General features: G+C 70.5%; 53 protein-coding genes, 2 tRNA genes, 1 other RNA gene and 3 pseudogenes (2 of these 59 running past the window's edge). 33 read left to right on the top strand and 26 right to left on the bottom strand.

What is annotated here, in order from left to right:
- Together R6Y94_RS17520 and R6Y94_RS17515 are read left to right on the top strand one after the other, a co-directional pair.
- Positions 1-280 carry the 3' portion of a cation-translocating P-type ATPase gene (locus R6Y94_RS17520; RefSeq protein WP_318396913.1) on the top strand. It extends 2,072 nt beyond the left edge of the window, so only the last 280 of its 2,352 coding nucleotides appear in the window; its start codon lies beyond the left edge, outside the window; its stop codon occupies positions 278-280.
- 155 nt (positions 281-435) lie between these two features.
- A complete protein-coding gene (locus R6Y94_RS17515) occupies positions 436-1,320 on the top strand; it encodes a hypothetical protein (protein WP_318396912.1) in 885 nt (294 codons plus the stop codon).
- 106 nt (positions 1,321-1,426) lie between these two features.
- Here the strand turns inward: R6Y94_RS17515 and R6Y94_RS17510 are convergent, their stop codons facing one another.
- The gene (locus R6Y94_RS17510) at positions 1,427-2,047 is read right to left on the bottom strand and encodes a dihydrofolate reductase family protein (RefSeq protein ID WP_318396911.1); all 621 of its coding nucleotides are present in this window, start codon (positions 2,045-2,047) and stop codon (positions 1,427-1,429) included.
- Between the two features lie 129 nt (positions 2,048-2,176).
- On the opposite strand from R6Y94_RS17510, the gene R6Y94_RS17505 reads away from it, so the two are divergent.
- A complete protein-coding gene (locus tag R6Y94_RS17505) occupies positions 2,177-3,136 on the top strand; it encodes a LysR family transcriptional regulator (RefSeq protein ID WP_318396910.1) in 960 nt (319 codons plus the stop codon).
- A 90-nt stretch (positions 3,137-3,226) separates the two neighbouring features.
- Here the strand turns inward: R6Y94_RS17505 and R6Y94_RS17500 are convergent, their stop codons facing one another.
- Positions 3,227-3,601: a peptidase inhibitor family I36 protein gene (locus tag R6Y94_RS17500; RefSeq protein WP_318396909.1), complete on the bottom strand. Its 375-nt coding sequence runs from the start codon at positions 3,599-3,601 to the stop codon at positions 3,227-3,229.
- Between the two features lie 189 nt (positions 3,602-3,790).
- Between R6Y94_RS17500 and R6Y94_RS17495 the strand changes: the two genes are divergently transcribed.
- Positions 3,791-3,931, top strand: coding sequence for a hypothetical protein (locus R6Y94_RS17495; RefSeq protein ID WP_318396908.1), 141 nt, complete (start codon positions 3,791-3,793; stop codon positions 3,929-3,931).
- Between the two features lie 48 nt (positions 3,932-3,979).
- Positions 3,980-4,438, top strand: coding sequence for a dihydrofolate reductase family protein (locus R6Y94_RS17490; protein ID WP_318396907.1), 459 nt, complete (start codon positions 3,980-3,982; stop codon positions 4,436-4,438).
- Between the two features lie 87 nt (positions 4,439-4,525).
- On the opposite strand, the gene R6Y94_RS17485 is transcribed toward R6Y94_RS17490, so the two are convergent.
- From R6Y94_RS17485 to R6Y94_RS17475, 3 genes are all read right to left on the bottom strand, one after another.
- The gene (locus tag R6Y94_RS17485; protein ID WP_318396906.1) at positions 4,526-4,828 is read right to left on the bottom strand and encodes a MerR family transcriptional regulator; all 303 of its coding nucleotides are present in this window, start codon (positions 4,826-4,828) and stop codon (positions 4,526-4,528) included.
- A gap of 706 nt (positions 4,829-5,534) precedes the next feature.
- The gene (locus R6Y94_RS17480) at positions 5,535-5,849 is read right to left on the bottom strand and encodes a hypothetical protein (RefSeq protein ID WP_318396905.1); all 315 of its coding nucleotides are present in this window, start codon (positions 5,847-5,849) and stop codon (positions 5,535-5,537) included.
- Positions 5,850-5,946: 97 nt separating this feature from the next.
- On the bottom strand, positions 5,947-6,207 hold the full coding sequence (locus R6Y94_RS17475; protein WP_318396904.1) for a hypothetical protein: 261 nt from the start codon (positions 6,205-6,207) through the stop codon (positions 5,947-5,949).
- Between the two features lie 233 nt (positions 6,208-6,440).
- Here R6Y94_RS17475 and cutA point away from each other — a divergent pair, with 233 nt between their 5' ends.
- The gene (gene cutA, locus R6Y94_RS17470) at positions 6,441-6,773 is read left to right on the top strand and encodes a divalent-cation tolerance protein CutA (protein WP_318396903.1); all 333 of its coding nucleotides are present in this window, start codon (positions 6,441-6,443) and stop codon (positions 6,771-6,773) included.
- Here the strand turns inward: cutA and R6Y94_RS17465 are convergent.
- The 3 genes from R6Y94_RS17465 to R6Y94_RS17455 form a co-directional block, all read right to left on the bottom strand.
- Positions 6,697-7,905: a helix-turn-helix transcriptional regulator gene (locus R6Y94_RS17465; RefSeq protein ID WP_318396902.1), complete on the bottom strand. Its 1,209-nt coding sequence runs from the start codon at positions 7,903-7,905 to the stop codon at positions 6,697-6,699. The genes cutA and R6Y94_RS17465 overlap by 77 nt on opposite strands.
- A gap of 240 nt (positions 7,906-8,145) precedes the next feature.
- Positions 8,146-9,048: an aminoglycoside phosphotransferase family protein gene (locus R6Y94_RS17460; protein WP_318396901.1), complete on the bottom strand. Its 903-nt coding sequence runs from the start codon at positions 9,046-9,048 to the stop codon at positions 8,146-8,148.
- Between the two features lie 1,128 nt (positions 9,049-10,176).
- A tRNA-Ser gene (locus R6Y94_RS17455) sits at positions 10,177-10,261 on the bottom strand.
- Between the two features lie 85 nt (positions 10,262-10,346).
- On the opposite strand from R6Y94_RS17455, the gene ffs reads away from it, so the two are divergent.
- The 12 genes from ffs (at position 10,347) to R6Y94_RS17395 (ending at position 22,176) form a co-directional block, all read left to right on the top strand.
- Positions 10,347-10,436: signal recognition particle sRNA small type (gene ffs / locus R6Y94_RS17450), an RNA gene on the top strand.
- 238 nt (positions 10,437-10,674) lie between these two features.
- A complete protein-coding gene (locus R6Y94_RS17445) occupies positions 10,675-13,263 on the top strand; it encodes a DNA polymerase III subunit gamma and tau (protein ID WP_318396900.1) in 2,589 nt (862 codons plus the stop codon).
- A 276-nt stretch (positions 13,264-13,539) separates the two neighbouring features.
- The gene (locus R6Y94_RS17440) at positions 13,540-13,785 is read left to right on the top strand and encodes a hypothetical protein (protein ID WP_318396899.1); all 246 of its coding nucleotides are present in this window, start codon (positions 13,540-13,542) and stop codon (positions 13,783-13,785) included.
- Between the two features lie 18 nt (positions 13,786-13,803).
- A complete protein-coding gene (locus R6Y94_RS17435) occupies positions 13,804-14,202 on the top strand; it encodes a DUF2752 domain-containing protein (RefSeq protein WP_318396898.1) in 399 nt (132 codons plus the stop codon).
- A gap of 46 nt (positions 14,203-14,248) precedes the next feature.
- Complete coding sequence (locus R6Y94_RS17430) at positions 14,249-14,668, top strand: RDD family protein (protein ID WP_318396897.1); 420 nt, start codon at positions 14,249-14,251, stop codon at positions 14,666-14,668.
- A gap of 116 nt (positions 14,669-14,784) precedes the next feature.
- The gene (locus R6Y94_RS17425; protein WP_239312288.1) at positions 14,785-15,093 is read left to right on the top strand and encodes a YbaB/EbfC family nucleoid-associated protein; all 309 of its coding nucleotides are present in this window, start codon (positions 14,785-14,787) and stop codon (positions 15,091-15,093) included.
- Positions 15,094-15,104: 11 nt separating this feature from the next.
- Positions 15,105-15,698, top strand: coding sequence for a recombination mediator RecR (gene recR, locus R6Y94_RS17420; protein ID WP_130465496.1), 594 nt, complete (start codon positions 15,105-15,107; stop codon positions 15,696-15,698).
- A 415-nt stretch (positions 15,699-16,113) separates the two neighbouring features.
- Positions 16,114-17,781 (top strand): ABC transporter substrate-binding protein, encoded by a 1,668-nt coding sequence (locus R6Y94_RS17415; RefSeq protein ID WP_318396896.1) that lies wholly within the window; start codon positions 16,114-16,116, stop codon positions 17,779-17,781.
- A 114-nt stretch (positions 17,782-17,895) separates the two neighbouring features.
- Positions 17,896-18,900: an ABC transporter permease gene (locus R6Y94_RS17410; protein WP_318396895.1), complete on the top strand. Its 1,005-nt coding sequence runs from the start codon at positions 17,896-17,898 to the stop codon at positions 18,898-18,900.
- Positions 18,901-18,952: 52 nt separating this feature from the next.
- A complete protein-coding gene (locus tag R6Y94_RS17405; RefSeq protein ID WP_318396894.1) occupies positions 18,953-19,930 on the top strand; it encodes an ABC transporter permease in 978 nt (325 codons plus the stop codon).
- Between the two features lie 6 nt (positions 19,931-19,936).
- Positions 19,937-21,058, top strand: a complete 1,122-nt coding sequence (locus R6Y94_RS17400) for an ABC transporter ATP-binding protein (RefSeq protein WP_318396893.1) — start codon at positions 19,937-19,939, stop codon at positions 21,056-21,058.
- A complete protein-coding gene (locus R6Y94_RS17395; protein ID WP_318396892.1) occupies positions 21,055-22,176 on the top strand; it encodes an oligopeptide/dipeptide ABC transporter ATP-binding protein in 1,122 nt (373 codons plus the stop codon). Before R6Y94_RS17400 ends, R6Y94_RS17395 begins: the two co-directional genes overlap by 4 nt.
- A gap of 54 nt (positions 22,177-22,230) precedes the next feature.
- Here the strand turns inward: R6Y94_RS17395 and R6Y94_RS17390 are convergent, their stop codons facing one another.
- The 4 genes and pseudogenes from R6Y94_RS17390 to R6Y94_RS17375 all read right to left on the bottom strand — a co-directional run bounded on the left by R6Y94_RS17390 (position 22,231) and on the right by R6Y94_RS17375 (position 24,636).
- Complete coding sequence (locus tag R6Y94_RS17390) at positions 22,231-23,100, bottom strand: SRPBCC domain-containing protein (protein ID WP_318396891.1); 870 nt, start codon at positions 23,098-23,100, stop codon at positions 22,231-22,233.
- On the bottom strand, positions 23,097-23,651 hold the full coding sequence (locus R6Y94_RS17385; protein WP_318396890.1) for a helix-turn-helix domain-containing protein: 555 nt from the start codon (positions 23,649-23,651) through the stop codon (positions 23,097-23,099). The genes R6Y94_RS17390 and R6Y94_RS17385 overlap by 4 nt, the downstream gene beginning before the upstream one ends.
- Before the next feature lie 83 nt (positions 23,652-23,734).
- Positions 23,735-23,980 (bottom strand): annotated as a pseudogene (locus R6Y94_RS17380) (hypothetical protein); the annotation flags it as partial.
- Between the two features lie 17 nt (positions 23,981-23,997).
- Positions 23,998-24,636, bottom strand: a complete 639-nt coding sequence (locus R6Y94_RS17375; protein ID WP_318396967.1) for an HNH endonuclease family protein — start codon at positions 24,634-24,636, stop codon at positions 23,998-24,000.
- Positions 24,637-24,769: 133 nt separating this feature from the next.
- On the opposite strand from R6Y94_RS17375, the gene R6Y94_RS17370 reads away from it, so the two are divergent.
- Complete coding sequence (locus R6Y94_RS17370) at positions 24,770-26,257, top strand: DHA2 family efflux MFS transporter permease subunit (protein WP_318396966.1); 1,488 nt, start codon at positions 24,770-24,772, stop codon at positions 26,255-26,257.
- 160 nt (positions 26,258-26,417) lie between these two features.
- On the opposite strand, the gene leuA is transcribed toward R6Y94_RS17370, so the two are convergent.
- The 3 genes from leuA to R6Y94_RS17355 all read right to left on the bottom strand — a co-directional run bounded on the left by leuA (position 26,418) and on the right by R6Y94_RS17355 (position 29,983).
- Positions 26,418-28,172: a 2-isopropylmalate synthase gene (gene leuA / locus R6Y94_RS17365; protein WP_318396889.1), complete on the bottom strand. Its 1,755-nt coding sequence runs from the start codon at positions 28,170-28,172 to the stop codon at positions 26,418-26,420.
- A gap of 331 nt (positions 28,173-28,503) precedes the next feature.
- Entirely contained in the window at positions 28,504-29,049 is a 546-nt protein-coding gene (locus tag R6Y94_RS17360) for a nitroreductase family protein (protein ID WP_318396965.1), read from the bottom strand.
- Positions 29,050-29,134: 85 nt separating this feature from the next.
- The gene (locus R6Y94_RS17355) at positions 29,135-29,983 is read right to left on the bottom strand and encodes a hypothetical protein (RefSeq protein WP_318396888.1); all 849 of its coding nucleotides are present in this window, start codon (positions 29,981-29,983) and stop codon (positions 29,135-29,137) included.
- A 215-nt stretch (positions 29,984-30,198) separates the two neighbouring features.
- Between R6Y94_RS17355 and R6Y94_RS17350 the strand changes: the two genes are divergently transcribed.
- Together R6Y94_RS17350 and R6Y94_RS17345 are read left to right on the top strand one after the other, a co-directional pair.
- Positions 30,199-31,464: an aspartate kinase gene (locus tag R6Y94_RS17350; protein WP_318396887.1), complete on the top strand. Its 1,266-nt coding sequence runs from the start codon at positions 30,199-30,201 to the stop codon at positions 31,462-31,464.
- Between the two features lie 6 nt (positions 31,465-31,470).
- A complete protein-coding gene (locus tag R6Y94_RS17345) occupies positions 31,471-32,535 on the top strand; it encodes an aspartate-semialdehyde dehydrogenase (protein WP_318396886.1) in 1,065 nt (354 codons plus the stop codon).
- Positions 32,536-32,660: 125 nt separating this feature from the next.
- Here the strand turns inward: R6Y94_RS17345 and R6Y94_RS17340 are convergent, their stop codons facing one another.
- From R6Y94_RS17340 to R6Y94_RS17330, 3 genes are all read right to left on the bottom strand, one after another.
- On the bottom strand, positions 32,661-34,091 hold the full coding sequence (locus tag R6Y94_RS17340) for a diguanylate cyclase (RefSeq protein WP_318396885.1): 1,431 nt from the start codon (positions 34,089-34,091) through the stop codon (positions 32,661-32,663).
- 106 nt (positions 34,092-34,197) lie between these two features.
- Positions 34,198-34,821 (bottom strand): DJ-1/PfpI family protein, encoded by a 624-nt coding sequence (locus R6Y94_RS17335; protein WP_318396884.1) that lies wholly within the window; start codon positions 34,819-34,821, stop codon positions 34,198-34,200.
- A 191-nt stretch (positions 34,822-35,012) separates the two neighbouring features.
- The gene (locus R6Y94_RS17330) at positions 35,013-35,981 is read right to left on the bottom strand and encodes a GlxA family transcriptional regulator (RefSeq protein WP_318396883.1); all 969 of its coding nucleotides are present in this window, start codon (positions 35,979-35,981) and stop codon (positions 35,013-35,015) included.
- Between the two features lie 315 nt (positions 35,982-36,296).
- On the opposite strand from R6Y94_RS17330, the gene R6Y94_RS17325 reads away from it, so the two are divergent.
- The 5 genes from R6Y94_RS17325 (at position 36,297) to R6Y94_RS17305 (ending at position 41,468) form a co-directional block, all read left to right on the top strand.
- Complete coding sequence (locus R6Y94_RS17325) at positions 36,297-36,746, top strand: hypothetical protein (protein WP_318396882.1); 450 nt, start codon at positions 36,297-36,299, stop codon at positions 36,744-36,746.
- 111 nt (positions 36,747-36,857) lie between these two features.
- Positions 36,858-37,340, top strand: a complete 483-nt coding sequence (locus R6Y94_RS17320; RefSeq protein ID WP_412102786.1) for a GNAT family N-acetyltransferase — start codon at positions 36,858-36,860, stop codon at positions 37,338-37,340.
- Positions 37,341-37,433: 93 nt separating this feature from the next.
- Positions 37,434-38,039, top strand: coding sequence for a hypothetical protein (locus R6Y94_RS17315; protein ID WP_318396880.1), 606 nt, complete (start codon positions 37,434-37,436; stop codon positions 38,037-38,039).
- A 560-nt stretch (positions 38,040-38,599) separates the two neighbouring features.
- Positions 38,600-39,748, top strand: a complete 1,149-nt coding sequence (locus R6Y94_RS17310; RefSeq protein ID WP_318396879.1) for a helix-turn-helix transcriptional regulator — start codon at positions 38,600-38,602, stop codon at positions 39,746-39,748.
- Between the two features lie 286 nt (positions 39,749-40,034).
- The gene (locus R6Y94_RS17305; RefSeq protein ID WP_318396878.1) at positions 40,035-41,468 is read left to right on the top strand and encodes a hypothetical protein; all 1,434 of its coding nucleotides are present in this window, start codon (positions 40,035-40,037) and stop codon (positions 41,466-41,468) included.
- Between the two features lie 50 nt (positions 41,469-41,518).
- Here R6Y94_RS17305 and R6Y94_RS17300 read toward each other — a convergent pair whose 3' ends face one another.
- The 4 genes from R6Y94_RS17300 to R6Y94_RS17285 form a co-directional block, all read right to left on the bottom strand.
- On the bottom strand, positions 41,519-42,178 hold the full coding sequence (locus R6Y94_RS17300) for a class I SAM-dependent methyltransferase (protein WP_318396877.1): 660 nt from the start codon (positions 42,176-42,178) through the stop codon (positions 41,519-41,521).
- Positions 42,179-42,536: 358 nt separating this feature from the next.
- Positions 42,537-42,998, bottom strand: coding sequence for a PH domain-containing protein (locus tag R6Y94_RS17295; RefSeq protein ID WP_318396964.1), 462 nt, complete (start codon positions 42,996-42,998; stop codon positions 42,537-42,539).
- Positions 42,999-43,405: 407 nt separating this feature from the next.
- Positions 43,406-43,482, bottom strand: a tRNA-Pro gene (locus tag R6Y94_RS17290).
- Positions 43,483-43,580: 98 nt separating this feature from the next.
- Positions 43,581-44,474, bottom strand: a complete 894-nt coding sequence (locus tag R6Y94_RS17285) for a metallophosphoesterase (protein WP_318396876.1) — start codon at positions 44,472-44,474, stop codon at positions 43,581-43,583.
- A 25-nt stretch (positions 44,475-44,499) separates the two neighbouring features.
- Here R6Y94_RS17285 and R6Y94_RS17280 point away from each other — a divergent pair, with 25 nt between their 5' ends.
- Positions 44,500-44,958: a GatB/YqeY domain-containing protein gene (locus R6Y94_RS17280; RefSeq protein ID WP_318396875.1), complete on the top strand. Its 459-nt coding sequence runs from the start codon at positions 44,500-44,502 to the stop codon at positions 44,956-44,958.
- Between the two features lie 157 nt (positions 44,959-45,115).
- Here R6Y94_RS17280 and R6Y94_RS17275 read toward each other — a convergent pair whose 3' ends face one another.
- On the bottom strand, positions 45,116-47,524 hold the full coding sequence (locus R6Y94_RS17275) for a transglycosylase domain-containing protein (protein WP_318396874.1): 2,409 nt from the start codon (positions 47,522-47,524) through the stop codon (positions 45,116-45,118).
- A gap of 408 nt (positions 47,525-47,932) precedes the next feature.
- On the opposite strand from R6Y94_RS17275, the gene R6Y94_RS17270 reads away from it, so the two are divergent.
- Positions 47,933-48,229, top strand: coding sequence for a WhiB family transcriptional regulator (locus R6Y94_RS17270; protein WP_101369108.1), 297 nt, complete (start codon positions 47,933-47,935; stop codon positions 48,227-48,229).
- Here the strand turns inward: R6Y94_RS17270 and R6Y94_RS17265 are convergent.
- From R6Y94_RS17265 to R6Y94_RS17255, 3 genes are all read right to left on the bottom strand, one after another.
- On the bottom strand, positions 48,216-49,364 hold the full coding sequence (locus tag R6Y94_RS17265; protein WP_412102785.1) for an ArsA family ATPase: 1,149 nt from the start codon (positions 49,362-49,364) through the stop codon (positions 48,216-48,218). The genes R6Y94_RS17270 and R6Y94_RS17265 overlap by 14 nt on opposite strands.
- Positions 49,365-49,596: 232 nt before the next feature.
- On the bottom strand, positions 49,597-50,586 hold the full coding sequence (locus tag R6Y94_RS17260) for an ArsA-related P-loop ATPase (protein ID WP_318396872.1): 990 nt from the start codon (positions 50,584-50,586) through the stop codon (positions 49,597-49,599).
- Positions 50,587-50,627: 41 nt separating this feature from the next.
- Positions 50,628-52,010 carry a hypothetical protein gene (locus tag R6Y94_RS17255; protein WP_318396871.1) on the bottom strand — a complete coding sequence of 461 codons (1,383 nt, stop codon included), beginning with the start codon at positions 52,008-52,010 and terminating at the stop codon, positions 50,628-50,630.
- A 265-nt stretch (positions 52,011-52,275) separates the two neighbouring features.
- Between R6Y94_RS17255 and R6Y94_RS17250 the strand changes: the two genes are divergently transcribed.
- The 5 genes and pseudogenes from R6Y94_RS17250 to R6Y94_RS45155 all read left to right on the top strand — a co-directional run.
- Positions 52,276-52,431, top strand: a complete 156-nt coding sequence (locus R6Y94_RS17250) for a DUF4177 domain-containing protein (RefSeq protein ID WP_130465462.1) — start codon at positions 52,276-52,278, stop codon at positions 52,429-52,431.
- Positions 52,428-52,889, top strand: a complete 462-nt coding sequence (locus R6Y94_RS17245) for a RidA family protein (protein WP_318396870.1) — start codon at positions 52,428-52,430, stop codon at positions 52,887-52,889. Before R6Y94_RS17250 ends, R6Y94_RS17245 begins: the two co-directional genes overlap by 4 nt.
- A 274-nt stretch (positions 52,890-53,163) precedes the next feature.
- On the top strand, positions 53,164-53,964 hold the full coding sequence (locus tag R6Y94_RS17240; RefSeq protein WP_318396869.1) for an MBL fold metallo-hydrolase: 801 nt from the start codon (positions 53,164-53,166) through the stop codon (positions 53,962-53,964).
- A pseudogene (locus tag R6Y94_RS45160) lies at positions 53,961-55,532 on the top strand (adenylate/guanylate cyclase domain-containing protein); the annotation flags it as partial. The gene R6Y94_RS17240 and the pseudogene R6Y94_RS45160, both read left to right, overlap by 4 nt.
- Before the next feature lie 246 nt (positions 55,533-55,778).
- A pseudogene (locus tag R6Y94_RS45155) lies at positions 55,779-56,298 on the top strand (adenylate/guanylate cyclase domain-containing protein); its annotated part runs 1,502 nt beyond the window's last position; the annotation flags it as partial.

Below are 56,298 nucleotides of genomic sequence, written 5' to 3'. Positions count from 1 at the left end.
GCTGACTTTGTTCCTGGTCGGGCTCTGGGCGGTGGCGATCATCGCCCGGCCGTACACCTGGTGGCGGATCCTGCTGGTGCTGGCCCTCGGGTGTGCGTTCGCGGCCATCCTGGTGGTGCCGTTCCTCCAGGAGTTTTTCCAGTTGAGCCTGGTCGGCACGACCGCGCCGGGCATAGCGGCGGGGCTCGCGGTCGTCGCCGGGCTGTTGCTGGAACTGATCCGCCGGTCTTCGGTGCCAGCCTCTCCGGTGGCTACTCGCGAGCGCGGCACGAATTGGTGAGTCGGGTGTGGACCCTTGTCTTCTAACGTCGTTCTCGACCGGGAGAACCCAGGTCGGAGGCGGATCGGCCCCGAAAGAAAGCGAGTTCGGGGAACTGTCGGGGAAATGACAGTCCGGGCGCCCGATAGAGAACGAGGAATGAGGAGAGCTGCCCGATGTACGTACGACGGAATGGCGCTGGGCGTACCCGACGGATCGCCACCACGGTGGGCCTGGCGTCCGCCGCGTTGCTGGTGACCCAGTTGACGCTGGTCGCGCCGGCCAGCGCGGTGCCCGGCCTGGTGTTGAAGGTAACGGGCGGCCCGAGCAACAGCGACTGGAAGACGACGAACGCGCAGTGCCCGGTCGGCACGACGGTGCTCGGTGGTGGCGGGCGGATCGTGAGCGGCAACGGTGCCGCCAACAGTCAGGTGACGATGGACACCATGCTGCCGCTCGTCGGCGGGGAGGCGTACTCGGTGACCGGTCGGGAGGACGGCAACGGGTACGGCGGCGACTGGTCGATCACCACCTCGGCGCTCTGCGCGCCGGCTCCGGCTGGCCTGGAGACCCGCACCCAACTCTCGGACAGCGACTCCAACGAGGGCAAGACGATGGACGTCGAGTGCCCGCCCGGCAAGAAGGTCCTCGGCCTCGGTGCGGAGATGTCCGGCGGGATGGGCCGGGTGGTCATCGACGACCTGCGGCCGAGCGCCGACCTGACCAAGGTGACGGTGGCCGGAATGGAGGACGGCGGCACCGACTACCTCAAGGAGTGGATGATGGTCGGCAAGGCGATCTGCGCGACCCCGCCGGCCGGCCTGGTCCGGGTGACCGGCTTCGGTGTGCTGGATTCGCAGACCCCGAAGACCGCGACCGTGCGGTGCCCGGACGGCAAGCGGGTGCACGGCGTCGGCGGTGAGATCGACAACGGCCAGGGCCGGGTACGGATGACCGCGATGTGGGCCTCCTCGTCCACCACGGTCACGGTGACCGGCGCCGAAGAGGAGGGCGGCTACGGCAACTCGTGGGCCGTCAAGGCGTACGCGATCTGCGCCTGACCGTCACACACCGACGGATCCCCGTCCGCCCGGAAGGGTGTACGGGGATCCGTCCGCTGTGTTCGGTGCCGGTCGGCAGGCTCGTGGCGACTGCCGTCCGGGCCCCTCAGGACAGCACGCGGTAGGTGACGTGCGTGACCAGGCTCGCCGCCCGCGACGTCACCTGCTCCAGTTTCAGCGGCGGGACGCCCTCGAACAGCCGCGTGCCGGCGCCGAGCGTGAGCGGCGCGATGTGCAGCCGCAGCTCATCGATCAGGCCAGCGGCGAGGTACTGGTTGATGGTGGTCGCGCCGCCCATGATCGCGATATCGCCGTCGCCAGCCGCTTCGCGCGCCTGTGCCAGTGCCGACTCGATTCCGTCCGTGACGAAGTGGAACGTGGTGCCGCCCTCCATCGGCTGCGGCTCGCGCGGGTAGTGGGTGAGCACGAACACCGGGGCGTGGTACGGCGGATTGTCACCCCACCAGCCGTTCCACTGCCGATCCCACTCGCCACGTACCGGGCCGAACATGTTGCGCCCCATGATGAATGCCTTGGCGGTGGTCATCTGGTCGATCTCGGCCCGGCTCTCCTCGGGCGCGTCGGTGAACCAGGCGTGCAGCTTGTCGCCCCAGCCATCGCCGCCGTCATCGCCGAACGGGCGCTCCTCGGTCTGGTTGAGCCCGGCCGTGTACCCGTCGGCCGAGACCGTGATGCCGCAGACCACCTTGCCGTTATGTGCGGTCATTGCCCTGTCCTCCTCGTGGCGACCTGCCGTCGCCCCCGCGGTCCGCTTCGTGTCAAGCATCAGCATGAAACAACCGACGCATGACGTCCAATGCCAATCCTGCGCTCAACACATTGATATCTTCGATCTATGCTCAACCTCGTCCACCTCAAGGTCCTGGCCGCGGTGGCCCGGCACGAGTCGGTGACCGAAGCGGCAAGAGAACTGCACTACTCCCAGCCGTCGGTGAGCCACCACCTGTCCCGTCTGGAAGCCGCCACCGGTGTCAGGCTCGTCCAGCGGGTCGGTCGTGGGATCCGGCTGACGCCGGAAGGGCGGCTGCTGGCCAACCGGGCCGCCGAGATCGTGGGACGGGTCGACGCGGCGACCAACGAACTCGCCGCACAGGTCGGCCTACAGGCAGGGCGTGTCCGGCTGGCCGCCAACGCATCCGCGCTGAGCACAATCGTGCCCAGGGCGGCCGCCACGTTGGCCCAGGCGCACCCGGGACTCGAACTGAGCCTGATCGACCGTCACCCGGTCGAAGCGCTACAGATGCTGCGACACGGCGAGCTCGACGTCGCACTCGTCTTCCGACAGGCCGACGCCCCGGCCGAGGACGACGGATTCCGCCTCGTCCACATCGGCGACGACCCGATCTATCTCGTCAGCCAGCGGCCAGACGACAGCCTCGCGAACCACCGCCACTCCGCCTGGATCGGCGGCTGCGATCGATGCCAGGACGAGCTGATCACCGTGTGCCGGCGAGAAGGCTTCACCCCCCGCATCGCCGCACACAGCGACGACATGGTTGTCGTGCAAGCCCTCGTCGCCGCCGGCACAGGCGTCGCCACCCTGCCCGGCCTCGCCCTCCAAGCCCACCGCCGACCCGACGTCCACACCACCGAACTCGCCAGCTTCCACCGCCAGATCCACGCCGCCACCTACGGCGAACCACCCGACCCGCCCGCCGTCGCCGCCGTACTGACGGCACTCACCGAAGCAACGACGCTGACAACCTCGCCCACGACCGCCGCCACCACCAGAACGCCGTCGACCGCAACGCCGTCGACCGCAACTCCGTCGAGCAGATCTCGCCGAACGACCTGACGAGACCGGAGGTGACCGGCGAGCCGCGTGACAGCACCACCCGCAGGTCCTGACAATTCGTCCCGAGCCCTGGTCGGCCCGGTCCGCTGCTCAGCCCACCCTGATCGAACTCATCCGGGTGGCCGCGAAGGCGCTGACGTTGAAGCCGGTCGTGATGTGGCCGGGCGAGCTGAGCATGACCTGACCGGTGTAGCTGTAGCCCTCGTAACCGAGCGCGGTCTTGCCGGAGCGGTTGCGGCCGGACCAGACGTTGTTGTCCATGCCCTGGAGGCCGAGGTTCGTCGAGCCGAGCCGGAAGTAGGCCATCGTGCCCGTACCGTTGGAGCCGGTGAACAGGCACATGTAGCCGGACGGGCACCGGTCGAACCCGACGGCGGCCTGCGCGGGCGCGGCCACGACCAGCGCACCCACCATGCTCAGGCCGGCGATCGCGGTAACGAGCATTGCCCTGATGCCTCTGTACACGTTCCCACCTCTACTACCTTGGATATCTCTGGCGGCGAAGGCTGCGCTTCGCCGTCTTCGCCACCTTCGTCTGCCGATGATCGGGTGACGGTATCCGCGTCCTGCTTCATTCCAGCTTCAACCGCCGATGTGATCCCGGGGCGCGGAGGCGGGAGAAAGGATTCTGGAGAGGATGCCCTGGAGGCGGGCATGCCGGACGACGTGTTCACGGGAGACCCGAACGAAGGGAACAGTGAGATGGGCAAGGTCATCACCGGTGGCACGATGTCACTCGACGGCTACATCGCCGGTCCCGACGAGAGCGGCCTCGACCTGCTGTTCCAGTGGTAGGGCAACGGCGACGTCGAAATTCCCGCCGCGAGCCCGAACATGCCGCCGTTGCGGCTGTCGGCCGCGAGCGCGAAGCTGCTCAAGGAGGAGTGGGGCAACACCGGCGCCCTGGTCGTCGGCCGGCACCTCTACGACATGACCAACGCGTGGGGCGGCCGGCACCCCATGGATGTCACGACGGTCGTGCTCACCCACCGCCCGCCACAGGACCGTCCGGTCGCGGACGAGAACTTCGTGCTCGTCACCGAGGGCATCGAGGCCGCCGTCGCGAAGGCACAGGAGATCGCCGGCGAGAAGACCGTCGTCGTCAACGGGGGCCAGATGGCTCGGCAGTGCCTTGGAGCCGGCCTGCTCGACGAGATCGGCATCGAACTCGTACCGGTGGTGCTCGGCGGTGGCACGCCGCTCTTCGCCGACCTGGGTGCCACGCCCGCGCAGTTCGACGGCCCGACCACGCTCGTCGAGGGCACGGGCGTCACCCACATCCGGTACCGGGTCAAGGAGTGACCCAGGAACGACAGACGGTCCCTGCCCTGACGGGAGGGACCGTACGTTCCTCGTGTCGCCCCGGGCGAACCGCCCGGACGGGTGCGGTCAGCCCTGCTGGTAGCGCTCGTTCTGCCGCAGGGCCTCGGCGAGCTGGTCTTCGAGGATGATGATGCGGCAGGCCGACGCCAGGTCGGTGCCCTGGTCGCACATCTCCCGCGCCCGCGCGGCCAGCCGTAGTTGGTAGCGGGAGTAGCGGCGGTGCCCGCCACCGGAGCGGTACGGGTCGATCAGTTTCGCGTCGCCGAGCCGGCGCAGGAAATCCGGCGAGCAGCCCACAATTTCCGCTGCGCGGCCCATCGTGTATGCCGGGTAGTCCTCGTCGTCGAGCATGTCGTCGGGTTGGGCCATGAAACCTCCATCACGAGGGCCCCGGCGCTAGAAGCGCCGGGGCCCAAGGGTTTACGGGTCAGAAACACCATCTACCGGCAGAATTGCCGGCTTGTCGTATCCGCACCACCCGTGCGAGACGAGTTCGGGTGCGAGGATCGCGTAAGCGTGACCGGAGACCACCTCTCGTTCGATGGAAACTGCGGTGTCCGCGCCCAGCCCAGTCGTGCGGCCGGCGGCGGGCGATCCAACGGTGTACGGGCCCTCCCTTTCCTCTGACTTCCTCTGTCTTACTCCGTGCTGTCCGCCGGTGTCGGAGCCCCACGCGACTTCCTGGCCCCGTACACGTGCGACGGACGTCTCCTGCCTCAGGCGGAGCCCTGAATCAACATCGGCCCCACCTGCTGTCACACCCGGTCGTGCATCACGTCCGGGCACTGCCTACCAACTTTTCGTGCGTCCTGCTCAACTGCGGTGGATCTTTACTGCCAAGCGAGCGGAGCCGGAACGATCCTCGGCCCTGCCCCTTCGCCCTCGGCTGGGGCGGCGGTGACGTCAGCGTCTTTTCTTCACCCTTGACTTGAGGAAGACTAGCCGACGACGGCGAGGATATCTAGTACTTCACGCATAGATTTCCTCGCAGCACGTGGACAGGTCTCCGCCTGCTCAGAGATCGTCAGGGCAGCTCGGCCTGCCGCCGCTGCGTCCTGGTCAGGGCGGGAAAGGATCAGGCCGGCGGCCACCCGCCCGCCGCCGCCGTAAGTGCATCGACCCGCACCATGACCTGTAGGCACGGTGGGTGCGGGTCGACATGTGCCCAGGTACAGGCCGGATGCTCGTGTCCGACCAGCCAGACCCAGAGAACCGCCTCGTCCTCGCGGACGGCGTTGCGGTGCATCCGGGACAGGGTCATCTCCAGGTACGTCCCGAGCCGTGCCGTGGCGCAGTGCGACCACTCGCCGGGGGCGAACCGGAGCAGGGTGCCGACCGGCAGGTCCGGGATCTCGGCCGTGGGGGTGACGGTCGGGCGCGGCTCGGTCATCGCCACTCCCGGTACCGGCGCCAGCGGCGGCCGTCCCACCGGTAGTCCTGGACGTACACCGGCCAGCGCCTGAGCCGCCACCAGCGCCGGAGCCAGCTCAGCATCGCTGCCCCATCCGGTACAGCCGTTGCTGCCCGTAGGTGAGTAGGGGCAGGCCGAGGACGAACGTCGGGTCGTGCCAGGTGTGGGCGGGCTGCCCGGGGTCGGGACCGATCTCGTGGCCGGGGGTGTCGCGCTGGCGGCGGGCCATTTCGAGTACCCGCTGACGCGCGGCCTCCGCCTCGGCCGCGTCCTGCTCACGAGCCGCCCGCTCGACCTCGGCGATTCGGCGTTCCTTCCACCGTCTCAGTACGTTCACCGTCGCTCCTTCCGTATCGGAAGAGCCGGCCCGGGGTTCGGCGGGGGACTGCGACCCCCGGGCCGGCGGGGCGCTCGGGTTACGACCTGGACGGCGTAGCGAGCCAGGGCGCGCGCTCCGGTTTGTAGCCTTTCGATCGCGGCACGTGAGAGACAGGAATGACGCGTCCTCCCAGCGTCCGCTGCCGTTCTGCCGGCTGTCCGCGGACGGCGGGACGGCTACGCTCTTTCCGCGTGACGGACTATCTCCAGGTGGCTACCGCAACCGAGACACGCGACGCGGCGGTAGACCTCGCCCAATACGTCGTCGGCGCCCGGCTGGCTGGCAATGCTCAGATCATCGGACCGGTGACAAGCGTCTTCTGGCATCTCGGCGAGCACGGAACCGGCGAAGAGTGGCGACTGTTGCTCTACACGACCGGCGATCGGTACGCAGACCTTGAGGCAGCCCTGTTGGAGCGGCACCCCTGGGACAACCCGCAGGTGACGGCTACTCAGATTGTGGCTGGCTCCGCGGAGTGTCTGCGCTGGATGCGGGAGTCCGTTGCCGAGCAAGCTGGGCGATGACCGATTCTCGTAGCTCGGCCACACAGGGCAGTGCCCCATGAGGGTCAAGTCGCGCGAGCAACTCCTCGATTCGCTGGCGGGGGCGAACCGAGGCGACGCCGGCTGAGAGCCGCACGGCCTTCTCGGCAGTCGCGCAGCACTGCTCGACCTCGTTCGCGTCTAGAAACGCGTCGGCCAGCCAGGACAGGTATAAAGCCTTGTCGCGGGCATGGGTGTCGTCGTAGCGGCTGAGTACCGATTCGAGAACGGGGATCGCCCGCAGTGGACGACGTAGGACGGTCCAGCACCGTCCGGTCATGATCTCGGCTTCCTGCTGGTCGACCCAGTACACCCAGTCGGGATCGGGCCGCTCGTCCTGCTCGGCCAGGCAGGTCACACCGATGTCGAGATGCCGCTCGGCATCGTCTGGTTGTTTGTTCACCGCATGTATCCAGGCGCGACGCATGTGCAACAGTGCTCGGACACCGGGCGTCGCGGTCGGATCCGCCGTCTCGCAGGCTGCGGTGATCGTCTGTGTTGCGGGTTGTCCCAGCGTCAGGTCCTGGTAGGCGAGGAAGGCCATGGCATTACCGGCGAGCGGCAGGTCGTCGGCATCGCGAGCTGCGGTAAGGCTGGTGCGGTACAACCGCTCGGCGTCGCCGTACCGGCCGGCGTCGAAGGCGGCCCACCCAGCCATCTGCGCCTGCTCGGCACACACCGACAGCAGCGCTTGCCCTGTGCTGCCCGCATAGCTGCCCTGTTGAATGAGATTGACGGTCGAGTCGAGTTCCGCGCTGTACATCTTGTAGGTGTCGGCCCCACCGAGATAGTCATCGAGTCGCCGCAGTCGCGCTGTGCGATCGGATATCTGTTGCGGCACTTCAGAGCCGATCCAGCGTCCGTAGTCAAGGATCGTTTGAGGGAGTGCCACGGCCATGCCAGCCCGTGCGATCATCTCCCGACGGCGTATGCCGGCAGTCGCAAGAGCCGCCAGTTCGCCACCTGCGCCGAGCGCGTCATCGATCCGCCGAGCCGCTTGCTGGGTCGGCTGCTTCGCTTCCGTCTCTAGCTCGTGAAGGTAACTCTTGCCGTAGAAGGCGATCCGGGCCAACTCGCGGAGAGACATACCCCGCTCGGTGCGTAGCCGGCGCATCCGAGGCCCGAACCCTGCCGCAGGAGTGGCAGACATTGACGCCTCCCAAGGGTGGAGCCCAGTCGACAGCCCTGCTCCCCGGCCTTTGCCGCTCTGACCATACCGGGTAGTGACGTGCACCGACACTGGCTGGTGCGGGAAACTCTTGGCCGGGTTGAGGTTGATTGGCTGCTCTCTGACCAGCGCATAGGAGTCCTTGTGCGCGCCGGCCCCGCGCCCGTGGCGTGTCTCGGATTCTCGCTAGAACGGCTGCCAGTCCCGGTGCCCGGTCCCCGTCCGCAGGGTGGCGAGCCGTTTGGCCAGTTCGTTCATTGCCTTCGGATCGTGGGACGCGTTCTGGGCAAGCCACGCCACCATGATCAGTTCGCGCAGGTCGGCAAGCGTCCGGTAGCAGTCCACCGGAAGCAGGTCGTAGCCGTACGCGTCAGCGAACTCCTGGTACTCCTCCAAGGTGTGCCACCCGTACCGCTCGTAGTACATCGCCGTGAGCACGAGATCCCACTCCCGTGTCCCATAGCCAAATCCGTCCAGGTCTGCCAAGATCGCCTGTCCGTCCCAACCCCGGAGCAGGTTTCCGACGTTGGCGTCGCCATGCACGACCCCTGGCGGTAATTCGAATGTCAAGGTCTGATGCGCCCGATCAAGTGCTTCGCATCGAGCGCGAAGGAAAGATTGGTCATCCTCGGGAAGGCTGCTGAGTGCCGCTATGCGCCGCCGGACGCTGGCGACAGGGTGCAGTAGAGGCATCGACAGCTCTGCTGGCAGGGTGAGGCCGTGTAGCCGACGAAGAATGTCACCTAGTTCTGCGGTCGTTCCATAGGCCTCGGCGTCGGCTGCTGACTCCCAAAGCACGACTACCCGTCCCTGCGCCAGGATCGGCTGCGGTAGTTCCAGCGCGCGGATCACCGGAATTCCTTCTGCCTGGAGCCAGCGGGAAATTCGAATCTCCCGCTCCGCGTTCGGAAGACGTGCGGCCGAGCGGGCAACCCGCGCGACGATCGACCCTCGGAGTAACCGGAAGATCGCGTTCTCTCCGAGACGGACGAGTTCGGCGTCGGTGGGGTCAAGGCCGATGGAGCGGCAGGCTTCGACCACGGCCATCCGGGCGTTGAGTTGGTCGAGGGGGGCGAGTGCGGCGTTCACAGTCCCCGTCTTCCGCTAGGTCCGGTCGCCATGGCTTTGGAATCCGCTCCAATGGCAGCTTGTCTCGATGACCCCGACCTTCGTTTGGGTGATCACGACAGCAGGATGGTGATGCGACGTCAGTGTGGCGGACTCCGTCGAGGCCACAGGTGCAGCTCACGGAAGGGGCCGAGATTCGGACTCGCGAGACTGGGCAGGTCATGCTTCATGGAAGCGGCCCGGAACTCGTGCTCCATGGGCTCCGGGCCGCTCTTCCACCTACTTGGCGAACAGCCCTAAAAGGCCAGCAAGAGCCACGACCAGCGTCGTCACAGCAGTGACGAGTAGCCGGACCTCGCGTATGACCTGGTGAAGTCGCCTCCGGGCGCGTCGCCTCATGTTGTCAGTTGGGGGTGTGCTTGCTACGGTCACGGGGCTCCTGACTTTGGTTCAGCTAGGACAATCGGACGGGGCGATCGGGCGGCACCTGTTACCGCAGGTGCCGCCTTCTGTTGCACAAGGCTTGCAGAGCTACACGGCTGTAACTCTCGGCCACATGCTTCGGAGATTAGAACCTGCTCCAGGCGTGTTGTCCAGCAACGGGGGGTGCCTTCGCTGTGGAAAACCCTGTGGATTGTCTGTGGAAGAGGCGTGACTCTGTGTTTCCTATCGACGCTCTTGTCATATCGGTAAGTCACGCCTGATCAGCAAAAACGTGGTGCAGTGGCCATTGCGACGACCTGGGCACGCGGTGTGAGTCATCCGTGGCTTGATCCACCCTGGCTCTCTCGTATGTTGAGATAACATGAATAAACCTTGTTAACTATTCATGTTTGGCTCTGCTGGCCGCATAAGACGATGCTGACCTGCGGAGAGGCATCGGTGATGCGACTTGACGGCTCGTCGTTTGGCGGTACCCGTACCGGGTGTGCGGAGCCCGGCTGTTCGGGAGATTGCGCGGTTTGTCTGGTCGCCAACGGTTATCCGGATGATGGCCGAGGCTTGAGTTCGACATGCCGGCGCGAGTGGGTGGCAGACGCAGTCGTTGGGGCGATCGTCAAACGGCGGCTGTCGTAATCAACGGAGACCACAAGATCAACGCCCGGCAGATCGGTACGGTCTGCCGGGCGTTGCTGCTGCTCAGGTGAGCGGAGGATACGAGATTCGAACTCGTGAGGGTGTGAACCCAACACGCTTTCCAAGCGTGCGCCCTAGGCCTCTAGGCGAATCCTCCGTCCGACAGGATACAGGCTCCCCGCCGTACGCCCACCCCGCCGGTCCCCCCGAAGTCCCGGCGTCCGGCCGGGTACACTTGGCGGCACCCCCCGTGTGGCGTCACCTCGTGAACCTCCCCAGGGCCGGAAGGCAGCAAGGATAAGCGAGCTCTGGCGGGTGCACGGGGGGCCTTGTCTTCCCCCGGAGCGTCTCCGAGCAGGCCCTGACCAGGCCCGAGGACGCCAACCCGACCCCACCCGGCCCGGCCGTACCCGGTCGACACGCCACCTGCCCCCATGATCGACCCGGGTCCACCGGCTGCCGACCGAGCCCGCATGATCGACGTGGAAATCGTCGGGCGCGCGTGACAACCTGGCACTCGGCAGCGCGGCGCCGGGTGGAGAATGGCCCGGTCGAGAGGAGGCGGGACGAGTGGCACTGGCGCTCTACCGCAAGTACCGGCCCCGCACGTTCGCCGAGGTGATCGGCCAGGAGCACGTCACAGAACCGCTGTCCCAGGCGTTGCGTACCGGTCGGTTGAACCACGCCTACCTCTTCTCCGGCCCGCGTGGCTGCGGCAAGACCTCCAGTGCCCGGATCCTGGCCCGCTCGCTCAACTGCGAGCAGGGGCCGACGCCGGAGCCCTGCGGGGTCTGCGACTCCTGCAAGAGCCTGGCGACCGACGGGGCCGGCTCGATCGACGTGATCGAGATCGACGCGGCCAGCCACGGTGGCGTGGACGACGCCCGCGAACTGCGCGAACGCGCCTTTTTCGCGCCAGCCAGCAGCCGGTTCAAGATCTATGTGATCGACGAGGCGCACATGGTCTCGACCCAGGGCTTCAACGCCCTGCTCAAGCTGGTCGAGGAGCCGCCGGAGTACGTCAAGTTCATCTTCGCCACCACCGAGCCGGAGAAGGTCCTCGGCACGATCAAGTCCCGGACGCACCATTATCCGTTCCGGCTGATCCCGCCGGGCGTGCTCCGCCCCTACCTGGAGCAGCTCGCCTCGGCCGAGGGCGTCAAGATCGAGCCGGCGGTCTTCCCGCTCGTGGTCCGGGCCGGTGGCGGCAGCGCCCGGGACTCGCTCTCGGTGCTCGACCAGCTCATCGCGGGTGCCGGTCCGGAGGGGGTCAGCTATTCCCGCGCGGTTGCCCTGCTCGGGGTGACCGACGCCGCCCTGATCGACGAGATGTGCGACGCGCTGGCCGCCGGGGACGGCGCCGCCGCGTACGCCACCATCGACCGGGTCGCCGAGGCTGGGCACGATCCCCGCCGATTCGCCTCCGACCTGCTCGAACGGCTCCGTGACCTCATTGTCATGCGCCAGGTGCCGGACGCGGTCGCCAAGGGCCTGATCGACGGTCCGGCCGACCAGATCGAGCGGATGGCCGCCCAGGCCGAACGGCTCGGCCCGGCCACACTGTCCCGCTGCGCCGACATCGTGCACAACGGCCTGGTCGAGATGCGCGGCACCACCGCCCCCCGGCTGCTGCTCGAACTGATCTGCGCCCGGATGCTGCTCCCCGGCGCCGAGGACTCCACCGGCAGCCTGCTGCAACGCCTCGAACGCATGGAGCGCCGGCTCACCCTCTCCGGCGACGCGGTTCCGCCCGCCGCCCCCATCCGCCCGCCCGCCGCCGCCGTCGACCCGGGCACGCCCTCCGCAACCACTCCCGCACCGCCGGCCACCGCCAGCACCGCACCGGTCGCGCCCCCTCGGGAGGTACCCGAAAGCACCGCACCCGGGCCGAGCCAGGCGCCCGCCGGGCCGGCCGGGCAGCACCCGACCGCCCCGGAGCCACCGGCCCGGCGTCCGGTGCCCCCGGAGGCGGTGATGCCCGACCCGGCCACCCCGGATCCGGTGCCGGCCGGTACCGAGTCGACGGGCGAACTGGACGCCGCCGCCGTACGCCGGGTCTGGGGCGAGGTCGTCGGCATGGTCAACCGCACCAACAAGCGGATCGCCGCCCTGATGCGCGACGCGGTCGTACGCGACCTCGACGGCGACACCCTGGTGCTGACCGTCAAGTCCCCGGTACTCGCCCAGATGCTCGCCAACGCCTCCGGCGTGCTCACCGACGCCCTCTACGAGGAGCTGGGCGGGCGTTGGCAGATCCGTTGCGAGGTGGCCGGCGAGCAGCGCGGACCGGCGCCGACCGCCGCGCCCCGCCAGTCGACCAACAGCGGCCCAGCCACGAACAGCGCCCCGCCCAGGGGCGGCGGCAACGGCTCGGCTCCGTCCGGCCGGGGTGCGACCGGTGGACGGGAGCGCACGACCGGCGGATCCGGCTCGGCCAGCGCGGGCGGCTCGCCGGCCAGCGCCGATGACGACGACTGGCCGGAACCGGCCCGACCCGGTGGTGCCGCGCCGAGTGGAGCCGCTGCCGACGACGACTGGCCGGAGCCGACCCCGCCCGGCGGTACCGGTCACACCCCCACGACCGCTTCGCCAGCCGGCGTCTCCTCCTCGCCGGCTGGCACCGGCTCGCCGGCTGGCCCCGGTGGCCAGACCGGTGGTACCCGCACCAACGGCACCGCCGCACCGGGCGGCAGCGGTGGCCTCCCGGCGGGCGGCGGCGGCCCGACCGGCGGTACCGGTGCCTCGGTCGCCGGTAACGGCGTATCCGCCGGTCACGGCGTATCCGCCGGTCACGGCGCCGGGAGCGACGGAGTCGGCAAGCCGAACGGTGGGCGTACCAATCCTGGTGCGGGCGGTGGTGCGGTCAGTTCCGGGCTCGCGGCGGCCCGGGCAGCGGCGGCTGGCCGTGCACCGAAACCGGCCCCGGCGCCGGAGCGGACCGCGGACCGGGACTGGGCCGGTGAGCCGCCCTACGACCCCGAATACGACGGCCCGCGCCCCTCGGCGGGGATCGGCTACGAGGGCTTCGACCCCGGCGACGAACCCCTCGACGAGGTGATCGACGAGCGGACCGCCCGGCAGACCAGTGAGCAGCAGGCGGTGCAGTTGTTGCAGCAGACCCTCGGCGCGGAACGGATCGGCGAGGTCGACCTCAAGTAACCGTCGACCTCAAGTAACCGTCGGCCAATCTCGGAAAGTGCGCCCGCCGAGGGCTGGTCGTGCCGTCGAAGCGTGCAGGTTCCCGTGCGCCGTAGCGCCTCTGGTGTCCAGGTCGAGGTCGTCGGCGTGGCCAAGCGGCGGCGTCAGGGGCTGCGGCGCGTCAGCGGGTGCGGTGGCTGCGGGTGCGGCGGGTGCGGCGGGTCTGGGTGCGGTGGGAGCACAAGCGGGGCAGCTCGACAGCCTCTGCGGCGGGCATGGCCACCCCGCGTCGCGGCAATGCGTATCCAGTTCTCGCCGGGCACCAACTCCCCAACAACTGTTTCACGTAATCCCGGTCCGAACGATGCCGCCGACGTCGATGAGTCGCTCGGCCGGCTTGCCGACTGGCCGAGCCCGGGCCTGACCGGCTGGTCAATCGGCTTATCGGAACTCGACTGTCCGCTCTCGGCATCCGCCGAAAAACGGGAGGACGGGACGATCGACCATCTTCTAGTATCGGTCGCCCATCCCCGTTTTCTGTGATTTTCCTGTGAGTGCGATGTGCGCGAGTTCTCGGTACCCGAGCGGCTCGGCGTGTTCGGTCTGGGTGTGGCGGTCGCCGCGACGGCGTGGCCGTACCTGACCGACGCGACCGGCCTGGGTCTGCCGTGCCCGCTGCGCACGCTGACCGGGTTGCCGTGTCCGGGCTGTGGCCTCACCACGGCGGCGGTCGCACTGGTCCGGGGTGACCTGGCCGGCGCGGCGGCGGCCAACCCGGTGATCGTCGGCCTGGCGGTGCTCACCGGCACCGTCCTACCGCTGCTCGTGCTGCGGGCGTTCGGCGCACTGCCACCCCCGGTCCGCTGGTCGGACCGGGCACGCCGGCGTACGGGGTGGGGTGCGGGTCTGCTGGCCTGCGCGAGTTGGTCGTTCCAGCTACACCGGCTCGGCCTGTGCTGAGCCGCGTTCCTGATTTCCGCACCCCTTACTTGTTGAGGAGTACCCCTTGAACTACGCCAGTTGGGGCCCCCGGGTGGGCGCCTACATTATCGACGGGCTGGTCGTGCTGCCGTTCAGCATCCTCGCCGCGGTTTTCGGCGGCTCAGGTGTGGACACGGAGACCGGCCAGGTCACCGGTCCCGGTCCGCTCTACTGGGTCTTCGTTCTGCTCGGGATCGCGCTCAGCGGCTACAACCGGTGGTTCCTCGCCGGCAAGACCGGGCAGAGTTGGGGCAAGCGGGCGCTGGGCATCCGGCTGATCGACGAGGCGGCCGGGGAGCCGATCGGCGCCGGCAAGGCGTTCCTCCGCGATCTGGCGCACTTCGTCGACGGCATCATCTGCTACATCGGCTACCTCTTCCCGCTCTGGGACGCCAAGAAGCAGACCATCGCAGACAAGATCATGAAGACCGTGGTCGTGGGCTGAGCCGAGCCGCCGGCCGGTCGCGGGCCGTCGAGCCGTCCGCGATCGGCCGGACTAGGCTGGACGCGACCAGTTTCCGCAACCGAGGAGTCGCCGTGCGCCCGGGTGGACAGCCCAACCTGCAGCAAATGATGAAGCAGGCGCAGAAGATGCAGCAGCAGCTCGCCGCCGCGCAGGCGGAGCTGGCCGAGGCGGAGCTGACCGGTACGGCCGGGGGAGGGCTGGTCACCGTGACCATCTCCGGTGCCGGCGAGGTCAAGGCCATCAAGATCGACCCGAAGGCGGTTGACCCGGAGGACGTGGAGACTCTCGAGGATCTCGTGCTCGCGGCCGTGCACAACGCCCACGACGAGGTGCGCAAGCTGACCGAGGAGAAGATGGGCCCGGTCACCGGCGGCATGGGCGGCCTCGGCCTGCCCGGTTTCTGAGCAACCCCGCGATGTACGAGGGTGCCATCCAGGATCTGATCGACGAGTTGGGGCGCCTGCCGGGGGTCGGTCCGAAGAGCGCCCAGCGGATCGCCTTCCACGTCCTCTCGGCCGATCCGGCCGACGTCACCCGGCTGGCCACCGCGCTGCGCCGGGTCAAGGAGCTGGTGCGGTTCTGCACCGTCTGCTACAACGTCGCCGAGTCCGAGCAGTGCCGGGTCTGCCGCGACCCACGCCGTACCGAAGAGGTGCTCTGCGTGGTCGAGGAGCCCAAGGACGTGGTGGCGATCGAGCGGACCGGCGAGTTCCGGGGCCGCTATCACGTGCTCGGCGGCGCGATCAACCCGCTGGAGGGCGTCGGCCCGGACAACCTGCGGATCCGGGAGCTGCTGGCCCGGCTCGGTACGGGCTCGGTCCGCGAGCTGATCCTGGCCACCGACCCGAACACCGAGGGCGAGGCGACCGCCACCTATCTGGCGCTGATGGTCAAGCCGATGGGGATCTCGGTGACCCGGCTCGCCAGCGGTTTGCCGGTCGGCGGCGACCTGGAGTACGCCGACGAGATCACCCTGGGCCGCGCCTTCGAAGGCCGCCGCGCCGTCTGACCCTGCTGCCTGGATCCTGCCGTCTGGATCCAGGCGTCCGCTGCCTCTCCGGGCCGCTGCCTCGGCACCGGTCAATACGGGCCGGGTAAGTACGGGCTCGGCCGCTCTTGTTCAGCCTCCCGAACAGCGCGGTTCAACCACCGTTCAGACCCGTCACCGACCCCGCTGTCCGTCTGACATCGGTCGTGATCCACTCGACAGGCGATGTAACAAATTCGCATAGTCAGATCCGGACAAACGCCATGATTGTCGACCATGTGCCACGCTCTGTCGCTGGTGTCATGACGGTAAAGACACGATCCGGTACCAACCCATTCGCGGCCCGTTTCCGCCCGGTCCGCCCGACGGCTAATGTCTCGCCATCGGTGGCCCCCGTCACCGCGTTTGTCGTATCCACAGGACGAGGTGAAGCACCATGCGTGCACCAAGACCGAAGGTCGCCATCGCGGCCGTAGCGGTCGCGGCCCTCGCGGTAGCCGGCTGTGCCGAGAGCGACCGCGGCGATTCGGGCGCAAGCCAGAACGACACCCTGGTCTTCGGCGTGGCCGGGGACCCGAAGGTGCTCGACCCCAGCCTCGCCAGTGACGGCGAGTCGCTGCGGGTGGCCCGTCAGGTCTTCGAGACGCTGGTCCGCCCCGAGGAGGGCGGCACCAAGATCACGCCGGGTCTGGCCGAGAGCTGGACCCCGGACGCGACCGGCACCGTCTGGACCTTCAAGCTCCGCTCGGGCGTGAAGTTCCACGACGGCACGGACTTCAACGCCGAGGCGGTCTGCGTCAACTTCAACCGCTGGTACAACGCCAAGGGTCTGATGCAGAGCCCGGACGTCACGCCGTACTGGCAGGACGTGATGGGTGGCTTCGCCGCCAACGAGCGGACCGACCTGCCGCCGAGCCTCTTCAAGTCCTGCACGCCGAAGGACGCGACCACCGTCGACCTCGCCTTCACCCGCGTCTCCAGCAAGGTTCCGGCCGCGCTGATGCTGCCCTCGTTCTCCATCCACAGCCCGAAGGCGCTGGAGCAGTACCAGGCCAGCACCATCGGCGGTAGCGCCGACAACATCCAGTACCCGTCGTACGCGATGGAGCACCCGACCGGCACCGGGCCGTTCAAGTTCAAGTCCTGGGACATCGCCAACAAGACGCTGACCCTGGAGCGGAACGAGGAATACAGCGGCGCGCAGAAGGCCAAGCTGAAGACCCTCATCTTCAAGACCATCTCGGACGAGAACGCCCGGAAGCAGGCGCTGCGCTCCGGCGACATCCAGGGCTACGACCTGGTCGGTCCGGCGGACGTCGAGCCGTTGAAGAACGAGGGCTTCAACATGCTGACCCGCCCGGCGTTCAACATCCTCTACCTGGCGATCAACCAGAAGGGCGGCAACCCGAAGCTCGCCGACCCCCGGGTCCGGCAGGCGATCGCGCACGCCCTGAACCGGCAGGCGCTGGTCGACTCGAAGCTGCCCCCGGGCGCCAAGGTCGCCACCCAGTTCATGCCGGACACCGTGGAGGGCTGGAACCCGCAGGTCACCACGTACGACTACAACGTGGAGAAGGCCAAGCAGCTCCTTGCCGAGGCCGGCGCCAGCAACCTGACGCTGCGGTTCCACTACCCGACCGAGGTCACCCGGCCGTACATGCCGAACCCGAAGGACCTCTTCGAGCTGCTCTCGGCGGACCTCCAGGCGGTCGGCATCAAGATCCAGCCGATTCCGCTGAAGTGGACCCCGGACTACCTCAACGCCACCGGTACGGGCACCGAGCACGACCTGCACTTCCTGGGTTGGACCGGTGACTACGGCGACGGCTACAACTTCATCGGCACCTTCTTCGACCGGCCGAAGCCGGAGTGGGGCTTCACCAACCAGGCGCTGTTCGACCTGTTCAAGCAGGCCGACACCACCGCGGACCCCACCGCCCGGTACGAGCTCTACAAGGAGCTCAACGCCGAGATCATGAAGTTCCTGCCGGGTGTGCCGATCTCGCACTCGCCGCCGGCGATCGTGTTCGGTAAGGACGTGACCGGCGTCAAGGCGAGCCCGCTCACCGACGAGCGGTTCGCCACCGCCGAGTTCAAGTCCTGACATAGAGAAAAGGGACCGCGGGCGGGCGCGCCCTGATCCCGGCCGGTAGACCCCGGCCGGAGGTCAGCCCAGCGCCCGCCCGCGCGACCCTCCGCACCCCGCCAGAGGCCGCCCGTGTTCCGGTTTATCGTCAGACGCCTGTTGCAGCTGATACCCGCGCTCTTCGGGCTCTCCATCCTGTTGTTCATCTGGCTGCACCGGCTGCCCGGCGGCCCGGAGACCGCGATCCTCGGCGAGCGCGGCACCCCGGAGATGCGCGCCGCGATCCGGGACAACCTCGGGCTGGACGAGCCGATCCTGGTGCAGTACGGCCGGTTCATGCAGCGCATGTTCCGGCTCGACCTGGGCACCTCGATCTCGACCAAGCGCGAGGTGACCACCGAGTTCCTGCAACGCTTCCCGGGTACCGTCGAGCTGGCCGCGACCGCGATGATCATTGCGATCGCGGTCGGCATCCCGCTCGGCTACCTCGCCGCCCGCCGTCGCGGCCGGCTCCTCGACCACGCCTCGGTGGCCGGATCGCTGGTCGGGGTCTGCATCCCGGTCTTCTTCCTGGCGTACGTGCTCAAGGCGATCTTCGCCGAGAACCTGCATCTCTTCCCGGCCAGCGGCCGGCAGGATCCGACCATCGACGCGACCCGGATCACCAACTTCTTCGTCCTCGACGGACTGCTCACCCGCGAGTGGGACGCGGCCATCGACGCGCTCTGGCACCTCGTCCTGCCCGGCCTCGCCCTGGCCAGCATCCCGCTGGCGATCATCGTCCGGATCACCCGGGCGAGCGTGCTGGAGGTGCTCGGCGAGGACTTCGTCCGGACCGCCGAGGCCAAGGGCCTGACCGAGCGGGTCGTACGCCGGCGGCACGTACTGCGCAACGCCATGCTGCCGGTGGCCACCACGATCGGCCTGCTCACCGGCGGTCTGCTCTCCGGCGCGGTGCTCACCGAGACCGTCTTCGCGTTCAGCGGCATCGGGGCGTTCATCGCCGATTCGATCAGCCAGCGGGACTATCCGGTGCTGATGGGCTTCATCATGATCATTGCAGTGCTCTTCGTACTGGTGAACCTGCTGGTCGACCTCTCGTACAGCCTGATCGACCCGAGGGTGCGGGTCCGATGAGGACACCGATGCAGCGCGTGAGCACCGTAATCGTGAACGGATGGTGGGCCCGATGACGATCACCGAACGGGCCAGGAAGAAGGCTGAGAAGCTCGACCGGCTCGGCGAACTCTCCGCGGCCCGCGACGAGGAGCGCGGCGTCAGCCTCTGGCAGGAGGCGTTCCGCCGGCTCCGGCGCAACCCGGCGGCCATCGTCGGCGCCGTCGTGCTCGGCATCTTCGTGCTGGTCGCGGTCGTCGGGCCGTTCTTCGTGCCGTACGGGCCGACCGACACCGTCGGGATCCGGGAGGGCCTGGTCAAGTCGGGCCAGGGCATCATTCCCGGCCCCTCCGGCGACCACTGGCTCGGCTTCGATCACCAGGGACGGGACGAGTTCAGCCGGCTGATCGTCGGAGCCCGGCAGACCCTGCTGGTCGGCGTCGTCTCCACGCTGATCGGTCTGGCGATCGGCGCCCTGGTCGGCGGCGTCGCCGGTGCCGCCGCCGGGCTCGGCGGGCGCTGGGGGCGGTGGGTAGACACCACGCTGATGCGGATCGTCGACATGATGCTGGCCCTGCCGAGCCTGCTCCTGGCGGTCAGCATCGCGGCACTGCTCGGCGCCAGCCTGACCACCGTGATGATCGCGGTCGGCGTGGTTTCGGTGCCGGTCTTCGCCCGGCTGCTACGCGGCGCGATGATCGCCCAGGCCAACAGCGACTACGTACTCGCCGCGACCTCGCTCGGGGTACGCCGTTCGAAGATCGCGCTCGGCCATGTGCTGCCGAACTCGCTGGCCCCGGTCATCGTGCAGGCCACGCTGACCCTGGCCACCGCGATCATCGAGGCGGCCGCGCTCTCCTTCCTCGGCCTCGGCAACCCGGACACGGCGATACCGGAGTGGGGCGTGATGCTCGCCGACGCGCAGCCGTACCTGGGCATCCGGCCGGCGCTGGCGATCTATCCGGCGGTGGCGATCATCATCACCGCGCTGGGCTTCACCCTGCTTGGTGAGGCGATGCGCGAGGCCCTCGACCCGAAGCTGCGGAAGTGATCTGTCATGGCACTGCTTGATGTGGACGATCTCTCCGTCACGTTCCGACAGCGCGGGAAGCGTACGGTGCGGGCGGTCGACGGGGTCTCGTTCTCGGTGAACGCGGGCGAGGTCGTCGGCCTGGTCGGCGAGTCCGGCTGCGGCAAGAGCGTGACCTCGCTGGCGCTGATGGGGCTACTGCCACAGCAGCCGGGGATCACGGTGCAGGGCCGGGCCGACTTCGACGGCACCGACCTGCTCCGGGTCGACCGGCGGGCGATGCGGGACATCCGGGGCCGGGACGTCGCCATGATCTTCCAGGACCCGCTCTCCTCGCTCAACCCGGTCATCCCGATCGGCCGGCAGGTGACCGAGGTGTTGGCCCGGCATCGTGGGTTGGGCGGCGACGCGGCCCGCAAGGAGGCAGCCGAACTGCTGGACCGGGTCGGCATCCCGGACCCGAACCGGCGGCTCAAGGAATATCCGCACCAGCTCTCCGGCGGGATGCGCCAGCGGGCGCTGATCGCGATCGCGGTGGCCTGCCGGCCCCGGCTGCTGATCGCCGACGAGCCCACCACGGCGCTCGACGTGACCATCCAGGCGCAGATCCTGGAGCTGCTCAAGGATCTGGTACGCGACTCCGGCACCGCCCTGGTGATGATCACCCACGACCTGGGTGTGGTCGCCGGGATGTGCGACACCGTCAACGTGCTGTACGCCGGCCGGGTGGTGGAGACCGCCCGCCGCAAGCCGCTCTTCGCCGAGCCGAGGCACCCGTACACGGTGGGGTTGCTCGCATCGATTCCCCGGCTGGACGCGGGCCGGGGCGAACGGCTCTCCCCGATCCGCGGCTCGGTCCGGGACGTACTGCCCTGGGCCGACGGCTGCGCCTTCGCGCCCCGCTGCGACCGGCAGATCGAGGCATGCCTCGGCCAGCCGCCGCAGCTCGCGCTGACCCACACCGACCGGACGTACCGGTGTGTCAACCCGGTGCCGCCGGCCGGTTCGGCGCCACCCCCGCCCGCTTCGCCGAGCCGGGCGGAGCCGGCGGCGGAGGGCGTGGTTCCGGCGCAGGCGACGGGGACCGAGGACGTACCGGTGGAGGAGCAGGCGAAGCTGCCCGCCCCGCGCGAGGAGGAGTCGGCATGACCGACGTGAAGGCGACCGGGCAGTCCGCGAACCTGGTCGAGGTCCGGGATCTCAAGGTGCACTTCCCGATCACCCGGGGTGTGCTCTTCGACCGGGTCGTCGGGCACGTCAAGGCGGTGGACGGGGTCGACCTGACCATCCCGCGCGGCAAGACGTACGGGCTGGTCGGCGAGTCCGGCTGCGGCAAGTCGACGCTCGGCCGGGCACTGCTCCAGTTGACCCGGCCGACCGGCGGGCAGGTGAACTTCGACGGCGTCGAGTTGACCGGGCTGCCGCCGAACCAGCTCCGGGCGATGCGCCGCCGGATGCAGATGATCTTCCAGGACCCGATGTCCAGCCTGGACCCCCGGCAGAACGTCGAGTCGATCCTGGTCGAGGGTTTGCAGGCGCACGGGATCGGTGCCGACCGGGCCGCCCGGCGGGACATCGTCACGAAGACGCTGGACGCGGTCGGGCTGCCGAAGTGGGCGCTGTCCCGCTATCCGCACGAGTTCTCCGGTGGGCAGCGGCAGCGCATCGGCATCGCCCGGGCCCTGGTGCTCGGTCCCGAGCTGATCGTCGCCGACGAGCCGGTCTCGGCGCTGGACGTGTCGATCCAGGCCCAGGTGGTGAACCTGCTCGACGAACTCCAGGACGAGCTGGGGCTGACCTATCTGGTGATCGCGCACGACCTGGCGGTGGTGCGGCACATCTCCGACGTGGTCGGCGTGATGTATCTCGGCGCACTGGTCGAGGAGGCACCGAGCGACCGGCTCTACCGGGAGCCGCTGCACCCGTACACCCGGGCGCTGATGTCGGCGGTGCCGGTGCCGGACCCGGAGGTGGAGGACCGCCGGGAGCGGATCCTGCTCGCCGGTGACCTGCCCTCGCCGGCCAACCCGCCGGCCGGCTGCCGGTTCCACACCCGCTGCCCGTGGGCGCAGCCGACCCGGTGTGCCGACGAGCGGCCGGTGCTGCGGCAGATCGGCGAGAGCCGGGTGGCCTGCCACTGGGCGGAGCAGATCGCCAGCGGCGAGATCCGGCCGCACAAGGTGACCGCGCAGATCGTCCGGCCGGAGGACGAGGGCGAAACGCCCGGCGTCGTCTCCGCGCCGAGCGAACCGGGCTCGTTCGTCTGAGCCACGACGGCCCGGCCCGGGGAAGAGGCCCCGGGCCGGGGGTACGGCGTGGTGTCAGCTCTCGGCGTGCGCCTCGGTCGGAACGTTGTCGGTCGGGTCATAGAGCCAGATCGGGCGCCAGTCGGCCAGCTCGTGGTAGCGGCGCAGCTCGGCGAGCCCGCTGAGCCACCCGGTCCAGGCCGCGTACGGCGGCTGGTCGAAGCCGCTCTGCACGAAGGAGAGCTTCGTCCTGCCTCCGCTGCCCTCCAGTTCCCAGCTCACCACTCCGGCCGGACCCCAGTCGACGGTCATCGCCTTGCCGGGGGTCAGGTCCAGCACCTTCGCCGGGTTGGGGTTGTTGTCGAAGCCGCCCATCGCGTAGCGGCCGCCGACGAAGGGCTCGATCCCGACCGGGTAGCCGAACCACTCGCTGGCCTTGGCCGAGTCGGTCAGCGACTCGAAGAGCGCCTCGGGGGAGGCGTCGATGACGACCTCGGTGCGCAGCGTCGCCGAGGTGAAGTCGGTCCTCGGGGTGAGCGGCCGCCCCTCGACGTGGTCGACGAGGTTCGCGATCGCCAGCGACCAGTACGTCTGGAGCACACCCCGGGCGGACCCGCTGATCACGTCCTGGAAGCTCCAGTGGCTCTGTGAGAGCGAGATGATCGTGGAGTCGGCGCTCTCCTCGGTAAGGGTGATCTCGGTGGTGGTCTCCTCGCCGTCCAGCAGCCAGCCGAACCGGAGGCTGTGCTCGCCGACGTCCAGTAGGCGCTGGTGCGGCGCGTCGCCCTCGGGCACGTGCCGGCCCCAGAACTCGTACCGGTGCGGCAGCTCGACCTCGGCGTGGTCGGCGAGCCAGACGCGCAGCTCGGTGGCGTCGGTCAGGGCGTGCCAGACGTTCTTGACCGGTGCGGCGGCGCGGGCGCGGAGGGTCAGCGGTGCGGTCATGTGGTGCCTCCATGTGGGTAGCAGGCGACGGCGAGCTTGAAGGCGTCGCCTTCGGCTCCGCCGTAGCGGGTGAACAGCTCCTGCAGTGCGGTCTGTAGGTCGGTGAGGAACTGCTGGCGAAGTTCTGCCGGCACCCGGATCTCGCCGGAGACGCCGATCGACGGCAGCTCCGGAGCGGCCCGGTCCAGGGCGGCGATGTCGGCCTGGACCTCCTCCATCAGGTTGAGCAGGTAGCCGAGGCTCATCTCGTCCTGCGCCTTGCGCAGCCCGAGCCGGCCGACCAGCCGGGGTGAGAGCCAGTACGACCGGGCGCTCGCCTGGTAGATGCCCTCGGCGATGCCCCGCACCTTGCGCTCGGAGACCTGGTCGACGAGGCCGGCGTCGACCAGGCGCTTGACGTGGTAGTAGACCCGTTGCGGGGTCTGGCCGAGCTGCTTCGCCACCTCGGTGCAGGTGTGCGGCTCGGCGAGTTGCCGCAGCACCTCGATGCGCTGCGGCTTGAGCAGGGTCTCGGCCTGCTCGATCTGCTCCAGGTACATCACGTCTCTCATGGCGAAAACAATCCTGTACGTAAAACAAGATTTTGTCAATCGAGCACGCGAAAGCGGATCAGGTCTCACGGTGGATGCGGCGGTCAGCCCTCGGGGCGGTTGAGTAGGCCGACCGCGACGGTGTGTACCGCGACCAGGTCGGCCGGGTCGGCCAGCGCCGCCCGCCCACCGGTCACCGCGTACCACTCGGCGGCGTCCTTGTACTGCACCCGCAGCACGGCGTCCTTCCCGTCCAGCTCGGTGCGGAGCGTCAGCTCGCCGGTGATGACCCCGACCTCGTCGGTCATCACCCCACCCGGGCCGGCGGTGATGTCGGTGGTCTGCGCGGCGGTTCCCGTCTCGCCCATCAGCAGCTCCCCAGCATGTCGTCGAGTGCGGCCTTCTCGCCGGAGGTCACCGAGAGCCGCCAGTAGTGCTTGACCGCGATCCAGTCCTCCGCGTACTGGCACCAGTCGTCCCGGTTCGACGGCTTCCACTGGGACGGGTCCTGGTCACCCTTCGCCCGGTTGGAACTCGCCGAGACCGCCACCAACTGCGGCCGGTCCAGGTCGTTGGCGAATTCGCTCCGCTTGTCGTCGTCCCACTCGTCGGCACCCGAACGCCAGGCGTTGGCCAGCGGCACCATGTGGTCGATGTCCACGTCAGAGGGATCGGTGAGGGTCCGTTTGTCGTACCGGCTCGACCAGCGGCCCCCGACCACGTTGCAGCCGGAGAGCTTGATGCCGGTGCCGTCCCGCTGGAGCACGGTGTCCCGGACGTCGCAGTTCTTGCCGGCATTGCGCCAGTGCGGGAAACGCTCCCGGCTGTAGCCCCGCATCGAGCCCGCGCCGGCCACGGTGAGCCGGTCGAGCTGGGCCTGGGTGTCGGCCGAGCCGGTGGGTTCCGGTGCCGGGCTCTCGACCGGGGCACAGGCGGCGGCGCCGGCCGCGAGCAGGCCGGCGAGCACGGCCGCTGTTCCCGACCGCGCTAGTGATCTGGTACGGATGAACGGCACGTTTCCAGCTTGCGAGGTGTAGACCGGTGCACAGGCAACCGGTGCAGGTTCCGGCGTTTCGCGGCATCTTACGACACAGGCAGGGCAGATTGACACCGTGAGTGATTCGTCAGCACCGTTGCGGATGTCCAGTACGGCCGGCCGGGGCACCCTGCTCGCCGCCGTCGTCGCCTCCGGCATGGTCTTCCTGGACGCCACCGTGGTCAACGTGGCCCTGCCACACCTCGGCGCCGAGCTGCACGCCAGCACCGCCGGCCTACAGTGGACGCTCAACGGCTATCTGCTGACCCTGGCCGCCTTCGTACTGCTCGGCGGGGCGCTCGGCGACCGGGTCGGGCGGCGGAGAGTCTTCCTCGCCGGAGTGCTGGCCTTCACCGCCGCCTCGATACTCTGCGGCGCGGCGCAGAGCATCGAGTGGCTGATCGTCGCCCGTTTCCTCCAGGGACTCGGTGGTGCGCTGCTGACCCCCGGCTCGCTCGCCCTGCTCCAGTCCAGCTTCCACCCGGACGAGCGGGGCCGGGTGATCGGCGCGTGGTCCGGCCTGGCCGGCGTGTCGACGGCGCTCGGCCCATTCCTCGGCGGCTGGCTGATCGACGCGCTCTCCTGGCGGGCGATCTTCTTCCTCAACGTGCCGCTCGCGGTGATTGTGATCATCGCGGCGCTGCGCTGGACCCCGGAAAGCCGGGCCGACGGCGCGGCGGGGGCCCGGTTCGACGTGGCCGGCTCGCTGCTCGGCGCGCTCGGCCTGGCCGGCGTCACGTACGCGCTGATCGAGGCCCAGCAGCTCGGACCCGGCTCCGGACCGGTGATCGGCGCCGCCGTGCTCGGAGTCGCCGCCTCCGTCGCGTTCGTGTTGCTCGAACGGCGCCGGGGCGAGCGGGCGATGCTGCCGCCGACGCTCTTCGCCACCCGGCTCTTCGGGGTGCTCAACGTCTACACCGTGCTGGTCTACGCCGCGCTGACCGGGCTCACCTTCTTCTTTTCCGTCTATCTCCAGAACGTCGTCGGCTACTCCGCACTGGAGACCGGACTGGCTACCCTGCCGATGACCATCCTGTTGCTGGTCGGCTCGGCCCGCTCCGGTGCGCTCGCCTCGCGGATCGGGCCACGCCCACAGCTCACCGTCGGCCCGCTGGTCGCCGCCGCCGGGCTGTTCCTGCTGCACGGGGTGAGCCGGGGCGACTCGTACTGGACGGCGATCCTGCCCGGGATCACCCTCTTCGGGCTCGGCATGACCCTGGTGGTGGCCCCGCTGACCGCCTCCGTACTGGCCGCCGCCCCGGACCGGCTGGCCGGCGCCGCGAGCGGCTTCAACAACGCGGCGTCCCGGGTCGGCGGGCTGCTCGCCGTCTCCGCGCTGCCGCTGGTGGTCGGCCTCTCCGGCGGCGGATACGAGCGCTCCGGCCAGCTCACCCCGGCGTACCGGCAGGCGGTGCTCTGGTCCGCCGGGCTGATGCTGCTCGGTGCACTGATCGCCGCCGTGCTGGTGCACCGGCCGGAGCGAGAGCCGAAGAAGTCCCGCCCCTGCCCGACCCTGCCGCCGCCCCCGACCCACCAGCACGAACCGGACCGGGATGCGGACCGGTCGGCGACGGGACGGCGCCGCTCGTAGCGGTGCCGACAGGCGTGCCCGGGACGGGTGGGACGGGCACGTCGGCGGCGGCGTGCCGGATCAGGCGGGTCGGCCGGGATCACCGGTCCGACCTGCCCGACGCGGCTGTTGCGCGCAGCACAGAACTCAGCGCGGTGCGCGATTGGGCAGATCGGGTGACTCAGCGCAGGGCGCGGTTGACTGCGCTGGTCACCGCCTGGACCGAGGCGGTCACGATGTTGGCGTCGAGACCGACACCCCAGACCGTACGGCCGTCGACCTCGCACTCCACGTACGCGGCCGCCTGGGCGTCGCCGCCCGAGGACATCGCGTGCTCGTGGTAGTCCAGGACGCGTACCCGGACGTCGAGCGCCTGCAACGCGTTGACGTACGCGTCGATCGGGCCGTTACCGGTTGCCGAGAGTGCCCGCCGGCCGGCGCCGAACCGGGCGTCCACCTCGATCTCGACCTTGCCGTCGACGGTGCCGATGGTGTAGCTCTGCACCTGCACGACCGGCTCCCGCTGCTGGTCGACCAGGTACTCCTCGGCGAAGAGCCACCACATCCGCTCCGGTTCCACCTCGCCGCCGTCGTCGTCGGTGACCCGCTGCACCACGCCGGAGAACTCGATCTGCAACCGCCGGGGCAGGTCCAGGTGGTGCTCGGTCTTCATGACGTACGCCACGCCGCCCTTGCCGGACTGCGAGTTGACCCGGATCACCGCCTCGTAGGTCCGGCCCAGGTCCTTCGGGTCGATCGGCAGGTAGGGCACCGCCCAGCCGAACTGGTCGATCGGCACCCCGGCCGCCTGCGCGTCGGCGGCCAGCGCGTCGAAGCCCTTGTTGATCGCGTCCTGGTGCGAGCCGGAAAAGGCGGTGTAGACCAGGTCACCCGCGTACGGGTGCCGCTCGTGCACCGGAAGCTGGTTGCAGTACTCGACGGCCCGCTTGATCTCGTCGATGTTGGAGAAGTCGATCTCCGGGTCGACGCCCTGGGAGAAGAGATTCAGCCCCAACGTGACCAGGTCGACGTTTCCGGTGCGCTCGCCGTTGCCGAACAGGCAGCCCTCGACCCGGTCGGCCCCGGCCAGCAGGCCCAGCTCGGCGGCGGCGACCCCGGTGCCCCGGTCGTTGTGCGGGTGCAGCGAGAGGATCACGCTGTCCCGCCGGGGCAGGTGCCGGTGCATCCACTCGATCGAGTCGGCGTAGACGTTCGGGGTGGCCATCTCGACGGTCGCCGGCAGGTTGATGATCAGCGGCCGGTCCGGGGTCGGGTCGATCACCTCGATCACCGCGGCGCAGACCTCCAGGGCGTAGTCGAGCTCCGTCCCGGTGTAGGACTCCGGCGAGTACTCGTAGAAGACGTCGGTGTCCGGGGCGTGGATCTCGTGGTATTTCTGGCAGAGCCGCGCGCCGGAGGTGGCGATGTCGGTGATCCCGGCCTTGTCCAGGCCGAAGACCACCCGGCGCTGAAGCGTCGAGGTCGAGTTGTAGAAGTGCACGATCGCCCGCTTCGCACCCCGGATCGCCTCGAAGGTGCGGTCGATCAGGTGCTCCCGGCACTGGGTCAGCACCTGGATGGTGACGTCCTCCGGGATCAGGTCCTGCTCGATCAACTGCCGGACGAAGTCGAAGTCGGTCTGGCTGGCCGACGGGAAGCCGACCTCGATCTCCTTGTAGCCCATCTGCACCAGGAGCTGGAACATCCGCCGCTTGCGCTCCGGCGACATCGGGTCGATCAGCGCCTGGTTGCCGTCGCGTAGGTCGACCGCGCACCACCGGGGCGCCGTCTCGACGCGCCGGGTCGGCCACTGCCGGTCGGGCAGGTCGATCGCGAACTGCTGGTGGTAGGGCTGGTAACGCCGGAACGGCATGCGGCTGGGCCGCTGCCGGGCTATCGGATCACCGTCGGTGGTGGTGCCGGCAGGTTGTGCCATGGCAGAAAGCTCCCGTGGTCATGTGGCGTGAGCGCCGAGTGTCAAATCGAGATGTCGGATCTTCGGGCCGGATCCGACTGCCGGCCGCGATCGCGGTGACCAGCGGCTTGTCGGATCCTCGAAGAGGCTGGCCGCAACGGGGTCCGGCCGGGATGCAGGACGGCGCGCTTCAACTCCGCGACGAGGTGCCGGCCTGGGAAGCCTCGTCGCGGCGGCGAAGGAGCAGGGCCTGCCACATGACAAAGTCACCTTAAGTGCTCGACGAGCGATCGGGTAAGCGTAGTCCGCAATCTGGGAACCGCCCAGGTGGCGACGGGTGCGCCGGCCGGGGTCAGCGCAGCATCAACTCGGCCAGCGGGCGGCGCTGGCGCAGGCCGATCTCCCGGGCCCGCAGGTCCTCGGGCAGCGAGTACGGGTCGCCGAGCCGGCCCACCGCGACCACCACGTGCGGGCGTATCTCGGCGGAGAGTTCCAGGTCGGCGCGGAGCCCGGCGGCGTCGAATCCGGAGATCTGCCGCACGTAGAGGCGCAGCGCGGTGGCCTGGACCGTGAGATGCGCCACCGCCTGCCCGAGGTCGTAGGCGGCGTGCGGCAGCGGCCCGCCGGTCGGCCCGGTGGTGGTGTGCGCACCGAGCAGCAGCGCCGAGGCCCGCCCGGCCCACCGCTGGTTGCCGGTCGAGAGGTTGGTCAGGATCCGCTTGAACGCCTCGTCGTCCCGGCGGCCAACCAGGAAGCGCCAGGGCTGGGTGTTGTCGGCCGACGGCGCCCAGCGGGCCGCCTCCAGCAGGGACGCGACCTCGGCGTCGGTGAGGTCGGCGACCGGGTCGAAGGCGTGCGGGCTCCACCGGGTCGCCAGTATCGGGGAGAGCTGGGCCATGGCGCCGAGTGTGCCGTATCGGGCGCTCTGTCCCGGCACCGGGGTCACCTGACGTGACCGGGCGCACCCATAACGTGAATAGAGATCATCCACCGGTCCCGGTCGAGTCGTCGCTACTGGTCGAGTTGTCGTTCCCGGGCGAGCCGCCGTTCCCGGGCGAGCCGCCGTTCCCGGTCGAGCCGTCGTCGGTCGGCTCGCCGGGTGGCGGTCCGGCGATCCGCAGCGGTTCCCGGTCGACCAGCGGGCCGGGCAACGCGACGGTGGCCGGGGCTGCGGTCGGCGTACCGGCCAGCGTCAGGGTGCCGGCGGGCAGCCGAGCCGCCGTCAGGGTGCCGTCGGGGGCGTAGCAGTAGATGCCCGGATCCAGCGGCGGGCTGACCGACGCCGAGGTCGACTCGACCGCGAAACAACTGCCCTGGGCGCCCGGCAGGGTGGCGGCGGAGACCGAGAGCGGGGCCTGCCGGTCGGTGAGCACCTCCGGCCAGTCGGTGAACGGGTGCCGCATCCAGGGGTCGATGCCGGGATCGAGCGGCTGGCCGGGCCCGGCCACCCGTACACAGACCGACTCCGGCTGCCCGGCCGAGGGGAGCGCGCACTGGAACAGTCCGGCGCCGTTCTGGGCCAGCGAGACGTCGGCACTGCCGCCGAGCGCGCCACCCGGGATGTCCACCCGCCAGGAGCGGTCCGCCGCCCGGACCACCGAGATCGACCGGTCCGGCTGACCGGGGGCGGTGAACGTGTAGACGGCGGCGAGTTGACGGTCCTGAGCGGCAGCGGCGAGCGCTGCGAGCTGGTCCCGGGCCTCGGCGGGCTGGCTGGCCGGCGGGGCGGGGATGGGCGCGGCCGGCGCCGGTGCCTGGCTGCCGCAGCCGGCCATCAGCGCCGTCCCGGTGATCAGGAGTGCGCCGAGCAGGGGGGCTATGCCGGGATGCACCTCGCCATTCTCGGGGTATACCCCCGGAACGGGTGGTCAGTCCAGCTACCCTCGCGTGTCGCCGGGCGGTCGGATGGTGGGAACGCCTGGTCGGGGCGACGACGCCGGCCGGTACCCTGAGTTGGTCTCACACGGCGCCGCCGGTCTCGACCCGGCGGCGTCGGCACGCTCAGGGCCGTGCACCTCGCCCGGCCCAGGGGAAGGAGTGCACCGTCGTGGCACTGGTCGTGCAGAAGTACGGCGGATCGTCCGTCGCCGACGCCGAGCGGATCAAGCGGGTGGCCGAGCGGATCGTCGCGGCCCGCAAGGCCGGCGACGACGTGGTGGTCGTGGTCAGCGCGATGGGCGACACCACCGACGAGCTGCTCGACCTCGCCAACCAGGTCAGCCCGTTGCCACCCGGCCGGGAGCTGGACATGCTGCTCACCGCCGGCGAGCGCATCTCGATGGCGCTGGTGGCGATGGCGATCCACAACCTCGGCTACGAGGCGCGCTCCTACACCGGGTCCCAGGCGGGTGTGCTGACCACCTCGGTGCACGGCCGGGCCCGGATCATCGACGTCACGCCCGGCCGGCTGCGGGCGGCCCTCAACGAGGGCGCGGTGGCGATCGTCGCCGGCTTCCAGGGCGTCTCCCAGGACACCAAGGACATCACCACGCTGGGCCGGGGCGGGTCGGACACCACCGCGGTGGCCCTGGCGGCGGCGCTCGGCGCGGACGTCTGCGAGATCTACACAGACGTCGACGGGGTCTTCACCGCCGACCCGCGGATCGTGCCCAACGCCCGGCACATCAGGACCATCACCTACGAGGAGATGCTCGAACTGGCCGCGTGCGGTGCGAAGGTGCTGCACCTACGGAGCGTGGAGTACGCCCGGAGGGCCGGGTTGCCGATCCGGGTACGTTCGTCATACTCGACCAACACCGGCACGATGGTGACCGGATCGACGGAGGACCTACCCGTGGAGCAAGCACTTATCACCGGGGTCGCCCACGACCGGAGCGAGGCGAAGATCACGGCGGTCGGCGTACCGGACGAGCCGGGCGCGGCGGCCCGGATCTTCGAGACGGTCGCGGCGGCCGAGATCAACCTCGACATGATCGTGCAGAACGTCTCGACCGAGGGCACTGGCCGGACCGACATCTCCTTCACCCTGCCCAAGACCGACGGTCCGACCGCGATGGCGGCGCTGAGCAAGGTGCAGGAGCAGGTCAAGTTCAAGGGCCTGCTCTACGACGACCACGTCGGCAAGGTGTCGCTGATCGGCGCCGGCATGCGTTCGCACCCGGGTGTGGCGGCCAGCTTCTTCGCCGCGCTGGGCGAGGCCGGGGTGAACATCGAAATGATCTCCACGTCCGAGATCCGGGTTTCGGTGGTCTGCCGGGACACCGACCTCGACGTCGCGGTCCGGGCCGTGCACGAGGCCTTCGACCTGGGCGGCAGCGAGGAAGCGGTGGTCTACGCCGGGACCGGGAGGTAGGCCGCGATGACGACGCTCCCCACACTCGCGGTGGTCGGGGCGACCGGCGCGGTCGGCACGGTCATGTGCGACCTGCTCTCCTCCCGGAAGAACGTCTGGGGTGAGATCCGGCTGATCGCCTCGGCGCGCTCGGCCGGGCAGACGCGGATGTGCCGGGGCGAGGAGCTGACCGTACAGGCACTCACCGCCGAGGCCTTCGACGGCGTGGACGTGGCGATGTTCGACGTACCGGACGAGGTCTCCGCGCAGTGGGCGCCGGTCGCGGTCTCCCGGGGTGCGGTGGCGGTGGACAACTCCGCCGCGTTCCGCGGCGACAAGGACGTGCCGCTGGTGGTGCCGGAGATCAACCCGGAGCAGGTACGCAACCGCCCCAAGGGCATCATCGCGAACGCCAACTGCACCACCCTGACGATGATCATCGCGGTCGCGCCGCTGCACCGCGAGTACGGGCTGCGTGAGCTGGTGCTCTCCTCCTACCAGGCGGTCTCCGGGGCCGGGCAGGTCGGGGTGGACACCCTGCACGACCAGCTCTCCAAGATCGCCGGTGACCGGGTGCTCGGCTCGCGACCGGGCAACGTGCGTCAGGCGGTCGGCGACGACCTCGGCCCGTTCCCGGCCCCGATGGCGCTCAATGTGGTCCCCTGGGCCGGGTCGCTGCGGGACGGCGGCTGGTCGTCCGAGGAGCTGAAACTGCGCAACGAGTCGCGCAAGATCCTCGGCCTGCCCGACCTGAAGGTCTCCGCCACCTGCGTAAGGGTGCCGGTGGTCACCGGGCACTCGGTGGCCGTACACGCGGTCTTCGGCACGGAGGTGGATGCGGAGGGTGCCCGGGAGGCGCTGCGTAACGCCCCCGGAGTGATCCTGGTCGACGACCCGGCGGCGGGCGAGTTCCCGATGCCGATCGACGCGGTCGGCACCGACCCGTCCTGGGTGGGCCGGATCCGCCGTTCGATCGACGACCCCCGCGCGCTCGACCTCTTCGTCACCGGCGACAACCTGCGCAAGGGTGCCGCCCTCAACACCGCCCAGATCGCCGAGTTGCTGGCGGCCGAGTTCTCCGCCGCCCGCTGAGGGACATGATCGCGCGCCTTCCGGAAAGACGCGCTCCTTCCCGGAAAGACTGGCCTCGGCCCGGCTCGGAGACCACTGCTTCCCCGAAGTAGTGCGATCTTTCCAGCAGAGAGGGCGGGGTGGGATCAGGCGGCCGCCAGGCGGACGCCGTCGCGGCCCTCGCGCTTGACGCCGTAGAGGGCCTCGTCGGCGCGGCGCAGGGTCAGGTCGGGTGACTCGCCGTCCTGCTGCACCGCCACGCCGATGCTGACCGTCCGGCCGGTACGCCGGGCCGCCTCCACCAGCCGCTGGGCGATCCCGACCGCCTCCTCCGGGCGGAGCACCTCCACCACGGCCACGAACTCGTCGCCGCCGATCCGGTACAGCTCGTCGCCGTGCCGCAGCGCACCCTGAAGGGCCCGGGCTAGGTCGACCAGTACCTGGTCGCCGGCCTGGTGACCGTAGGTGTCGTTGACGGCCTTGAAGTCGTCGACGTCGACCGCGAGCAGGGCCGTCCGGCCCGGGTGCGACTCGGCGATCCGCTCGCCGAACGACCCCTGGTGACGCAGCCCGGTCAGCGGGTCGGAACTGGCCCGCTCGCGCAACCTGGCCAGCCCGCGCAGCCGTTCGAGGCAGATCCACGACTGGGCGGCGAGCAGTTCGATCAGGTTGACGGTGGTCGGATCGGAACGCAGCGTACGGGTGTCGCCGACCAGCAGCACCCCGCAGAACTCGGTTGGGCCGAGCGGCACCGAGATCAGGGTGCGTACCCCGGCGGCGATCAGCACGTCCTGGTCCGGCGTGGTCGGGTGGTGCCCCTCGCCCAGGGTGTACGAGGCGCCGTAGGCGTGCGCGTGCGCCCGGAGCCGTTCCAGGACCGGTCGGCCGGCGCCGGCCAGCGCGGCGTGCACCCGCGATTCGAGAGCGTCGGGTACCAGGCTCGGCGTCGCCACCCGTGGTCCGGCCGGCCCGTCCAGCACGAAGACCGCCGAGCTGAGCCCGGAGACGTCCCGGGCCGCGGAGACGGCGGCGGTCATCAGGTCCGCCTCGGTGGCGGCGGAGGTCAGCGCGGAGGCGTGCCGGAGCAGCTTCTCGCTCCGGGTCTCGGCCGGAGGGCCGCCGAGCTGCCCGATCCTGGTGCCGAGCAGCGAAGCGACCCGCTCGACGGTCTGCCGCCAGGCGTCCAGGTCGACGTCGGCGGTCGGCCACTCCAGGTCCAACACCCCGATCGGCTGCCCCGCCCGGTCGAGGATCGGGGCGCAGATCTCGGCCCGTACGTCGGGACGCAGCGGTACGTAGTCGGGCTCGTCCGTCACCTCTGGCACGGTTTCGGTCTTGCCGGAGGCGTACACCCGACCGACCGTCCCGGCCCCGGCCGGTACCGAGGCGAAGACCTGCCATGATCCGGTCGCGGCGACACAGCGGAGCCGGTCGCGGACCCAGAGCAGCACCGCGATCCGTCCCGGGGCGTGTTTGCCCAGCGTGGCCACCGTCACCTGGCCAGCCTCGACGGCGGTGGACGCCGTGGGCAGCCGGGCGGTCACGTCACGGACTACACGGGAGTGGTCGGGGGACACCGTTTCCGATCCGGGGAGGAGGGGTTCCGAGGGGCCCGACCAAGATTACTCAGGGTGCTGAGAATCTGCTGGACGCGAGTGATCCCCGCCTCCCCGGACGCTGCGGCTAGTTGATCAACGCCAGGGCCGCCTCGCGGAGCGGGGCCGGGGCGTTCACCGGGGAACCGGCGTCGAACGGCGGATCCGGCTGGTACTCGATGGCGAGCTGGACGGCGTGCGCGGTCGGCACGTCGGTCGCCTCGGCCAGCAGGGTCAGCGCCATGTCGACGCCGGCCGAGACGCCGGCCGAGGTGATGACCCGGTCATCCCGGACCACCCGCTCCCGGACCGGCTCGGCGTCGAAGGCGCGCAGCCCGTCGACCCAGCCCCAGTGGCTGGTCGCCCGCCGCCCGGCCAGCAACCCGGCCGCGCCGAGCAGGAACGAGCCGGCGCAGACCGAGGTGGTCCACCGGGTGTACTGGTGCGCGAGGGCGATCCAGCCGACCAGTGCCGCGTCGGCGAGGGCGGCGCGGGTGCCGGCCCCGCCCGGTACGACGATCACGTCCGGGCGGGACAGCTCGGCGAAGCTCGCGGTGGCGGTGATCGCCATCGTGCCCCGGTCGTCGACGACCGGACCTGGCTCGGCGGCGACCATGGTCACTGTGACGCCGGGGGCGAAGGCCAGCACCGTGTACGGCCCCACGACGTCGAGGGCGGTGTATCGGGGATAGAGCGGAATGGCGACGTGCATGCTCGGTTCCTCCTTGTCGGAACGGGGTGGATCGGCTGCTCGGAACGTGTCGTCCGGCAGGTGTCGGGCAGGGTGGATCGGCTGCTCGGAACGTGTCGTCCGGCAGGCGTCGGGACATGCGGGATCGACTCCGCTGCCGGCGGGTGTCGGCGGGGGTCGGAGGTGTCAGGTCGGTTCGGTGGGTGGGGCGGTCAGCTCTGTTTCGCGCGGAACCGACGGCGGTAGTCGCCGGGTGCGACCCGCCAGTGCCGGCGGAAGACGCGGTAGAGGGTTTCGGCGGCGCCGAGACCGGACTCTCGGGCCACCCGGTCCAGCGGATGGCCGGTGTGTTCCAGCAGCCGGCGGGCGGCGTCCGCCCGGCTGCGTTCGACGTACCGGCCGGGGGAGACGCCGGTCTGCTCGGTGAAGAGCCGGGAGAAGTGCCGCTCGCTCATCCCGGCCCGCCGGGCCAGCGCCGGCACGCTCAGGTCCTCGGTCGGGTTGGCGTCGATGAAGGTCTGGAGTTCCCGCAGCGGCTCACTGCGGGGCACCCGGGTCCGCATCGCCGTACTGAACTGGCTCTGCCCGCCGGGCCGGTGCAGATAGACGACCAGGCCCCGAGCGACGTGCCGGGCGAGTTCGTGGCCGTGGTCCGTGGCCACCAGGGCGAGCGCGAGGTCGATGCCGGCGGTCACTCCGGCCGAGGTCCAGACGTGCCCGTCCCGGATGTAGATGCGGTCGGCGTCCACCTCGACCGCCGGATAGCGGTCGCCCAGATCCTGGGCGGTCAGCCAGTGTGTGGTGGCGCGGCGGCCGTCGAGCAGCCCGGCCTCACCGAGCAGGAGCGCGCCGTTGCAGACCGAGGCGACCCGGTCGGCGATGCCGGCCAGCCGGGAGATGCCGGCGACCAGTAGCCGGTCGGCGACGTGCGCCGGCGCGGCGAGCCCACCGACCACCAGCAGCGTGTCGATCGGCCCGGTGACCTGGTCCAGCGCCAGTGGTGCCAGCGTCGCGACCCCGTTGCCCGCCGTCACCGGGCCGGGATGCGCCGCCGCGACCTCCAGCCGGTAGCCGCGGCTCCCGCCGAGAATCAGGCTCGCGAGTGCGAACACGTCGGCCGGGCCGGTCAGGTCGAGGCCCTGGAAGCCCTCGAAGATCACCGCCACCACCCGTCGCTGCATGCATTCATGCTGCTCGCGGCGGGGTTGTGGCGTCAATGACGCAGGTATTGCAGATTACGCCAGCGGGCGTCGCTCGGCGGGCGGTCGGTGCTTGGTTAAGATCGGCCACAGCCTTTGTGATCATGATGGCCCGAGATTTGCCATCATGATCATCCGGAAGCGGAAGCGGAAGCGGAAGCGGAAGCGGAAGCGGAAGCGGAAGCGGAAGCGGAAGCGGAAGCGGAAGCGGAAGCGGAAGCGGAAGCGGAAGCGGAAGCGGAAGCGGAAGCGGAAGCGGAAGCCGGAAAGCGGACGTCGGAGGACGGAGAGCCCGACATGGCGAGGTTGCCCGACGAGGTGGTGGCCGCGATCGGCCGGATCACGATCGCGGCCGGCGACCTGGAGCTGATCCTGGCCTGGATCGGCGCCGACCAGGCGGGCGGCAACGCGTTCGAGGTACTGGCCAGACCCGGCGAGCCGGTACGCGCCGCCCGGGGCTCGGTCGAGTTCGCCACCCCGGAATACCGGCAGGCGTACCTGCCGGTGGTCGAGATCGCCGCGAAGCTGCTCGCCAAGCGGCACGCGGTCGTCTCCGCGATGTGGGTCAGCGAGGCGCCGGACGAGTCCGTGCAGCGCTGGGAACTGCTTGACGACAAGAGCTACGTACGCCAGCTCGTCGACCCGCGCGCCCTCGACGAGCTGTCCCGACAGCTCCTGGAGGCACGGAACCGGCTGGTGGCGATCGTGACCGCCCAACTCAACAACGACCCGGTGCCCGCGCCCTGAACCCGGTCACGATCGGTCGGCGGACGGTGACCGGAATCCGGTTGACCTGCTGGCGATGATGACCTGGTGGACCTGCTCCACCGGCGTCGACGTGTCGAGGAGGAATCTCGGGTGGGTGACGTGCGGACCGTGGCGGCCGGCCCCGACGACTGGAAGTCCTGGCGGGAGATCCGGCTGCGTTCCCTGCGGCAGGACCCGGACGCCTTCGGTTCGACGTACGAGCGCGAGGCGGCGTTCACCGAGCAGACCTGGCGCTCCCGGCTCGACGGCACGAGCGGGCCGTCCGTGCTCGCGTACGCCGGGAACGAGGTCGTCGGGATCGGCGCCGGCTGGCTCCACGAGCCGGGCCGGCTGATGGTGGTCGCGATGTGGACGGCGCCGGACCGGCGCGGAAAGGGCATCGGACGGCAGGTCCTCGACCACCTGATCGGCTGGGCCGGTGAGCGAGGGCTGCTGGTCGACCTGTGGGTCGCCGACGGCAATCCCGGCGCCCGCCGCCTCTACGAGCGCCACGGCTTCCGCCCGGACGGCCGGACCGCGCCGATCCGGGAGGGCAGCGAGGCCACCATGACCCACCTGGCGCTGCCCGACTGATCCGCTCCGACCGTCACCAGTAGGGGATATGTCGGGGGCGGCTCTGGGAGATGCCCGGATGGCGTCGGGCCGTCCGGCCGCGAGGATGCTGACATGACTTCGGTCCACGCGCCCCGGAACCAGGTGGAATCGACGCCGTGGCTGCGGATCTCCGCCGTCGCCGCGCCGGTCCTGCTGCTGTTCTACGGGCTTCTCCGGCTGGTCGACGGCCTCGATGGTGAGCACGGTCCCGGGCTGGCCTGGGACATCGGGCACACGATGTTCTTCGTCGCCTTCCTGCTCTTCGGTGTCATGGTCGTCGGCCTGCGCCAGATGGTGCCGGCGACCAGCAGGGGCCGGCTGGTCGCAGCCGGCAGCGCGACGGTGGCGGGTCTGTCCGGCGTCGCCGCCTTTCTCTGGGTGATCCTCGGCGACCTGTCCGAGCCGATCAGGGAGCAGGCTCCGCTGCCCGACCCGCTCTACGCCGTGGGCCCGCTGCTGTTCCAGCTCGGCGTACTCACGCTGCTGGTGCAACTCGCCGTACTCCGGCCACGTCGGCTCCCGCCGTGGAGCCCGGTCCTGGTGTTCCTCGGCTTCGTACCGATCGCCGTCAACCTCGACCTGCTGCCGCTCGGCGCCCTTCTCATCCTTGCCGGCCTCGCCCCGCTGGCCCGGCCGGCTGGGGCGTCAGCACCGCCAGCCGAGGAACCGTCGGTGTAGCGAGCCGACGGGAAGCCCGGCGAGATTCCGGGCGGCACGGATGAAGTGCGCGGCCAGGTAGAGGGCAAGCCCGGGCGGGTACCACGTCAGCAGCGTGCGGACGTGCCGCCGGGCACCCGCGGATCCGTCCGGCGGCGCCGGCTTGTCGTACCCGCCAGCGGGGATCGGGGTACAGGTTGAGCTTCGCTCGCCTCCGGTCGTTCGTTCACCGCTGCTCCTCTCCCGGCCAGTGACCCCGGTTGATCGGGATCCGGTGGCGTACCCGGCACGGCAGGTCGGCGCCGCAGCGGCAGAACCGTCGCTATCTCCGCCAGGACCAGACCGGGCGGTGCCGGCGGGCGAGCGTGGTCGCGACCGCGAAGACGTACGCGTCGTACGAGACCCGTCGCATCGACTCACCCCTCTCGACCAGGGCGAGAACTTCGCTCACCCTGCGTGGTCGCCTACTTCACTCTGTGGCGATACCCTCGGGCGGTCGACGGGTTGCGGGTTGCCACCGCCAGGCGGCAACGGACACCGTGAGGAAGCGGGCGGGACGGATGCTGTCTTTCGGACCACAGATGCGTACGCTTCGCGAAGCTCGTGGACTGTCACTGGCTGCCCTCGCCCAGCGGTTGCCCCTGGACAAGGGCCACCTGTCCCGCATCGAGAACGGTCGCCGCAAGCCCACCGAGGATCTGGCCCGGCGGATCGACGAGGCCCTCGACGCCCGGGGCGAGTTGATCGCGTGCGCCCACCTCGACGTAGCCGCTGCGCTGGACGCGCGGCCGTGGGAGACCGCCGAACTCCTCCGCCGAATGCGGTCCGGCGATGGCGCCCCGGTCACCGTCGAGACCTTGCAGGCCACCGTCACCGAGCTGTGCTGCGAGTACGGCTGGCGCGACGCCCGCCAACTGCGGGCCGAGGGACAAGGCTGGCTACGGGAGGTGGCTCGGCTGCTGCACCAACCGGTCGGACTGCGGCAGCACCGCGAACTGCTGGTCTGCGCCGGCTGGCTCGCCCTGCTGATCGGTTGCGTCGAGTACGACCTCGGGATGCGGGCCGGCGCCGAGGCGACCCGGACTGCGGCGCGGCAACTCGCCGAGGAGGCCGGGCACGCGGAACTCGCCGGGTGGGCGTGGGAAATGGCCGCCTGGTTCGCCCTCACCCAGTCCCGCCATCCGGCGGTGGTCACCGCCGCTCGGGCCGGCCAGGAGGTAGCCGGATCAGGGCCGGTGGCGGTGCAACTCATCGCGCAGGAGGCGAAGGCTCTCGGTCGACTCGGCGACGTGCGTGGCGTCCGTGCGGCACTGGACCGTGGCCGACGGCTGCTCGACGCGCTGCCCCCGCCGGACCGGCCCGACAACCACTTCGAGGTCGATCCCGGGAAATGGCTGTTCTACGCGATGGACGCCTACCGGTTCGCCGAGGAGGACGCCCTTGCCGAGCACTACGCCGAGGAGGTCATCCGGGAGGGCACCGCGCCCGACGGCACCGAGCGGTCTCCGATGCGTACCGCTGAAGCCCGACTGACGGTGGCAGCCACGGCGGCCCGGGCCGGCGACCTGGAGCGCGCGGCGAGCAACGGGTTGGCCGCCTTCGCGGGTAGCCGCCGCTCACTTCCGTCGTTGCTGCTGGTCGCCGGTGAGGTGGACGCCGAACTGCACCGTCGCTATCCGCACGAGCGGGCCACGGCCGAGTTCCGGGAAGCCCTGCGGGTGATCCGATAGGCAGAGCCAGGGGCAGGCGTCGCCTCCGACTATCCGCCCACGATAGACAGTCGTGAAAAATCCGGCGGTGCTCAGCCGGAGCGCTCTGCCCATCCATCATGGAACGATGGTGATGTGGGTCGGGGTGGCGTGATGAGGGTCGATCTGGTTGTCGGGGAGGGGTCCCGAGCCGGTCGGGTTAGCCTGCGGAAGCCACCCTGCCGGTCGGCGATCAGCGGTGACCCGGCCACGTCCCACCGGCGGGACGACCGACCGATCGAACTGGCGTGACGGAGGAGGGACCACGATGGACGTCGTGACGCAGGCCGACCTGGAACGCGAGCCGGCGGACCGATCCCATGACCCGCTGGCCGCCGCTCTCGGCAACGCCTCCCTGATCGGCGTCGGTTACCTGATGCTCGGGCGCATCAGGCTGGCCGTGGCCGCGACCCTGGTCAGCGCCGTACTCGTCGGCTCCCTCGTCTGGGGCGCGCGATCGGTCTGGGCCGAGGTCGTCGTACTCCTCTGGTGGGTGGCGCTCGTCGTGCACGCGTGGATCCTGGCCGGCGGGCGCCGTCAGGGTGGCGTGCAGCGTGATCAACGACTGGTCGCGCTCGCTGTCGCGGTTCCGGTGCTGCTGGCCGTGGGATTTCTGCGGTTCGACGCGGTGAGGATCGAGCGGACCGTCACCGAAGCCCGGCAGAGCGGCGACTGTGCCCGGGCCCTGACCGCGCTGGACCGGGTGGCGTTCGGTCACCGGGTGGCCGACGCTCCGCTGACCGTTCGTGGCGAGCGGAGCGTCGAAGCCTGCCAGCGGCTGCGGACTGCCGAGGAGCAGCTCGGCACCGGGCTGACCGGGGACACCGACGGGCTGAAGACGGGCTTCGACGGTCTCGGCTCGGTCCTCGCGGATCTGCCGGGTCACGAGAAGATGGTCGACGCCGCCCTGGACGGGTTCCTCGGCAGGCTGCCGACCAAGGACCCGTGCCAGACCGTCGCAGTCACCGACTGGCTCCGCCAGCGGCAGCCGACCAACAACACGCTGGACCGGTCCGCCGAGGTCGTGGCGCGGACCGCGCCGACGGCGCTCGTCGGATGCGCCGACGGCCTGATGGCCGGCAAGAACTGGGAGGCGGCCCGGACGCGTTACCAGCAGCTTCTCGACCAGTACCCCGGCCAGGAATTCAGCGCCCGGGCCGTCGAGGGAGTCAAACAGGCCGGCCTGGCCATCGAGCTGGCGAACGTCCGCAGCCTGCTTGAGGGACCGACCACCACCCGACCCGAGTACTGCACCAAGCCGGCGCCGTACAGCGCCGCCACCGCGTACACCAAGGGAAGGACGAACCGCGCCCTGTTCTACGGCGACGACGAGTACACGAAGAGGCTCCCCGCCGCCTGGCGGGCCTCCGACGTCACCGCCGCCGTGCTGGTGGTCTGTGTGGGTCAGAAGGAGTACGGCACCACCGTCCGGACCTGCCCCTACGAGAACAAGCTCTCCCGGCTGTTCCCCACTTACGTGGCATTCCGAAAGATCGCGATTCCCGTGCAGGCCTACGAACTCCGGACCGGAAAGCTCGTGGTGAACGGCAAGCTGCAGATCACCGGGGCAAGCTGCCCGAGGGTACTCACCTACACCCGCTACAGCGGTCTCGTCGACATCGGTCCACCGTCCCAGGTGTACGTCACCGCGTCCGCCGCCAACGTCCGGGCGGCCTTCCAGTCGCTGATCACCCGCGGCTAACTGCGCTGTCGGCCCAGGGCGGATCTGATCCGCCCCGGGCCGGCTGGCGACTATCCGGCGTCGACGGCTTTGCGGGCGAGCAGGTGGCCCTGCTGGGTTACCTCCCGCTCGGAGTCCGGCGCACGGATGGTCTTCACCCGGATCTCGAACCCCGCCTTGTCGAGCAGTTCGGCGACCTCCTCGGGCTGTTGCCGGTAGAAGTCGAGCGACAACGTCAGGTCGTCGACCCCGTCGTAGTGCCTGCGGTCGTCACCGACCTGGAAGGCGAGCATCAACTGCCCGCCCGGGGCCAGCATCCGATGGAATTCCGCGAACACCTGGGAGCGGTACTCCCAGGGAACGTGAATGATCGAATAGTTGGCGAGGATGCCGCCGAGGGACGAGTCGGGGATGTCCAGTGCCAGCATCGACCCCACCTCGAACCGCAGACCGGGGTAGGTCCGCCTGGCCACTGCGATCATTTCGGGCGACAGGTCGACACCGAAGGCACTGAGACCGTGCTCGTGCAGGGCGTTCGTCAATCGGCCGGGTCCGCAGCCGATATCCGCGACCACGGTGTTGCCGGTCGCCTGGACCCACTCGGCGAAGACGGCCAACAGCGCCCGCTCCAGCGGCAGGCGGCTCAGATCGGTGGCGACAACGTCCAGATGATTGACGGCTAGCGCGTCGTAGGACTCGCGGGTGGCGTGCAGAAACGGTGTCTCGGTCATGGGCGGCGGCCCTGTTCCGCCGACGGCTCGGCCGTGAGGCCCTTGGCTGCCAGGTCGGTGACCTGCGGCCCGAAGTGCAGCATGCGCATCTCGGCATGCTAGTGCCACCGGAGGAGAGCACGAACCGCCCCACCGGCGGTCGCTCGGTTGGTCGGCCAGGTAGCAGAAGAGGGCACATCCATCGATTGGATGTGCCCTCTCACCTGGTCGGGGTCGCCGGATTCGAACCGACGACCTCTTCGTCCCGGGAAAACGATCCGGCGTCGTCGACCTGCCCTGGCAGTTGGGCTGATCTGCGGACGCAGTCCGTCGTCGCCCCGCTGTCCGGCCGTGTCCATCCCCGTTGTCACCCAGTTCGTCACTCACCCGGCGTCGGTTGGATGAGCCGTCGGTGCTCATGGGCGCGTCGTTCGAGGTAGGCAGCAACCTCGTCCGCCCGGGTCTTACGTCCGAGCCAGCGACTCAGGTTCGACTTCTGCGGCGCGGGAGCCACCACTCGGCTGCCGTCAGCGCAGGTGATGGTGATCCCGTCATAGCCCGGATCACACCTGACGATCATGGACCACGGGAGGCGGATCGTACGCCACTTGCTGCGCAGAACCACTCCTTGTGGACCCACGGACGTCCGAGGACGGAATGTCTGCTGCCACATCGAGAGTCCCAACACGCCGAAAGGCACCGCTACAGCGAGCGGCGCGCGCAGATCGCCTTCGGGTGCAGCAGCCTCGTAGGCGAGGAACACCATCACCCCTGCGGCCATACCGCCGATCACCAGTCCGGCGCAAATCCTCAACCCGAGGCCCAGTCGCCACACCTGCACTTCGTCCAAGTCGGTCGGCAACCCCGGCCCCTATCTGTCCAACTCGCTATCTGTCCAACGCGAACGCGGCCAGCACACATCGACCCCCGTCCGCGAACACCCGTGGCACCGTGGTCCAGCACGTTGACCTTGACCGACAGTCCGACATTGATCCGCCGCTGCGGCCCGCCGTACAGGCCCGGCGCTCGGACCCTGACCAGCCTCTGGGGGGCTGCCCCCTAGCGGCCCGCCGGGAACTGGCCACCGGCTCTCCCGTGCCGGCTCTGGAGCGCCTGTTGCAGGCCCCGCGCTAAGGCACTGGGAGACGAATTCCAAGATCTTCTCCCAGATTTCTCCCGAGGCGACCCGGGAGACGGGTCAGGCCCGGTATCACTAGTCGTGATACCGGGCCTGACCTGCACTTACTCTGGTCGGGGTGGCCGGATTCGAACCGACGACCTCTTCGTCCCGAACGAAGCGCGCTACCAAGCTGCGCCACACCCCGAGGCGTGCCGAGCAATAGTAGCCCACCCGCCCCGCCGGGCAAATTCGGTATCCCGCGCGGTGCGTTCCGGCCCACACCCGCCGCTGAGCACGGCCAGGTCAGCGTGGGATCAGGGTCAGCAGCGACGCCTCCGGGCGGCAGGCGAACCGTACCGGGGCGGTGGGGTGGGTGCCGAGGCCGGCGGAGACGTGCAGCCAAGCGTCCGTCTCGGGCCAGCGGTGCAGGCCCCGGGCCATCGCGCGGGGCAGGCCGCAGTTGGTGGTCAGCGCGCCGACCAGCGGGACCCGGACCTGGCCGCCGTGGGTGTGCCCGGCGAGCAGCAGGGTGAAGCCGTCGGCGGCCATCTCGTCCAGCACCCGGGGCTCCGGCGAGTGGGTGACCCCGATGGCGAGGTCGGCCTGCGGCGGGACCTGCCCGGCGACCGAGGCGTAGTCGTCCCGTTCGACGTGCGGGTCGTCGACGCCGACCAGCTCGACCTGCCGGCCACCGGCCTTGATCGACGTACGGGCGTTGTTCAGGTCAGCCCAGCCGGCGCCGACCAGCACCCCGCGCAGGTCCTCGACGGGCAGCTCGACGCCCTGCACGTACTCCCGCTCGGGCAGCAGGTAGCTGAGCGGGTTCTTCCAGACCGGTCCCCGGTAGTCGTTCGAGCCGAACACGAAGGCGCCGGGGTAGTCGAGCATCGGTTGCAGCGCCCGCAGTGCTCCGGGCACCGCGTCGGGGTGCGCCAGGTTGTCCCCGGTGACCACCACCAGATCCGGGTCGGTGGCGGCCAGCGAGGCGACCCAGGACTGCTTGCGGCGCTGGTCCGGCATCATGTGCAGGTCCGAGAGGTGCAGGATGCGCAGCGGCTCGGCGTCGGTGGCGAGCACGGGTACGTCGTACCGGCGCAGGGTGAACATGTTCCGCTCGACGAGCGAGGCGTACGCCAGGGCGGCGCCGCCCGCGACGACCGTACCGGCGGCCAGCCGGAATACTGTGCGCTTTCGCATGCCGCTCAGGGTAGTTTGACCGTCCATGGGCACCTTGAAGGACCTCCTGACCGCGGACATGCGTACCGCGCTGAAGGCTCGTGACGAGCTGACCACCTCGACGCTGCGGATGGCGCTGGCGGCGATCGGCACCGCCGAGGTCGCCGGCAAGGAGAAGCGGGAGCTCTCCGACCCCGAGGTGCTGGCGGTGCTCACCAAGGAGGCCAAGAAGCGCCGCGAGGCGGCCACCGCCTTCGGTGACGCCGGGCGGGCCGAGCAGGCGGAGCGGGAGCGGGCTGAGGGCGAGGTGCTGGACCGGTACCTGCCGAAGCAGCTCGCCGACGAGGAGCTGGCCGAGCTGGTCGTGGGGGCGCTGGCCGCCGGCGGGTTCACCGAGCGCGGCCAGATGGGCCCGGCGATGAAGGCGGCCCAGGCCGCAGTGGCGGGCCGGGCCGAGGGCGGTCGGGTGGCCGCGGAGGTACGCCGCCAGCTCGGCGCCGGCTGACGGCCGCGCGTCAGTCCGGCGGGCCATGGGCGGCACCGCGCGAAGACGACGACAGCACGACAACGGGCGGGCATCCCTGGTCTGGGATGCCCGCCCGTTGTCGTCGTGACCTGTTCGGCGCGGCGTCAGCCGGTGGGCTGCACCACGACCGACCGGCTCAGCGGCGGCCGGGTGGCCGGGGACCCCCTGGACCCCCGGGACCGCCGGCCGCTGCCTTGCCGTTGCTGACCTCGACGATCACCGTCCCACCCTTGATCGTCCGACCGTCGGGGCTGGTGCCGGCCGCCGTGCCGGCCGGACAGGTCGAGTCGACCTGGCCGCCGACCTCGGCCTCGAAGCCTGCGCCTCTGATCCGGGAGAGGGCGGACTGGACCGGCTGGCACTTGACGTTCGGGATGCTCCGCTGGTCACCGTTGACGATCTTGCCCCCTGGTGGGGTGAACTGGATCGAGGGTTTCCCCTTCATCGCGTCCCGGAGCGTCTGGTAGACGGCGTGGTTGACGCCGCCCGGCTCGTTGTGTCCCATGTTCTGCGTGGTCTCGGCCCAGTCCGGGTCGGCGAGGATGCCGGCGACCGCGAGCTGCTTGGTCATCGCCACCAGTGAGGCGCTCTTCTCGCTGTCGGTGGTGCCGCTCTTGCCGGCGACCGGCTTGCCGACGATGCCCCGGACGTTTCCGGCCGTACGCCCCTTGCAGCGCGAGGTCGACGAGTTGTCGCCGACCGGGCAGCGGGCCGCGTCCACGGCCGCCCGGGCCACCTCGGGCTTGATGTTCTGGGAGCAGCGCGGGTTGGCGATGTCGAGTTTGTTGCCCTCCTGGTCCCGGATGAGCTGCACCGGGATCGGCTCGCAGTACTTGCCGTCGGCGGCCAGCGTGGCGTACGCGTTGGCCAGCTCCAGCGGGGTCGTCTGGGAGACGCCGAGGGTGAACGCGCCCCAGCCGTTCGCCGCCTGCTTGGTGGCGGCGAAGTTGGCGTCGTTGCTGGCCCGGAACGTGATGCCCATCCGCTTCGCCGCGTCGACCACCTTGGCCGCGCCGACCCGCTCCTGGAGCGGCACGAAGAAGGTGTTCACCGACGCCCCGAACGCGCTCCACATGTTGTGTACGCCCGCCATGCTCGCGCTGGCGTTCTGCGGGCAGTACTTGTTGGTGCCGGGACACGCGGCCGGAGAGTTGTGTTCGACGATGTACTTCGTCTGGGCGACCGGCTTGGCGTTCATGCTCCACTCCAGCGGATAGCCGTTCTCCAGCGCCGCCACCACCGTGAAGATCTTGAAGGTCGAGCCGGCCTGGTAGCCGGTGATGTCGCCGCCGCCGGTCAGCAGCGGGTTGGTGGTGTTCGGGTAGGTACCCCGGATCTTCTTCTTCTTTTTCGCCGGGTTCGTGCTGATCTTGTTCGCCGGCTTGTTCGGGTCGTCGAGCTTGTAGTTCCGGTTCACCGCCAGCGCGCGGACCCGTCCGGTGCCGGGCTCGATCGCCGCCACCATCATGGCTTCCTTCTTGCCCGTCTTGACGTTGCGTTCGACGGCGTCCTTGGCCGCTTTCTGCGTCTTGGCGTCCAGGGTGGTGACGACGGTGTAGCCGCCGCTCTTGAGCCGCCGTTCCCGGTCGTACTGGGTGCGGCCGAAGGTCTCCTGCTGCATCCACCAGCGGTAGAAGAAGTCGCAGAAGAAGCCCCAGTCGTTCTTGCCGACGTCGACGCAGCCGTTCGGGGTGCGCTTGTCCTTGACGACCAGCTTGATCGCCTTGGCCTTCTCGGCCTCCTCCGGCGTGATCGCCTTGGTCTCGACCATCTGGTCGAGGACCCAGTTGCGCCGGTTGAGCGCCTCCGGGTAGCCGCTCTTGGTGGTCGGGTCGTTCTCCGACGGCGCCTTGACCATCCCGGCCAGCATCGCCGCCTCTTCGAGCTTCAGGTTCTTCGGGTGCTTGCCGAAGTACACCTGGCTGGCCGCGAAGATGCCGTACGCGCCGTTGCCGAACGGGGCGATGTTGAGGTAGCCCTCCAGGATCTGGTCCTTGGTCAGGTCGGCGTCGAGTTGCAGGGCGTACCGCATCTCGCGGACCTTCCGGATGCTGGTGTCCTCAGTGGCTGCCACGACGTCCTGCGGATGCGTCGCCGAGTAGGCGATGGTGAGCCGGACGTACTGCATGGTGAGCGTGGAGGCACCCTGGGTGGTGACCCCGGCCTGGTTGTTGGCCACGAACGCCCGGGCGACGCCGTTGACGTCGACGCCGTTGTGCTCGTAGAAGCGCTTGTCCTCGGCGGCGATCAGCGCCTGCGCGACCACCGGCGCGACATCCTTGAGCGGCACGTCGCGGCGGTTCTCGTCGTACATGGTGGCGAGCGGGGTCTTGCCGTCAGAGGCGTAGAGGTAGCTGATCTGCGGGGCCTTCTTGACGGTCAGCTCGGTGGGCAGCTTGTCGAACGTCTCCGCGCCGGCCTTGGCGGCCAGCCCGGACATCGCCACTGCGGGGAACGCGGCTGCGGCAACCACCACACCGGCCAGCAGCCCACAGATCAGCAGCGACGCGGCGTTGGTGAAGACATTGTGGTCACGCTTCCGCATCCAGGTCACCTCGACAGGGTACGTGAATCGACACAGAGGTCGCGCCCTGCGTACTTTCCCCATTTCCTGCGGGCGCTGGCCTCGTTGTGTTAAACGCACGACCCCTGGTGCGCGGTTGCGGGCTCCTTGCTGCAGAGTCTCCTCCCTCCGGGAAGTCTCCGCAGCGTTTTCGCTGATCGCGGCCGGGTAGTCAGGGCCGGATTGCCGGATGAAGCGCCAAGGAATGTCCGGGTTGACGGATTTGGCTAACAACGTTGCGTAATCAGTTGACTACAGAGCATGATGGTCGAGCGAGAGAAACGCATGTCGTCCGTGGTGCCCGGGGGAGGGCGGCACGGGTGGCCGGGGGGTTATCGCCGGCTGACCGGCTCTGGTCGGTAGCGGGACTGCAAGGGGGGACAGGAACAGATGGGCATGATCACAGATTGGCCCACGTTGGCAGCGTGTCAGAACGGTGATCCTGACGCGCTGTTCGTGCAGGGCGCCGAACAGAACGTGGCGAAGCGGATCTGCCGCAGCTGCCCGGTGCGGTACGAGTGCCTCGCCGACGCGCTCGACAACCGCATCGAGTTCGGTGTGTGGGGCGGCATGACCGAGCGGGAACGCCGGGCTCTGTTGCGTCGTCACCCGCAGGTGGCGAGCTGGCGCAAGATGTTCGAGGCGGCCTTGAAGAACAAGGACAAGGTCCTGGTCAACGCCGGCTGATCGCGGCACCGATCGTGCGCAGCCCGTCGACGTCGTGCACGTCGGCGGGCTGAGCCGTCACCGCAACCGTCGGTACCGCCGGAAAGGCATCGGTGAAGACCCGGGCGACCCGCCGCTCCCGCGCTGCCTGCTGGCTGAGCGCGGCATGTGCCAACAGGGTTTCCACGGTCGCCTCGTGCCCGCCCAGCTCCACCAGCCGTTCGGCCGCGGCCAGGCTCTCGGCGGCGGTCGGCCGCTCCACCGCGGGCCGGTGCACCCGGTTCAGCACCAGACCGGCCAGCGGCATGCGCTCCTGGCTCAGCCGCCCCGCGAAGTACGCCGCCTCCCGGACCGCGTCCGGCTCGGGCACCGCGACCAGCAGGAACGCCGTCTCTCGTGCCTGGAGCACCTGGTACGTCTGCTCGGCGCGCTGCCGGAAACCCCCGAACATCGAGTCGAGCGCCGCCACGAAACCGGACAGGTCAGTGAGCAACTGAGCGCCGAGCACCTTCTGCACGACCCGGGAGAACATCCCGAACGAGGCGGTGACCAGGCTGAACATGCTCCGCCCACCGCTGCGGGCCGGCGCCAGCAGCAACCGCAGCATCCGCCCGTCCAGAAACCGGGAGAGCCGGGCCGGTGCGTCGAGGAAGTCCAGGGCGGACCGGGACGGCGGGGTGTCGACCACGATCAGGTCCCACTCGTCCCGGGCGTGCAACTGGCCCAGCTTCTCCATCGCCATGTATTCCTGGGTGCCGGCGAAGGTGGAACTCATCGCCTGGTAGAACGGGTTGGCGAAGATCTCCGCTGCCTTCGCCGGATCGGTGTGCGCGAGCACCACGTCGTCGAAGGTCCGTTTCATGTCCAGCATCATGGCGTGCAGTTCGCCGCTGCTGGTCTCGACGTCGATCCCCTTGACCTGCCGGGGGGTGTTGTCCAGCTCGCTCAACCCGAGCGACTGGGCCAGCCGCCGGGCCGGGTCGATGGTCAGCACCACCGTACGCCGGCCGTGCCGCTCGGCGGCCCGGAGCGCGAGGGCGGCAGCCGTGGTGGTCTTGCCCACCCCGCCCGAGCCGCAGCAGACCACGATCCGGACACCGGGATCGGCGAGGATCTGGTCGATGTCCAGCTCCGGTGCTGGGTGATCGGGACGCACCAACCGAGCGTATCGGCACAGCGCCGCGCGGGCGGCGTGGTGCCACTCAGGTGTGAGTCAATCGGCTGTCCCGGCCCGTGTTCGCCCTCTCACTCGGCGGCCGGGCTGCTCGCCGCCGTCCCGGTCCGGTCGGCATCGCGGAACCTCGGGCTCGGGGTCTCCGAGGTGCGCAGTGGCGTAGGTGGAGCCGGCGCCCCCGGCTCGGTTTGGCGAGGTCCGGCCGGGTCCGGGTTCAGTCGGCGGCCAGCAGCGTGTCGGCGATCACGTCCAGACCGACGCGGTCCACCCCTTCGGTCAGCAGTGGCAGCTCCACCAGGGGCAGCCCCAGCTCGACCAGGTCGGCCCGGAGCGACTCCTCCAACTCACGCCGGATGAGCTGGTCGCGGGCCTCGGCGTGCAGGCCGGCGACGGACGCCCGATCGGTCTGCAGGCCGGCCGCGGCCAGCCCCCGGCGCAGCTCGGCCTGGGTGACCTTGCCGGCCAGCAGCGGCGGGCGGGTCGCGTTCAGGATCAGCCGGCCGACCGGGATCCGTAGGCCGTTCAGGTCGGCGATCGCGTCGATCGTCTCCTGAACCGGCATTTCCTCCAGCAGCGTGACCACATGTACGGCGGTCATCGGGGAGCGGAGCAGCGCCGCGACCCCCTCGCTCTGGGTCTTGATCGGGCCGACCTTGGCCAGCCGGGCGGTCTCGGCGGTGACGTTCAGGAACCGGCCGATCCGACCGGTCGGCGGGGCGTCCAGCACCACCGCGTCGTACACCCGGCGCTTGTCGGCCGTCCGGGTGGTGGCCTCCTTGACCTTGCCGGTGAGCAGTACGTCCCGCAGCCCCGGTGCGATCGTGGTGGCGAAGTCGATCGCGCCGAGCTTGCGCAGCGCCCGACCCGCCGCCCCGAGCTTGTAGAACATGTCGAGGTACTCGAGGAGCGCCTCCTCGGAGTCGACGGCCAGGGCGCGTACCTCGCCACCGCCGCGTGCGGTGGCGATCGGCCGCTCCTCGTACGGCAGCGGGTCGGTGCCGAAGAGCTGGGCGATGCCCTGCCGGCTCTCCACCTCGACCAGCAGCGTACGGCGACCACCGCTGGCCAGTGCCAGCGCCAGCGCGGCGGCAACCGTCGTCTTGCCGGTCCCGCCCTTACCGGTGATCACGTGCAGCCGGGCCGGCCACCGGGCACTCGCCCGGTCGGCACCCGCCCGGTCCCCCGACTCCTCGCCCGCTCGCACCCTTCGAGCCTAACCAGCCCCGAGCCCGACCAGCCGGCCGGTCAGATGACGTCGCAGACCCACCACCCGGTCTCCCGTATCACCACGAAGGCCAACTGCTGGTCCACCGACCGCTCGTCGCCGGTGGTCATGGTGAGTCTGGTCGACACCAGGGCCCGTTCCTCGGTCTGCTCGTCGACCTTGGGCGTGGCCCAACGGAACCGCGCGGTGTCGTACCGCCCGGCGGACTCCGCCACCTCCTGGATCTTCGCGGCGATCTCGTCGTCGTCCCGGGCGGCCGAGCAGACCAGGCTGGCCGCCCGGTCGGCGTCCCGCTCGCTGTAGACCGCCGTCAGGAACTCGTCCACGGCGACCACGGGATCCGCGGCCCCTTCGCCCCGCTCGACGCCGCGGACCACCAGGAAGGCGGAGACCCCGCCGACCACGCAGAGCAGCAGCGTCGCGGCCAGCGCGACCGACGCGATGATGAGACCGCGCCGCTTCCTCGGCGGTGTGGCGGGTCCGGTCGCCGGATAGCCGGGAGGTGCCGGGTGACCGGGTACGGCCGGGCCCGGCCCGGGCTGGCCGGGGTGGTAGCCGCCCGGACCGGGCTGTCCCGGAGTCGGCTGCCCCGGTCCCGGCGGGCCGTATCCGGGCGGCGCCGACATGGGCGGGCCGGACATGGGCGGGCCGGACATGGGCGGTGCCGAGGTCGGCGGCCCGTACGGCATCGGCCCGGCCGGCGTCGGCGGGACAGGCTGGGAGGCCGCCGTCACCGACGAGGCCCACGGCCCGGTCGGGGCCAGTGGGGCTGCGGATTCGGTCGAGGGGACCGAGGCCCCTGCTTCGGTGGGGGCCGGCGGGGCGGGCGCTGGGGTCGGGGCGGCGGTTGCCGGCGATGCCGGGACGATCCGCTGGGTCGGCACCTCCGGGGGATCCGGGAGGACCCGGGTCTCCGGGTCGAGCCGTTGGGTGGCGGTCTCCGGGAGGTCCGGGACGGCTGAGGTCTCGGGGGCGAGCCCTCGGGTGGGGGACTCCGGCGTCTCGGGGGCGCCGGAATCGGCGGGAGCGGGGGGCGGCTCTGCGGTCTCGGCGGGAGCGGAGGGCGGCTCTGCGGTCTCGGCCGGAAAGGTCGGCTCCGTCGGCTCGTCGTCGGACGGCGTGTTGACGGACGGGTCGACCGGCGAGGCGACCTCGGACGAGGATTTCGCCGACGCCGGAACCTCGGCCGGGCGTGTCGCTTCGGCCGACCCGCCGGCCGATCGTTCCGGCACGTCGATCGATGCCGGTCCGGTCGGTTCGGGCTGTGGTGCCGGTCCGCTCGGTTCGGGCTGTGGTGCCGGTCCGGTCGGCTCGATGTCCGGGACTGGCCCGGTGGGCCCGTTCTGTGCCGAGGACTCGGCCGGCGGGCGGGCGGGTTCGTCGCCGTCGGACGGTTGCCTCATGGTCTCCCCAATCCCCGCAGGGCCCCGGTGCGGTGGTCAAGGCGCCGGCCGGCGGGTCGGGAGGGCTGGCGTGGTCGGACGGTGCGGCGGCAGAACTGTGGCGACCCGGCCCGGCGAGGGTATCCCGCCCGGCCAACCGGGGCAGCCACGGTCCGGCGCGGGATCGGGACAGCTCCGCCCCACCGATCGGGAGGCGTACGCGTACCGCGGCGGCCGCAGCCCGTAGGCTGTCGCCGACAAGCCCGAGACGAGGAGACCTCTAGCGATGCAGAAGTGGGAGTACGCCACGGTGCCGCTGCTCACGCACGCCACCAAGCAGATTCTCGACAACTGGGGCGAGGACGGTTGGGAACTGGTGGCGGTGATACCCGGCCCGAACCCGGAGCAGCTCGTCGCGTACCTCAAGCGGGCCAAGTCGTGACGGCTGGACCACACGGCAAGCTCGCCGAGCTGGGCCTCGTACTGCCCGAGGTGGTGCCACCGCTGGCCTCGTACGTACCGGCCGTCCAGTCCGGTCGCCAGGTGTACGTCTCCGGCCAGTTGCCGTTTCGCGACGGCAAGCTGCTGGCCACCGGCAGGGTCGGCGCAGGTGTCTCGGCCGAGCAGGCGAAGGACCTGGCCGCGCAGTGCGCGCTGAACGCGCTTGCCGCGATCGACACGCTGGTGGGCCTGGAGAGCGTTGTCAAGATCGTAAAGGTGACCGGTTTCGTGGCCTCCGCCGACGGGTTCACCGGGCAGCCCGGCGTGGTCAACGGCGCCTCGGAACTCTTCGGCACCGTCTTCGGTGAGGCGGGCCGGCACGCCCGCAGCGCGGTCGGGGTCGCCGAACTGCCGCTGGGCGCGCCGGTCGAGGTCGAGGTCATCGTCGAGGTGGCCTGAGCCGGGTCAGGCCTCCGGTCAGGTAGCGCCGGGGCCGCCCGGAGGACCCGTGCGGCCGGCCCGGCCCAGAACGTCACCGTGACCCGAGCCGGAGTGGGCGGCCGGGTGAGTCGAAGGGCTGCCGGAGCCGGGCCGGCGGTGCCGGTCCGGCACCGCGCGCTGCGGTGAGAGAACTCCGGGTCGAAGACCGCTGGGTGAACACCGGGGTGGCTTGTCCGACGGGCGACACCGGCAGGTCACGGTGCTGTCGCCTGCGGGTCGTACCATCTCAGCCATGACCGGGCACGTGACCGCGCCGGCGGCGGCGCTGGCCGACCAGCTACCGAGCTGGGCGACGCTGGTCCGTGCCCCCAACCCGGGGCCGATGACCCTGGACGGCACCAACACCTGGGTGCTCGGCGTCCCGGGCACGGGTGTGGTGGTCGTGGTCGATCCGGGCCCGCTCGACGAGGGCCACCTGGCCGCGGTGGCCGCGCACGGGCCGGTGGCCGGGGTGCTGGTCACGCACGGCCACCCCGACCACACCGAGGGGTTGGACCGCTTCCTGGAGCTGACCGGCGCCGAGCCGCTGACCTTCCGCTGCGGGTGGTCGACGATCGAGCTGGCCGGTCTCCGGATCCGGCTGTTGATCACCCCCGGGCACACCGCCGACTCGCTCTGCTTCCTGGTCGAGGGCGGTGACGAGCGGGCTGTCTTCACCGGCGACACCATCCTGGGCCGGGGCACCACGATCGTCGCGCACCCCGACGGTGACCTGGGGAACTATCTGGAGAGCCTGGAGACGCTGACCGAGTTCGCCGGGGTGCCGGTGCTGCCCGGGCACGGCCCGCCGCTGGCCGACTGCGCCGTCGCGGCCCGGTTCTACCTGGCCCACCGGCAGGCCCGGCTCGACCAGGTCCGCACGGCGGTGAGCCAGGGGGCGCGCAGCGCCGCCGAGGTGGTGGCGGTGGTCTACGCGGACGTGGACCGGGCGCTCTGGTCGGCGGCCGAATGGTCCGTCCGGGCCCAACTCGCCTATCTCGATCAAGAGAACCGGGAATCCGGCCCGGGGGCCGGTGGGTTGGAAAATCCGTGACCTGCCCGGTGTGTGGAACCGTTGCCGTACCCGGTGCGCGGTTCTGCCACAACTGCGGAGTCGCGCTACCGGCTGCCGCGACCCTGCCGGAGGCGGAGCGCCGGGTGGTAACGGTGCTCTTCGGCGATCTGTCCGATTTTACCTCCTGGTCGGAGGATCTTGACCCGGAGCGGGTCAGTACGGTCACCGACCGGGTCCTCGCCGCGCTCGCCGGTGCGGTCAAGACCTTCGGCGGGCACGTCGACAAGCTGACCGGCGACGGGATCATGGCCGTCTTCGGCGCACCCGTCGCGCACGAGGACGACGCCGAGCGGGCGGTCCGGGCGGCGCTCTCCATGCAGCGCGCCGTACGCCGGGTCCTCGACGACGAGCAGGGCGGCGGGGCCCCGCTCGGGCTGCGGGTCGGGCTCAACACCGGTGACGTGGTCGCCGGCATCCAGGCGTCGATCGAATACACCGTCATCGGCGACACCGTGAACACCGCCGCCCGGCTGGCCGACGCCGCCGCGATCGGCGCCGTCTACGCCGGTGCCCGGACGGCGGCGGCCACCCGGCGGGTCGCCTCCTGGCGGCAGCTCCGGCCACTGCGGCTGAAGGGCAAGCGGGAGCCGGTCGAGGCGTACGAGCTGCTGGGCCTGCTGGACGCCCCCGGCACCCGGTCCGGGCTCGGCGACGAGGCGCCCTTCGTCGGGCGGGAGACCGAGATCGGCCGGGTGGCCGGTCGACTCGCCGAGGTGATCGACCAGGGGCAGCCCCGGGTGCTGCTGATGACCGCCGAGGCGGGGATCGGCAAGTCCCGGTTCGCCGCCGAGGTGGAACGGCTGGCCGCCGGTTACGACGTCGGTGCCGGCCGGTACGCGACGCACACCGGCGCCCGGGTGCTCTCGGTCAAGTGCGCGGCGTTCGGGGAGCGCCGCCGGCTCGCCCCGCTCGCCGACCTGGTCCGGGCGGCGGTCGGCCTGCCGGACGGCCCGGCCACCGCCGTCACCCGGCCGGTGGTCGAGGAGCGGCTGCGCCGGCTGGGCCAGCGGCTCTCCCGGCATCGCCCCGACCCGCCACCGGTCGCCGTCGACCTCCTGCTCGCCCTGCTGGGCTACACCGAGCTGCCTCCGGCGCACGGCACCGTGCCGGCGGGCCCCGCCGAGTGGTCGGCCGGCGAACCCGGGCCGGACGCCGACGCGATCCCGGTCGCCGTCGCCGAACTGCTCAGCGCGCTCGCCGCCGAGACCCCGCTCGCGGTCATCGTCGACGACCTGCACGACGCCACCCCGGAGACCACCGACGCGCTCGGCGTGACGCTGTCCCGGCTGACCGGGCCGGTGCTGGTGCTACTGCTCGGCCGTCCCGAGCTGGTCCGGACCGCCGGTGCGCTGACCCGGGTGGCCGACGCCGAGGTACACGCCCTGCCGCCGCTGCGCGGTGCGGACGCCGCCCGGCTGCTGACCGCCTACCTCGGCGGGGGGCGGCTGCCCCAGGCCGACGTGGACCGGCTGCTCGCCACCGCCCAGGGCAACCCGTTCTATCTGGCCGAGCTGGTCACGTTGCTGATGGAGCGGGGCGCGCTGACCACCGTGCTGGGCCGGGCACCGGTCCGGCCCTCCGCCGCCGGCCAGGCCGCCCCGGGCAGCGGTGTGGCCGGCTCCGCCGTGCGAACCGGCGCGACCGGGACCACCGCCCCGGCCGGACGGAGCGGCAGAACGGTCGGTGGAGGGACCGGCGGGACGGTCGGCGCGGACGAGGCGCAGCGAGCGGGGCTGGGAGCGGCCTCGACATCCGCCCCGGTCGGCGGGGCGAGTCCGGTCGGCGGCACCGTTGCGGGAGCCGCCGGCGTCTGGCGGCTGGCGCCCGGTTCGCTGGGCAGCCGGCTGCTCTCCCGCGACCTCGCCGCCGTGCTGGCGGCCCGGATCGACGCGTTGCCGCCGGACGCCCGGGCGGCGCTGCGGGACGCCGCAGTGGTCGGCGACACGGTGCCGGCCGGTGCGCTGGAGGCGCTGCGCGAGCGGCGGGCCGGGCGCGAGGGGCGGCCGACCGCGGTCGTCGCGGTCGAGCTGGAGCGGGCCGTCGAGGAGCTGCTCCAGCGCCGGATGCTGCACCGCAACCGGGACGGCTACATCTTCGCCACCCCGCTGATGCGGGAGGCCGTCTACGCCGGCATCGGCAAGGCCGATCTCGCCGACCGGCACGCCGCGCTCGCCGAGTGGGCCGCGCCGCCGGACCCGGGAACCGGTCCGGGCGAGGCGGTCCGGCCCGGCACCGGGGCGAGCGGGCTGCCGGCCGCCGAGCGGGACGCCTTCATCGCCGAGCACGCCGAGCGGGCCAGCGCGCTCGCCGACG

This window comes from Plantactinospora sp. KLBMP9567, from assembly GCF_033446045.1.
Lineage (GTDB): Bacteria > Actinomycetota > Actinomycetes > Mycobacteriales > Micromonosporaceae > Plantactinospora.
This window is presented reverse-complemented; position numbering and strand designations above follow the sequence as displayed.

Bases quoted from the DNA above. Each gene is read 5' to 3' on its own strand.
- recR (WP_130465496.1), top strand. From the start codon at position 15,105: ATGTACGAGGGTGCCATCCAGGATCTGATCGACGAGTTGGGGCGCCTG.
- R6Y94_RS17505 (WP_318396910.1), top strand. From the start codon at position 2,177: ATGCTCAACCTCGTCCACCTCAAGGTCCTGGCCGCGGTGGCCCGGCAC.
- R6Y94_RS17285 (WP_318396876.1), bottom strand. From the start codon at position 44,474: ATGCGAAAGCGCACAGTATTCCGGCTGGCCGCCGGTACGGTCGTCGCG.
- R6Y94_RS17395 (WP_318396892.1), top strand. From the start codon at position 21,055: ATGACCGACGTGAAGGCGACCGGGCAGTCCGCGAACCTGGTCGAGGTC.
- R6Y94_RS17325 (WP_318396882.1), top strand. From the start codon at position 36,297: ATGGCGAGGTTGCCCGACGAGGTGGTGGCCGCGATCGGCCGGATCACG.
- R6Y94_RS17370 (WP_318396966.1), top strand. From the start codon at position 24,770: ATGTCCAGTACGGCCGGCCGGGGCACCCTGCTCGCCGCCGTCGTCGCC.
- R6Y94_RS17485 (WP_318396906.1), bottom strand. From the start codon at position 4,828: ATGGCCCAACCCGACGACATGCTCGACGACGAGGACTACCCGGCATAC.
- R6Y94_RS17255 (WP_318396871.1), bottom strand. From the start codon at position 52,010: ATGAGGCAACCGTCCGACGGCGACGAACCCGCCCGCCCGCCGGCCGAG.
- R6Y94_RS17515 (WP_318396912.1), top strand. From the start codon at position 436: ATGTACGTACGACGGAATGGCGCTGGGCGTACCCGACGGATCGCCACC.
- R6Y94_RS17405 (WP_318396894.1), top strand. From the start codon at position 18,953: ATGACGATCACCGAACGGGCCAGGAAGAAGGCTGAGAAGCTCGACCGG.
- R6Y94_RS17390 (WP_318396891.1), bottom strand. From the start codon at position 23,100: ATGACCGCACCGCTGACCCTCCGCGCCCGCGCCGCCGCACCGGTCAAG.
- R6Y94_RS17510 (WP_318396911.1), bottom strand. From the start codon at position 2,047: ATGACCGCACATAACGGCAAGGTGGTCTGCGGCATCACGGTCTCGGCC.
- R6Y94_RS17385 (WP_318396890.1), bottom strand. From the start codon at position 23,651: ATGAGAGACGTGATGTACCTGGAGCAGATCGAGCAGGCCGAGACCCTG.
- R6Y94_RS17465 (WP_318396902.1), bottom strand. From the start codon at position 7,905: ATGCGCCGGCTACGCACCGAGCGGGGTATGTCTCTCCGCGAGTTGGCC.
- R6Y94_RS17495 (WP_318396908.1), top strand. From the start codon at position 3,791: ATGCCGGACGACGTGTTCACGGGAGACCCGAACGAAGGGAACAGTGAG.
- R6Y94_RS17440 (WP_318396899.1), top strand. From the start codon at position 13,540: ATGCGTATCCAGTTCTCGCCGGGCACCAACTCCCCAACAACTGTTTCA.
- R6Y94_RS17400 (WP_318396893.1), top strand. From the start codon at position 19,937: ATGGCACTGCTTGATGTGGACGATCTCTCCGTCACGTTCCGACAGCGC.
- R6Y94_RS17480 (WP_318396905.1), bottom strand. From the start codon at position 5,849: ATGACCGAGCCGCGCCCGACCGTCACCCCCACGGCCGAGATCCCGGAC.
- R6Y94_RS17335 (WP_318396884.1), bottom strand. From the start codon at position 34,821: ATGCACGTCGCCATTCCGCTCTATCCCCGATACACCGCCCTCGACGTC.
- R6Y94_RS17300 (WP_318396877.1), bottom strand. From the start codon at position 42,178: ATGACCGAGACACCGTTTCTGCACGCCACCCGCGAGTCCTACGACGCG.
- R6Y94_RS17360 (WP_318396965.1), bottom strand. From the start codon at position 29,049: ATGGCCCAGCTCTCCCCGATACTGGCGACCCGGTGGAGCCCGCACGCC.
- leuA (WP_318396889.1), bottom strand. From the start codon at position 28,172: ATGGCACAACCTGCCGGCACCACCACCGACGGTGATCCGATAGCCCGG.
- R6Y94_RS17345 (WP_318396886.1), top strand. From the start codon at position 31,471: ATGACGACGCTCCCCACACTCGCGGTGGTCGGGGCGACCGGCGCGGTC.
- R6Y94_RS17415 (WP_318396896.1), top strand. From the start codon at position 16,114: ATGCGTGCACCAAGACCGAAGGTCGCCATCGCGGCCGTAGCGGTCGCG.
- R6Y94_RS17250 (WP_130465462.1), top strand. From the start codon at position 52,276: ATGCAGAAGTGGGAGTACGCCACGGTGCCGCTGCTCACGCACGCCACC.
- R6Y94_RS17315 (WP_318396880.1), top strand. From the start codon at position 37,434: ATGACTTCGGTCCACGCGCCCCGGAACCAGGTGGAATCGACGCCGTGG.
- R6Y94_RS17310 (WP_318396879.1), top strand. From the start codon at position 38,600: ATGCGTACGCTTCGCGAAGCTCGTGGACTGTCACTGGCTGCCCTCGCC.
- R6Y94_RS17330 (WP_318396883.1), bottom strand. From the start codon at position 35,981: ATGCAGCGACGGGTGGTGGCGGTGATCTTCGAGGGCTTCCAGGGCCTC.
- R6Y94_RS17270 (WP_101369108.1), top strand. From the start codon at position 47,933: ATGGGCATGATCACAGATTGGCCCACGTTGGCAGCGTGTCAGAACGGT.
- R6Y94_RS17240 (WP_318396869.1), top strand. From the start codon at position 53,164: ATGACCGGGCACGTGACCGCGCCGGCGGCGGCGCTGGCCGACCAGCTA.
- R6Y94_RS17275 (WP_318396874.1), bottom strand. From the start codon at position 47,524: ATGCGGAAGCGTGACCACAATGTCTTCACCAACGCCGCGTCGCTGCTG.
- R6Y94_RS17280 (WP_318396875.1), top strand. From the start codon at position 44,500: ATGGGCACCTTGAAGGACCTCCTGACCGCGGACATGCGTACCGCGCTG.
- R6Y94_RS17305 (WP_318396878.1), top strand. From the start codon at position 40,035: ATGGACGTCGTGACGCAGGCCGACCTGGAACGCGAGCCGGCGGACCGA.